Below are 55,878 nucleotides of genomic sequence, written 5' to 3'. Positions count from 1 at the left end.
GCAGATGCTGCGCGATGGCCTGGCAGGGAATGTGCAAGTGGATTCGCTCAGCACCGCTGACGCCGCGGGTACGTAGAACCTGGCGTCGGATCATGGCATGATGCCATTACTTTTTATATTGATATTCACTCGATGAGCGCCCCGTCTGTGTCAACGATGTCCTTGCTGGTGTGCGATGACTCCATGGTGGCCCGCAAGCAGGTCCTGCGCGCGCTGCCCGCCAACTGGCCGGTAACGGTTACCGAGGCCAGCGACGGGCGCCAGGCCATGGACGCCATACGCCGCGGCCTGGGCCAGGTGGTGCTGCTGGACCTGACCATGCCCACCATGGATGGCTACCAGGTGCTGGCTGCGCTGCGTGACGAAGGCCTGAGCCCCAAGGTCATCGTGATCTCGGGCGATGTGCAGGAAGAGGCCGTGCGCCGGGTGCTGGACCTGGGCGCGCTGGCGTTTCTGAAAAAACCCTTCGACCAGGACGAGCTGCGCCGCCTGCTGGCCCAGTTGGGGCTGCTGGGTGAGCGCTCGGCGACACCGCTGGCCGGTGCGGCGACTGCCGTCATCGGCTTTCGCGAGGTGTTCAGCGAAACGGTCAACGTCGCCATCGGCCGCGCCGCGGCCCTGATCGCCAAGGTGCTGGGCGTGTTCGTGCAGTTGCCGGTGCCCAGCGTCAACCTCTTCGAGGTGGGCGAGTTGCACATGGCGCTGGCCGACGCGGGCAGCAGCCAGCGGCTCACGGCAATTTGCCAGGGCTTCATCGGCAGCGGCATCGCCGGCGAGGCCCTGCTGATGTTCCACGATTCGGAAATCGCCGACATGGCCAAGCTGATGCGCCACCAGAGCATCGAGTATTCCGACATGGAGCTGTTGCTGGACTTCTCCAGCGTATTGATCGGTGCGTGCCTGAGCAGCATTGCCGAGCAGATCGACGTGGTGTTCTCCCAGGGCCACCCGCAGATCCTCGGGCAGCACGGCACCATCGACGAGCTTATCCAGGTCAACGGCCAACGCTGGCAGAAAACCCTGGCGGTCGAGATCAGCTACAGCCTGGAAGGGCACGATATCCGTTTCGACCTGCTGTTGCTGTTCACCGAAGACTCCATCGAGCGCTTGACCCATAAACTTGCCTACCTGATGAACTGAGCCCATGCGCGATCCTATCGACCTGAAGGAATTTCACTGGCTGCTGAGCATCGTGCAGAGCATCGATGTGGGCGTGGTGGTGCTCGACCGCGAACATCGGGTGCAGGTGTGGAACACCTTCATGGAAAACCGCTCGGGGGTGCAGCCCAGGGATGCCTACAACCAGTGCTTCTTCAGCCTGTTCCCCGAGGTCGACCGGCAATGGTTCAGCCACAAGGTGGACAGCGTCGCGACCCTGGGCACCCCGGCTTTCACCATCTGGGAGCAGCGCCCGTACCTGGTGCGGTTCAAGAACTACCAGCCGATCACCGGCCAGGTGGATTTCATGTACCAGAACACCACGCTGCTGCCGTTGCGCTCCACCGACAGCGAGATCCGCCAGATCTGCCTGGTGATCTACGACGTGACCGATGTGGCCACCAACCGCCACCAGTTGCAGGCCGCCAACGCTCAGTTGCAGAAGCTGTCCAGCACCGATTGCCTGACCGGCCTGTACAACCGCGGGCATTGGGAGGAGTGCCTGCAACTGGCGCATGCGCGCAATCAGCGCTATGGCAACGCCACCAGCCTGGTGATGTTCGACATCGACCATTTCAAGCGGGTCAACGACACCTATGGCCACCCGGCGGGCGATGCCGTCATTCGCCAGGTGGCCAGGGTGGTTCGCGAGCAGATCCGCGACAGCGACGTGGCCGGCCGTTACGGTGGCGAAGAGTTCGGCGTGGTGCTGACGGACACCGACAAGGCCGGCGCGCTGATCTTTGCCGAGCGCCTGCGCAAGGCGGTCGAACGCCTGAGCGTCAGCCATGAGGGGCAGGACATCCGTTTCACCATCAGCCTGGGCGTAGCCGATCTGAGCCAGCCCTCCAGCAGCCACGCCGAACTGATTGCCTGGGCCGACCATGCGCTGTACCTGTCCAAGCACGGCGGGCGCAACCGGGTGACGGTGCATGAACCCGCGGTGGTGGCGGGCTAGCTCACCTCAAGGCGCAGGAGCAGGCCTGATATTTCAGTTGATAATCATTCGCAATTGAATGCAGAATAGCGGCCCTCCCAACCCGCTCCTGCCTTCAATGGTCGTCGCCGTGTCCTGCCCCAGCGATAAACTCCAGTTGTACCTTTCCCACCGTGCTGCGCTGGTCGACTATTCGGCACCCATCGTCGGCTGCCGTGCGCAGGCCGAGGACGTGGTGCAGGAGGCCTGGCTGCGTTTCTGCGGGCAGGCCGACGCCGGTGCGCAGTTGGGCAATCCGGTGGGGTACCTGTACCGCATCGTGCGCAACCTGTCGTTCGACCTGCTGCGCCGCACGACCCTGGAAAACCGCCAGCCCGATGGCGGCGAACGGCTCGATGAGCTGCCGTCGAGCGCACCGTCGCCGGAGCACCAGGCCCTGCACCGCGATCAGTTGCGTGTGCTGCAGGACGCCCTGGCGCTGCTGCCGGAGCGGGCGCGGCAGGCCTTTCACATGCACCGCTTGCAGCACATGACTTTTCAGGAAATTGCCGCCCGCTTGAATATTTCGACTAGTCTGGCGCACCAACTGGTGCGTGACGCACTGACCCACTGTGCGGAGCATCTGGCCGATGACTGATACCACCCCGTCTTGCCGAACGCCCGGCTCGCTGAAGGACGACCCGGTGTGGCAGGCCGCCATGGACTGGCTGCTGCAATGCAATGCCGAACCGGACAACGTGCTGCTGCACCAGGCCCATGCGCGCTGGCTGGCCGCTGACGAACGCCATGCGGCGGCCTGGCGCAAGGTGCAAAAGGTCTGGATGCTGAGCGCCGGCATCGACCCGCTGGAGCCACCAACGGCGCACCAGGTGCCCGCCGCACCGCGCATGGCAGCCCGCCGGCGCAGTTGGCCACGCCGGGCGCTGGCGGCGAGCGCGCTGGCGGCCTGCGTGCTGTTGCTGGTGGGGCGTGCGCCGCCGGCCGACTACAGCAGCACGGCGGGCGAGCACCGGCAGGTGCGCCTGAGCGACGGCAGCCACATCGAACTGGGCAGCGACAGCGCCATCCGCGTGGCGTTCGAGCCGGGTGCGCGTGCGGTCACGCTGCTCAAGGGCCAGGCATTCTTCGAGGTCAGCCATGACGCCGCGCGGCCCTTCACGGTGCAGGCCGAAGACGTGAAGGTGACCGTCACCGGCACGGCGTTCGATGTGGACCTTAGCCGCAGCGCGGTGTCGGTAGCAGTGCAGAGCGGCTCGGTGCAGGTGCGTGACAGGCGCGGCGAACTGGCAGTGCCGGCGCTGGGCGCGGGCGACAGTCTGCGCGTGGGGCTGAACCAGGGCCCGGCGCAGCGCAGCCGGGTGCAGCTGGAGCAGGTTGCGGCATGGCGCCAATGGCAGTTGCTGGTCAACGACCGTCCATTGGCCGAAGTCATCGAACAACTGCGTGCGTATTACCCCGGCGTGTTGCTGCTGCAGGACCGTGCCCTGGGCCAGCGGCGCATCACCGCGTCGCTGAACCTGCGGTCGCCAGGTAGCGCGCTGCAACTGGCCATCGCTCCGCTGGGCGGGCAGCTGACGCAATGGGGGCCGTACATCACGGTCATCCGTGAGCGCGCTTCGCCGCCTGGGAAAAAATAAATTCACGAAGTTCTGGAAATTCCCCATCGCCGTTCGTTTATTGCCCCGCTGAGTTAATCGTACAGATTCTCATTTACAGGCGCGTATCGTTCGCGCCGCACGGGGAGTTCACCAGAGCATGTCCATTCGCACCCAAGAGTCGTTGCAGGGTCGTCGGCGCAGTGCGCGCCTGCTGTTGCTGTCAGTGGGGCTGGCAGTGTCGTTGCCGGTGCTGGCCGATGACGAGCCGACGCGCCACAGCATCGATATCGCGCGCCAGCCGCTGGGCTCTGCGCTGATGGCGCTGGGGCAGCAGACCGGCCTTCAGATCAGTGCCGAAAGCCAGTTGCTGGGCAACCTCAGTGCCCCGCCGGTGCGTGGCGAGCTGAGCGCCGATCAGGCGCTGGCGATCCTGCTCAAGGGCAGCGACCTGGAATGGGTGCATATCGGCGACGACGCGCTGCTGCTGCAACGGGTGGTGCGTCCGCGTGCCGACCAGATCCAGCTGGAAAACACCAAGGTCCGCGAACGGGCGCTGCTGCCACAGGGTGAAACCCATATCGATCGCGAGCTTATCGAGGCAATGCCGGCCGGCAACGGCGACATCACCAGCCTGCTGCGCAGCAACCCCAACGTTCAGTTCGACGACAACCAGCTCAGCAGCAAGACACCCGGAGAAATCGCCCCGGCCAACATCAGCATCAACGGCGCGGCGTTCTACCAGAACGCCTTCCTGGTCGACGGCATCAACATGAACAACGACATCGACCCGGCCGAAGACCGCGTGCAGTTGCTGGACAGGGTGCCGGGGCGCAGCCAGGGCCTGGCGCTGGACACCGACCTGCTGGAGAACATCACGGTTCTGGACAGCAACGTGCCGGCCGCCTATGGCGGCTTCAACGGTGGGGTGATCGACGCCCAGACCCGCGCCCCGACCAAGGCCCTGCACGGCAAGTTCTCGGTACAGACCACGCGCTCGGCCTGGACCAAATACCACATCGACGAGACGGAAGAGCAGCGCATGGAGAACTCCGGCTCGCCCGACGAGCAGCCCGAGTTCGACAAGGTCATCGTGCGCGGTACCTTGCAAGGCCACCTGACCGACACCTTCGGCCTGATCGGCAACTTCAGCCAGAAGCGCTCGACCATTCCGCTGAGCCTCTACTCCTACAACAACGTCGAAGAGATGGGCTATCACAAGGAGAAGCAGGAGCGGCGCATCGACAACTACTTCCTCAAGTCGGTGTGGCAAGCCAGCGACCGGCTCACCGTCGAGACCAGCGTGACCCACGCGCCCGAGGAGAGCCATTACTTCCGGGCCAACGTCGCCAACTCCGGCTATGACAACAAGGTTGGCGGTACCCAGTTGAACCTGCGCACCGTGTGGGACGGCGACCTGGCCCGTGTCGAACAGACCCTGGCCTGGAGCCGCCAGGAACAGAGCCGCACCTCGGACTCGGCCGACTACTGGACCTGGCGCAAGTCGACCACCAAGGACTGGGGCATCGGCAGCAAGACCACCGCCAACACCCTGGAGGGGGGCTGGGGCGATATCGAACAGCAGCAGCGCACCTGGCAGTACAAGCTCAATGCCGACTGGCGCAGCTTCGACTGGCTGGGCGCCATTCACCGCCCGCAGACCGGCCTGGAGTTCTCCCGCCAGTACGTGCGCTACGAGCGCCTCACCGACAGCAGTACCTATGTGGCCCCGGCCGCCACCAACAGCTGTACCAACAGCGCGGGGGTGACCGATACCGCTGCCTGCAACATGGGCGAGACCGTCAGTGGCTGGGCCGGCCAGTACATGAAGAGCCGCACCCGCTATGCCCCCGGCGAATTCGATTTCACCACCACCACCTGGGGCAGTTGGGTGCAGGACGAGATCACCCTGGGCAAGCTGACCCTGCGCCCCGGCGTGCGCGTGGACAGTGACGACTACATGGACAAGACCACCTGGGCACCGCGCTTCTCCCTGGAGTACGACGTGTTCGGTGACCGCACCACCTTGCTCAGTGCCGGTGCCAACCGCTACTACGGCCGCAGCGTCACCAGCTGGCAGTTGCAGGACGGGCGCAACCGCCTGCGCTTCAACGAAACCCGCGCGAGCCTCGACAAACCCTGGGTGACCAAGTCCAACGGCAGCAACCAGACGCTGTTCAATCAGCTCGACATCCCCTATGACGACGAGCTGATGCTGGGCGTGGTGCAGCAGTGGGCCGGCATCGAGTACGGCCTCAAGTACGTCAACCGCAAGGGCCGCGACCAGGTGGTACAGGTGTCCGGGCGCACCCTGGGGCAGCCGTCCACCGACCCTGACCTGGCCAGCAACTACACCACCTACACCAACGACGGCAAGAGCGAGACCGACACCTACACCCTGACCGTGACGCCGATGCAGCGCTGGACGCTGCTGGGCACGCAGACCGGCGGCCAGCTGGCGCTGAACTGGACCGACAGCAAGGCTTCCTCGCCCAGCTATGTGCAGGCCGACGACACCTACTACCAGAACGACGTGATCCAGTACCAGGGCAGCTTCATCAACTACCAGGACCGCCCGGCGACCAACTACAACCGACCGTGGACGGCGCGCCTGACCACCATCACCGACATCCCCCAGGCCAACCTGCAGTGGAGCAACTTCTGGCGCTACCGGGCCGGCTACAAGCGCATCGGCGACACCGGGCGCAACGTCGATTACAGGGGCACCTCGGTGGATGTGTGGGAAGAGCAGAAATTCGACGCGGCGCTGACCTGGGACACGCGTCTGGGCTGGCGTATCCCCACCGCACGGGACCAGGCCATCTTCGTCAACGTCGACGTGTTCAACGTGCTCGACAAGAAGTCGGTCAATGCCAACGCCACGGTCAACAGCAATTCGGTGTCGACCTATGAAGTGGGTCGCCAGTACTGGCTGGAAGTGGGGTACACCTTCTGAGATGCGCCTGTTCCTGATTGGCATCGCACTCATGCTGGCCAGCCCGGCCCTGTGGGCGAAGCACCACGCACCCCTGTGTGCATCGGCTGATGCGGCCTGCCTGCGCAAGGCCTACAGCCGCCCGCCGGCACACTGGCCGGCGCCGCAGGTGGACGCCGGCGTGGCCTGGCAGGAGCTGGGGCCACTGCCCGAGCGTGCACCCTCGCCTGCGCACAACCCCTACACCGAACAGAAGGCAGCGCTGGGGCGCACGCTGTTCTTCGACCCGCGCCTGTCGCGGTCGGGGCAGATCGCCTGTGCCTCGTGCCACGAGCCGGACCTGGCGTTCGCCGATGGGCGCCGGGTGTCGTTCGGGCATGGGCGTGCGCCAGGCCGGCGCAATGCGCCGAGCGTGGTCACCAGTGGCCTGGCCCCACAGCTGTTCTGGGATGGCCGCGCCGACAGCCTGGAAACCCAGGCGCTGATGCCGGTCGTCGATCCGGCGGAAATGGCCTTCAGCGTCGACGAACTGGTGGCCCGGTTGCGTGCCAGCGCCGATTACCCGGCACTGTTTGCCGTGGCGTTTCCCGGGCAGGCGCTGGGTGCCGAGCAGATTGCCGCAGCCCTGGCGACCTATCAGCGCGATCTGTTGCGGGTCGCGCAGCGCACGCCGTTCGAGCGCTTCCTGCGCGGCCGCACTGCTGCGCTGAGTGACCAGCAGCTACACGGGCTGCACCTGTTTCGCACCAAGGCGCGCTGCATGAACTGCCACTTCGGGCCGGGAATGAGCGACCAGCGTTTTCACAATGCCGGCCTGACGTTCTACGGGCGCAGCCGCGAGGACCTGGGTCGCCATGAAGTCACCGGCCTGGCCGCGGACGTGGGGCGTTTTCGCACCCCTTCGCTGCGCCTGGTGAGCCGCACCGGCCCGTGGTTCCACAACGGTTTCGCCAGCAGCCTCGATCAGGTGCTGGCGTTCTACAACGTGGGCATGCCGAGGCCGGTGCCGAAGCCTGGGCAGCAGGGCGATCCGCTGTTTCCTGTCACCTCCGCACAGTTCGAGGCGCTGGGGCTGGACCGGGTGGAGTTGAAGGCGTTGAAGGCATTTCTGGAGGCGCTGTGAGCGGGTGCTGCATTACGCGGTAGTATCACCGTCCTGGCCGGCAGGCACCGTTCGGTGCTGCGGCCGGATGACCGTTGCAATGGTGTTATTGGAGAGGCAATCAGCGTGAACGATTCACAGATGCTCGAGGACCTGGTGTCCCGCTACCTGGCCGGCGAAAGGCCCGAGTTCGTATTCTTCTGGGGCCATCAGGTGAGCCGCAAGGGTGTCACCGCCTCGTGTTTCAGCCAGTGGTACGTGGCGCCGTTCGAGGTGGGCGGGCAGTCGTACCAGTCGGCCGAGCACTACATGATGGCCGAGAAGGCGGCGCTGTTTGGTGATGAACAGACGCGGGCACGGATCATCGAGGCGACCGATCCCAATGCGGCCAAGGCACTCGGACGCCAGGTGCGTGGGTTCGACGAGGCGCGGTGGGCACAGGAGCGTTTCGCGATCGTGGTGCGGGCCAACCAGGCCAAGTTTTCCCAGAACGCGGAACTGGGGGCCTTCCTGCAGGGCACCGGCACGCGGGTGATCGTGGAGGCCAGCCCGGTGGACCGGGTGTGGGGGATCGGCCTGGCGCAGGATGACCAGAACGCCCACCGGCCGGACAGCTGGCGCGGCCTGAACCTGCTGGGCTTCGCGCTGATGCAGGTGCGCGACGCGGCGCAGGCCTGACGGCCCGCCGGCCCTGCGATCAGGGCTGGCTCGGCAAGTCGAGCCGCGCCTGGATGAACGCGACGAAGGCAGTGAGCTTGGGCAGTGACTTCTTCGAGCGTGGATACACCATCTGCACCGGTTTGTGGGCCGGCACATACGCCCCCAGAATGCTCACCAGCTCCTTGTTCGCCAGCGCGGCGGCCACCAGAAAGTCCGGCTGCATCAGGATCCCGCTGCCGGCAATGGCGGCCTGCAGCAGTACCTGGCCATCGTTGCTGCGAAGCACCGCCTGCTCGGGCCAGAACACCTCTTTGCCAGCCTGCTTGAGTGGCCAGGCAAAGCGGTTGTTCCAGGAGGTGTGGGTGAGAATTCGGTGGGCGTGGAGCGCCTCCGGTGTTGTCGGCTCGCCGGCCTTCTCGAGGTATTTCGGGGCGGCGCAGATCACCATCTGATAGGGCGGCAGGGGCTGCGAGACCAGGTTGGCGTCAACCAGCTCGGCGATCCTGAAGCCCAGGTCGAAGGCACTCTCGTAGAGGTCCACCACCTCGTTGCTCAGGATCAGCTCGACCTGAACCTGCGGGTAGCGCTGCATGAACTCGGTCACCAGCGGGCCGACCAGCGATACCCCCAGTGTCATCGGCGCGGTCACCCGCAGCAGGCCACTGGGCGCGTCGCTGGAGGCTTCTACCCGGTTGTAGGCGTAGGCGACCTGCTCCAGGGCGGTCCTGGCCTCGGCATAGAAGATACGGCCTTCGCCGGTTATGGTCTGCCGGCGTGTGGTGCGTTGAACCAGCCGGGTGTTCAGGGTTTTCTCAAGGCTCTGCACATGCCGCCCCACCATCACCGCCGACATCCCCAGCGCGGCAGCCGCCCCGGCAAAGCTGCCGGCCTCGACCACGGCAACAAACACTTCCATCTGCCTGAGCTTGCTCATCGAGTGATCCGAGAGGTGATGATTACTAACGTTGAGTGAGCCAATTGCTAACCTGGCGTGCGTTTATTGCGCTTTAGTTTATCCCTATAGTCCGTGGCATTGAACCAGAGCACGAGGTGTCATCCCATGCGACATGTACTGAGCCAGGCGCTGGGCGCATTCGCGCGCACCGATCTGCTGCAGGGCGCCACCGGCATACAACGCGCCGAGCGTATCGAGCACCATCTGGGCCTGCCGGCCATGGGTGTCGGCCTGTACCTCAAGCGCGATGACCACATGCTTGTCGGCGGTGGCGGCAACAAGCTGCGCAAACTGGAGTTCCACCTGGGCGAGGCGCTGAAGAACGGCGTCGACACCCTGATCACCGTGGGCGGCATCCAGTCCAACCACGCCCGGTTGACGGCCGCCGTGTGCGCCCGGCTGGGGCTTGAATGCGAACTGATCCTCAGCCGTGCGGTGCCCAGGGCCGATCGCGATTACGAGCTCAATGGCAATGTGCTGCTCGACCAGCTGTTCGGGGCCAGGGTGCAGGTGCTGGACAGGGGCGCCGATGCACTGGCAGCGGCCGAGGCGCGCGCGCAGCAGTTGCGTGCGGCAGGTCGCAAGGTGCTGGTCATTCCCACCGGCGGTTCCACGCCGCTTGGCAGCCTGGGCTACGCCCGTTGCGCCGAAGAGATCGTGCAGCAGGAAACCGCGATGGGCGTGCGATTCGACGAGGTCGTGGTTCCCAATGGCAGCGCCGGCACCCATGCCGGGCTTGCGGCGGGGTTCGAGGTACTGGGGCGGGGTGCGGCGAGCGTCAGGTCCTGGTCGGTGCTGGCCGACCAGCAGACCGCGGCGGCCACGACCCTGCAGTTGACTCGCCAGGCGCTGGCCTTGCTGGGCCATGCTGCAAGCCTCGATGCGAGTGCGATCAACATCGATGGCAGCCAGTTGGGCGAAGGCTACGGGCTGCCGACCCAGGCCATGCTCGAAGCGGTGCGCCTGATGGCGCGCTGCGAAGGTGTGCTGGTGGACCCGGTGTACTCGGGCAAGGCCTTCGCCGGGCTGCTGGCCGATCTGCGACAGGGCCGCTATCGCCGCGGCGATAACGTGCTGTTCATCATGACCGGTGGTACCCCGGGGCTTTACGCCTACAGGGAAACCTTCGCCGAGCCGGTGCAAGGCGCCAGTTGCGTGGCGTCGAGATAGCCCTTGACCGCCCTTGCCACGCCAGGCGCCTGCAGGCCGATTTCGCGCAGTTGCCCGCTCAAGGGGTTGCGGTAACCGATGAAGAACAGGCCCCGCGCAACGCTCGACTGGCCGTCGTCATCCACGGTCGGCTTGCCGTCTGCCGTGAGCGCCTTGGGGTACTGGATCAGCGCCTCCAGGCCGGTGGTGTAGCCGGTGCCCGCAACGATCACGTCCATGCGCAGCGTGCAGCGCTCGGTGCGGTCGATGCCGGTGTGGGCCACGGCGCCTTGCTCGTTCAGTTCCAGCAGCGGGCCGACCACCTTGATGCGGCGCTGTTTCAGGTCGTCGATCACCGGAATGAACAGCGTCGGCGTGACACTGCCCAGCCCGGACACGCCCTGTGCCGGTGGTGGCAGGCCGTAGGCCGACAGGTCGCCGACCCAGCGCCGCGACAACCAGCTCAGCACCGCGTCGCTCGCGCGGGGTGGCAGCCGACGGATCAGCGTACCCAGTGCCGCCAGCGGCACGCCGAACAGGCTCTTGGGCAGAAAGTGCGGCGCGCGCCGCACCGACAGCGTGACCGACGCGGCATGGGGCACCAGGCGGCTGGCTATCTCGCAGGACGAATTGCCGCTGCCGACCACCACCACGTGCTTGCCGGCGTAGGCACGTGCATTGCCGAAGTGCGCGGCATGCACGATCTGCCCGGCAAAGCGCTGTGCCCCCGGCCACTGCGGGATCGACGGTACGCACGAGGTACCGGTGGCGACCACCAGCGCCGGTGCGCGCCACTCGCGGCCATCACGGCAGCGCACCTGCCACATCGATTGCGCCTGAAGGCAGCCGACCGATTCCACTTCGCACCCGGTCAGCACCTCGAAGCCGCCCCGGGCCGGCAGTGACGCCAGCACCCGGGCCAGGTCATCGCGGCTCGGCCAGCGGCCTGCCGCCCACGGAAAGCGCCCGCCCGGCAACCCGGAAAACCAGCGCCCGGTGTTCAGGCGCAGGCCGTCATAGTGGTTGCGCCACACGTCGCCCACGGCCTGCGTGCGCTCCAGCACCAGCGGGCGCAGGCCGGCGCGTACCAGCTCGTAGGCGCAGGACAGCCCCGCCGGCCCGCCACCCACCACCAGCACCCTGTGCGCGTTGTCAGCCATGGGTGGCGCCGCCGGTGTGTTGCACCTCCACCGTCAGGGGCACGGGACGCATGATGGTGTCGGGGATCGGCGCGGTCGGCAGCAGCTTGGCCAGCAATGCGTCCACGCGCTCGGGTGATTCTTCGGTATCGATCGACACCTGCACCTGGATGCTTTCAAAGCCCGGGTTGCCGCTGGTCACGCCAAATGCGGCGCGAAAATCCACGCGGCCGCTCACGTCCAGCACCAGGCTGTTGACCTTGACTCCGGATGCCGACAGGCCGCCGATGTAGGTGGCCGCTAGGCAGTTGCCGATACCCGCCAGCAACAGTTCCTGGGGCGTGGCGCCCAGGCCGGCGCCACCGTAGGCGCAGGGCTCGTCGCCGTGCAGCACGGCACCGGACTTGACCTTGGTGAGGGTCTGGTAGCCCTCGGTCCAACGCACACTGGTGTGGTAGAGCGGGCGTGCGATGTCACCCTCGCCATCGGCCCGGATGCGTTCGCGAACTGCTCGGCCGGCGTTGGCCTGGAGGCCGTTGATGGTGACGCGGTGGGTGGTTTCACTCATGGTCTGTGCTCTTCAAGGGGCGGCATGGCGGTCGAATGACCGTGTGCCAATCAGTTAATCGGGAGGTCCCGTGTCGACTAGAAATGCTCGGCCAGCCGGGTTTCGTGGGTTAGAAACGCGTCCAGCCGTTCTTGCAGGTCAAGCAGTTGCGCCGAGCGCACCTGGCGCGGGCGCGGCAGGTCGATTTCCAGGATCTGGGCGATGCGGCCGTGGGGCGTGCTGGCCATCAGCACGATACGGTCGGCCAGCAGCAGCGCCTCCTGCAGGTCGTGGGTCACCATCAGCACCGTGGCGCCGCTGGTGTTCCAGGCGCGCAGCAACTGGTCCTGCATCAGGCGCCGGGTCTGTGCGTCCAGTGCCGAAAACGGCTCGTCGAGCAGCAGCAGGCGTGGCTCCAGGGCCAGTGCCCTGGCCAGGGCGATGCGCTGGCACATGCCGCCGGACAATGCCGCCGGCCGGTGCCGGGCGAATTCGGCCAGGCCCACGTCGGCAAGCAACTGCTCGGCGCGCCGGGTGGCCGCTTCACGGTCAAGCCCGCGGTTGAGCAGGGCGATGGCAATGTTTTCCACCGCACTCATCCACGGGAACAGGTTGTTCTGCTGGAAGATCAGCGCACTGTCGGGCTGGTTGCCGCTCACTGCCTGGCCGTCGTACAGCAGCTGCCCGGTGCTGGGTTGCTGCAGGCCCGCGGCGATGTTGAGCAGGGTGCTCTTGCCGCACCCGCTGCGCCCCAGCAGCACGGTGAAACTGGCGGCCTTGATATCCAGGTCACCCACCTCGACCCGTGTGCCGCCTTCGAACTGCTTGCTCAGGCCACGAAAACTCAGCGTGGCGCCCCGGCTCATGACGCCCACCCGGTGAGGCGGCGTCCGAGCAACAGCATCAGGCGATCCACCACGAAACCCACGACACCAATGGTCATCACACCCACCATCACCAACGGCATGTTGTACATCTGCTGGGCCATGATGATCATGTAGCCCAACCCGGAATTGATTCCCGCCATCTCCCCGGCCAGCACCGCCATCCACGCGCCGAAGAACGCCATGCGCAGGCTGGTCATCGCGCTGGGGGCGATTGCCGGCAGTCGCACGCGCAGCCAGATCTGCTGGCGCGTGCACCTCAGGTTGCGGGCGATGTTCAGGTACTGCGGGTCGATGGCATCCAGCGCGGCGACCAGCGACAGCGTCATGGTGCCCAGCACGGCCAGGAACACCACGAACACCGCGGCCTGTCCGCCGATGCCGATCACCGCGATGGTGAAGGGGACCCAGGCCACCGGTGAGATCGGCGCCAGGGTCTGCACCAGCGGCAGGATCAGGCGGCGCAGCAGCTTCACCTCGGTGGTGATCACCGCCAGCAGCAGTGCCACCAGGCTGCCAGCCAGCAACCCGCCGCTGACCCGCAGCAGGGTCACCAGCAAGGCCTCCAGCAAGCCGCTGCGCTGCTGCCCGAAACCCACCACCGCTTCGCCGGAAAACGCATACGGCAGGGTCACGCTGGGAGGCGGGAGTACGCGGCCATCCAGCCAGCCAGACTGCACCGCCAGCTCCCATGCGCCGATCAGCAATGCCCACGCCAGCAGGAACCACAGCGTGTCGCGCAGCGCGTCCAGATAACGCGGGGCACGGCGTGCGTCGGGCTGCCGGCTCAGGGTCAGAACGGCCTGGTTCATCCCGTCACCTGGGCAGCAGGTTGATGACGCAGGTCGAGAACCGCATCGATCGGGTTGTCGGTGAAGTAGCCCAGTTCGACCAGGTAGCCGGCGCCGCGCTTGAGGCCGGCCACGCCTACCGGGCTGATGACCGGGTTGGGCGCCTGGCGTGCCAGGGCCACCTTGAGCACCTCGTTGGATACCCCGTAGATCGGCTGCAATTGCTGGATGGCGTTGTCGAAGTCGGCTTTCATCGCAGTGGCCGATGCCTGCAGCAGTTCCAGGTAGCGTTTGAGCAGCGGCCCCTGTTCCTGGCTGGTGCGCACCTGCGTGGTGATCACGCAGTCGGCGGCCTCCGGGCCCCACACCGCGTTGGAGTCGCTCAGGTAGCGTGCGCCGGTGGTGCTGACCACGTTCTGGGCATAGGGCTGTGCCAGGGTGCACACGTCGAGGCGGCCGTTGGCGATGGCTTCGCCCATCCCGGCCATGCTCGGGAAGAAAGTCATCTGATAGTCGTTGTAGGATTTGCCGTGGCGCGCCATCGAGCCATAGCCCACCAGTTCCAGGGTATCCAGGCGCAGGGTGCCGACGCGCAGGCCGCTGCCTGCGGCGGCGATGAATTCATCCAGGCTGGCCACCGAGCCGTTGCGCGCCACCAGTTCGATGCCGCCTTGCCCCGAGCCACCGATGATGCGCAGCTCCTGGGTGCCCTTGGCGTAGGCGGCTGCGGTCATGGTCCAGGGCCCGTGCATCAGTTCCAGGCGACCTGCCAACAAGGCCTGCAGGGCATCGCTTGGGCTGTTGAATTGCGTCAGCTCCACCTGCAGGCCCGCCGCCGCAAAATCACCGCGCAGCTTTGCCAGCAGCAGGTGCGACACGCAGCCGGCGGGCATGTGCCCCACACGCAGCAGCGGCCCGCCGGTGGCAGCTTCGACCTTGCTGGCCGCTGCCAGCAGCGCGGTACCGGCGGCGCTCAGCGCCAGCATGCCGCAGCCACAGGCGCACATGAACGAGCGGCGGCTCAGGTTGGACTGGAGTGCGGGCGTCGCTTGCGCGCCACTGGTGGAGAACAATCGCTGGAAAAAATCTCTCATCACACGCATCCCAAAACAGGTAGACCGATCGTTCTCGGCAGGCGCGTGAAGTATGTGAGATCTGCGATATAAGCAGAACTAATATTTTAAGCTTAGCTTATGCCTCGTTAGCATATAGGCGCCGAGGCCTGCACCGGCAGCGGTGCAGGGGGCGGGCTAGGCGGCTTTCGCTTCGCGCAGCAGGGTCAGCAGGATCGAGCGCGCAACCTGTGCGCTTCTGGCGTTGCGCGAGACCATCGCGGTGGCGATGGCACCGTCGATCAGCAGCGAGATCTGCTGCGCGACCCAGGCCGGTTCCGGCAGCCCGCAGGCCGCGGCCAGTTGCTCGATGCGGTCATGCACCCGATCGAAGTGTGCCTGGGCCAGGTCACGTACCCAGCTGGAAGACTTGTCGTGTTCGGCGACGGCGTTGGTGAACAGGCAGCCGAAGAAGCGCCCGCTGGCGAACCATTCCTCGAGCAGGTCGAACATAAAGATCAGGCGTTGCTCCGGGTCGTCGGTACGCTGAGGCAGTGCCTGGTCAAACCAGCCAAACCACATCGCTGCCTCGCGATCGAACACGGCACGCAGCAGGTTCTCCTTGGAGCCATAGGTCTCGTACAGCGTGCGCCGCGCGACCTTGGCATCGCTGAGCAGGCGCGAAACGCCCGTTGCATGAATGCCTTCACGGCAGAACAGCCGTCGCGCGCTTTCCAGCAGGCGCTCGGCGGCAACGGTCGGGGGTGTGCTTTCCATCAAAATCGGTTCCGGCTGAATCAGTTTGGTGCAGAGTGCAACTTAATGGGTGGGGTGTCATCAGGGAAAGTGCTGGAGGTTGGGTTTTCGCGGGCAGGGGGAGGGGGCAGGTGCGTAGTTTGCCCTGGGCATCATCAGGCCAGATGCACACCTGGCGGGCGGATTGCCCCTTGCACGAACTGCGCTCGCCCTAAATAATGCGATCAATTACCATTTGCATATTAATGGCCCCCTTATGTCCGCACTCGAGCCTTTGGCACTTCACCAGCTTTATTCCGAACACAACGGTTGGCTGAAAGGCTGGTTGCGCATGCGCCTGGGCAATTCGGCCGATGCGGCGGATCTGGCCCAGGACACCTTCGTGCGGGTCATGACGGCACGCAACGCCGCGCCGATCCGAGAGCCGCGGGGCTACCTGACTGCAATTGCGCGCTCGCTGTTGATCGACAAGTCGAGGCGACGGGCGATCGAGCAGGCGTATCTGGTGGCCCTGGCGCAGAAGCCTGAACCGGTCGAGGTATCACCTGAGGTGCGCTTGTCCATTCTCGAGATGCTGGTGGCGGTCGACAGCCTGCTGGACGGGCTGGGCAAGCGTACCCGGGAGATCTTTCTGTCGGTGCAGCTGGAAGGGCAGACCTATGTGGCGGTGGCCGAACGCCTCGGGGTCTCGGTCACCACGGTGAAGAACCATCTGGTGCGAGCCATGACCGAGTGCCTGCTGCTGGCGGACAACTGATGAGCGCGGCGCTCGATCGTCGGACCCTCGAAGCTGCTGCGACCTGGTACGTGCAGCTCAACGATGCAGGGGTGGACGAGGCCTGCACCCGGGCCTGGCAGCAATGGTTGGGGGCAGATCCTTCGCACGCCGAGGCATGGGCGCGGGTCGAGGCGTTCCAGCGGCAATGGGCAACGGTACCCGCACATGCCGCCCGGTCAGGGCTGGATGCGGCCCAGGCGCAACGCCGCGAGGTATTGAAGATCCTCGGCGTGTTGCTGGCCGTCGGGGGCAGCAGCTGGATGATCGGCAAACCGCTGGCGAACCATGGCCTGTTCGCTCAGCAGAGCACGGGCGCGCGCGAGCGTCGCTCGCTGCGGCTGGACGACGGGTCGCAGCTGGAACTCAACGCCAACACCGCGCTGGATGCGAGCTTCGACGGGCAACTTCGGCTTATCCGTCTTTACCGCGGGGAGATCCTCGTGCAAACCGCCAAGGATCCTGGGCAGCGGCCGTTTATCGTCGAAACCCAGGACGGGCGCATCCACGCGCGCGGGACGCGCTTCAGCGTGCGCCAGATGACGGACCGGACCCGCGTGGGGGTGCTGCAGTCGGCGGTCGAGCTCCGTCCTCGCCGTCACCCGGAGCGGGCAGTGCGTCTGGAGGCCGGTCAGCAGGCGGCGTTCGATCCTGATCGCGCCGATCCTGCCGGTGTCTTGGCACAGGGTTCGACCGCGTGGGTGCAGGGCATGCTGAGTGTCAACGAGTGGCGCCTCGGGGAGTTCATCGACGAGCTGGGGCGCTATCGCCCGGGCGTGCTGCGCTGCGCCGGGGCGGTTCGCGACCTGAGCATTTCCGGAGCGTTCCGTATCGACGATACAGATGCGGTCCTGGAAAACCTGACCCGGACCTTGCCGGTGAAGCTGCGTTACCTGACCCGCTACTGGGTCAGTGTCGAAGCCGTCTGAACCGTCACTGACAGAAAATACGCGGAGCACCTTGCTGATTATGATTCTCATCCGTCAATGACAGGAGCCGCGATGACAGCGGATTTCTGCCAAGACAACAGAAGGATCATTTCATGCCCCAGCTTTGCTTCTCCCCCTCGATCTCATTGCCCCGCGCAGTGCGCCTGGCGATGTTCGGCCTGACGATGGCGAGTGTGCCGGGGGTGGTGCTGATGCCTGCTGCGGCTCACGCCCAGAGCCGTATCGCCTACCACATCGGCGCAGGCCCGCTGGGTAGCGCGCTGACCCAGTTCGGCGTGCAGGCGGGTGTGACGATTTCCTTCGATCCGCGGCAGATCCATGCGCTGACCACCCCGGGCCTTGATGGTGCCTATGGGGTCGATGAGGGGCTGGCGCTGCTGCTGTCCAACAGCGGCTTGCGCGCTCAGCGCCAGGCCAATGGTGGGTATCTGCTGGTCCAGGACGGTTCCTCGGACGCGGTCGTGCTCGGCGCCACCACCGTCAACGGGCAGGGCCTGGGCGCCACGACCGAGGGCACCGGTTCGTACACCACGGGTTCGACCAACACGGCGACCAAGCTCGCCCTGAGCCTGCGGGAAACACCGCAGTCGGTGACGGTGATCACCCGCAAGAGGATGGACGACCAGAACATCCAGAGCCTGGACGACATCGCGCGCACGGCGACCGGTATCACCCTCACCAAGATCGGCACTGATCGCTCCACCTATTACTCGCGCGGCTTCGAGATCAGCGACCTGCAATATGACGGCATTCCGACCAACATCTCGGAAAACTACTCCATGGACGTCATGTCCACCTCGAACATGGCCATCTATGACCGCGTCGAGGTCGTACGCGGCGCCAATGGCCTGATGCAGGGCACGGGCAACCCGTCGGCGGCGATCAACCTGGTACGCAAACGGCCGACCCAGGACTTTCGTCTGGGCGCGGAGCTGGGGGCAGGCTCCTGGGACAACTACCGTGGCCAGGTGGATGTTTCCGGGCCACTGACCCCTACGGGCAATGTTCGCGGCCGTGCAGTGGCCTACTACAACAACGCCAACAGCTATCGCGACGGCTCCGAGCGTGACAACCAGTTGCTGTACCTGGTGGGGGAGGCGGATCTGAACGATTCCACCGTACTGACGGTGGGCGCCACTCTCCAGAAAGACAACCAGAACGGCTATGACTGGGGCGGCTTGAACACTCGTCGTGACGGCTCCTTCTATCCGCTTTCGCGTTCCACCAACCTCAACGGCAAGTGGGCCCATCTGGATCGCAACAACTACACGCTGTTCAGCGACCTCACGCACACCTTCGACAACGAGTGGAAGTTGACCCTGGCCATGAATGCGATCTGGTCGAACGCCGACTTTCTCTCCGCGTACCCGAACCGGGTAGCGGGCGACAACTATCGCATGACCGTCTCCCAGGCCGATTACGAAGACACCCAGTTCGCCCTGGACCTCTATGCTACCGGGCCTTTCGAGCTGTTCGGGCGCAAGCATCAGTTGATGCTCGGGGCCAACACGCGCAAGGACGAGTTCGACGCGGTGATCAAGAGCGCCACCAACAACCCGACGATCGACATCACCGACTTCGACTACAGTGCCCTGCCCAGCCCGATCCTCAATGCTATCGGCGCAGACTACAACTACACCCGCAAGGAGCGTGGCCTGTATGGTGCCTCGCGCTTCAGCCTGACCGATGACCTGAGCCTGATCGTCGGTACGCGGGTGAGCTGGTCGGACTACAAGGTGGCCAGCCCCTACACCAATGACCAATACCGGGAGAATGGCCGGCTGGTGCCATATGCCGGGCTGGTGCTGGACCTGGACAAGCACCACACCTGGTATGCCAGCTACACCGAGATCTACAAGACACAGAGTTACTACGGTGTCGGCAATACCTTGCTTGACCCGATCGAAGGCGAGAATTACGAAACCGGCATCAAGGGTGAATACTTCGATGGTCGGCTGAACACCTCGCTGGCAATCTTCCAGACCAGCTTGGAGAACATGCCCGAGGCGTTGCCGGTGTCGCCCACCTGTGGTGTGACGGGGACGAGCAAGTGCTATGAAACAGGCGCAAAAGTGCGTAACCGTGGCTTCGAACTGGAAGTTTCCGGCGAGCCGTTGGAGAACTGGAATGTCAGCGCTGGCTATACCTATAGCGATCCCGAATATGTGGCGGGCGCCAGCAAGGGTTCGGATTACTACCGCAAGATCCCGCGCCGCCTGCTCAAGGTGGCAACCGACTACCGCTTGCCCGGTGTCCTCGACCACTGGCGTGTGGGCGGCGATGTCTATGCACAGAGCCGCACTGCCGCCGACGTGACCGGGTACGACATCAAGCAGGGCGGCTACACCTTGCTCAACCTGCATGCGCACTATCAGATCAACCAACAGTTCAGCGTGCAGTACAACCTCAACAACGTTCTGGACAAGGTCTACTACCAGTCCTTGCCCACTTCGAACAACTTCGGCGGCCTGTACTACGGTGATCCACGCAATTTTGCGGTGACGCTGCGCTACCAATACTGATGCTTCAGGGGGTGGGGAGGGTTTTTCTGGGCATTAAAAAGCCGGCTTGTGGCCGGCTTCTCGGGGACAGTCTTGGCTGACTTTTGGTAAGCCGCAACCGCCTTCAAATCGTGATCCGGCGCTGGGGCCGGGGGTGGCGGGGGCAGTGTGTGCCGCGCCACGCCCTCAGGATGCAAGGCTGCAACCGGGGCTTGAGTGCGGCACAGCATACTGGGAATGGATCGCAATGCCCAGCAAAAAAACCGCTGCAACCGCTTTAGCGCGGGCGATCATCCCGCAGGTGAGCCCACCAGAACACCCACCCCAGTACCTCCAGACCCTGGTTGCGGATTTGCGACAGGCTGTAGGTTTCGCTCGGAAATTCGTCACCGTCATGGCTGTGCAGACGCAATGCGCCATTGGCCCGTTCGCTCAAGGTGTGCACGCGCAAGCGCCCGTTGTGCAGCAGCGCGTATATCTCGCCCTCGATCACGCGGGTCAGGCTGCGGTCTATCGCCAAGGTCGCGCCGTACTGCAGCAAGGGGTTCATGTTGTAGTCGGGCATGCTCACGCAAAGCGCCTGCGCAGCATCGACCCCGAGGTTGTCCAGCGCACAGCGCGGCAAACGCAGGTGGCGGCCAGGGATTTCGGCAAACTGCCGGGGCTGCGCATGGTAGAAGGGCAGCAGCACGTCCTGCTCGCCATGCGCGGCGAACAGGCTGTGGTCCGGGGCCTGCTGCTCCTGCTCGCCACGGTTGCGGCTGACCCGCGGCAGCGGGTTGTGGTGCTTGGGGCCCTCGCCGGTGCGTAGCCAGCGAGGGCGTACGCACAGCAGTTCGGCAATCTCGTCCAGACGCGCCATGGGCACGCCGCGCTGGAACCAGTTGTTCACATGCTGCGGCGTCACCCCGCGCTGGGCGGCAAAGTCGGAAGCGGTCAGGTTGCACTCGCGCAGGAGCGCTTTCAAACGATCACCAGATGTATTCATGGTGATTGAGTTTAGTGAGGGAAAAGAAGGGTTTATATAAACATTGGGTTGAAGTGTTTCGCGGGCAAAAGCGGGGGTATTACAGGGGGTTCTGTTGGTGTTGTAGGAATAATCGGACGCTGTTGGTTCAAGCAGCGAGCCGCAGATGCAAAAAAGCCCCGCAATCGCGGGGCTTTTCCTCAAGCGCAGTGCTTAGCCCTTGTAGGCTGCCACCGACTTGGTGATCTCGGCACGGGCCGCTTCTGCGTCACCCCAGCCGTCGATCTTGACCCACTTGCCTTTCTCCAGATCCTTGTAGTTCTCGAAGAAGTGCTTGATCTGCTCCAGCAGCAGTGCCGGCAGGTCGGTGTACTCTTTGACGTCGACGTACAGCTGCGACAGCTTGTCGTGCGGTACGGCGATGACCTTGGCGTCGCCGCCGCCGTCGTCGGTCATGTGCAGGATGCCGACCGGGCGAGCACGGATCACCGAACCTGGGGCTACCGGGTACGGGGTCACCACCAGCACGTCCAGCGGATCACCGTCGTCAGCCAGGGTGTTGGGGATGAAGCCGTAGTTGGCCGGGTAGAACATCGGGGTGGCCATGAAGCGGTCCACGAACAGGCAATCGCTGTCCTTGTCGATCTCGTACTTGATCGGTGCGTGGTTGGCTGGAATCTCGATGGCGACGTAGATGTCGTTCGGCAGGTCTTTGCCAGCCGGAATCTTGCTGTAGCTCATTGGGCATTGCCCCCATGTTTGGCCAAAAATTGGTCGCGATTATAGGCACATTCCGTAACGCTTGCCACGCCCGGCCAGATGCCCGGCCTGGTCAATTAGTCGTGTGCTGGTAGTGCGGATGGCTACGTTGCAGCTGTTGCAGGCGGGCCAGCGGATCCTGGCGGTAGAACGCGCTCAGTTGCGCGTAAACCGCGGGGTAGGCCTGCATCAGCAGGTCCGGGGCACTGAAGAAGTACTCGCTGGTCACGGCGAAGAATTCGGCCGGGTTTTCCGCGGCGTAGGGGTCGATGGCCGTTTCGGCATCGGGGTTGCGGTCAAGCTGGCGGTTGAGATCGTCGTAGGCCTGCTGCATGGCCTGCGCCCAGTCCGCCACGCGCATGCTGTCATGCAGCGGCGGCAGGCCATTGGCATCGCCGTTGAGCATGTCGAGCTTGTGCGCCAGTTCGTGAATCACCAGGTTGTAGCCTTCCCAGCCACCGCTGGCCAGCACCCCGGGCCAGGCCAGGATCACCGGGCCCTGCTGCCAGGCCTCGCCACTGTGTTCGCCGTCCCATTCATGCTCCACACCGCTGGCATCACGGTGGCGCTGGGGGCTGACGAAGTCATCGGGGTACAGCACGATTTCATGGAAGCCCTGGTACCAGTTCAGATCGCCCAGGTGCAGCAGCGGCAGTTGCGCCTGGGCCGCCAGGTGCAGGCGCTGCTCGGCATCGGCGTCGACGCCGGGCAGGGTGGTGAGGTGCTTTTGCTGCAGGAACAGGATGCAGGCTTCACGCAGCCAGTGATCTTCTTCGTCGCTGATGCCGTCGAGCATCGGCAGGCCCTCGCGTACCCGCTGCCACTGCTGCGGCTCGATCGGGTAGCGGGCCAGGGTACGACGGCGCCGCCAGGCGCTCAGGCTCCACATGTGCGCGGGTTACTGGGCCTTGGCCTGGCCACGGCCCATGCGGCTGCGCACCAGGCCGATGATCATCGGCACCAGCGACAGCAGGATGATCGCCACGATCATCAGCGACAGGTTGGACTTGATGAACGGCACGTTGCCGAAGAAGTAGCCCAGCGTCACCAGGCCGCACACCCACAGGATGGTGCCGGCGACGCTGAACATCAGAAAACGCGGATAGACCATTTTTGCCAGGCCCGCGACGAAAGGCGCGAAGGTGCGCAGGATCGGCAGGAAGCGCGCCAGGGTGACGGTCTTGCCGCCATGGCGTTCGTAGAAGTCGTGGGTCTGCTGCAGGTAGTCGCGGCGGAAGATCTTCGAGTCGGGGTTGCGGAACAGGCGTTCCCCGGCCGTTCGCCCGATCACGTAGTTGGTGCTGTCGCCCAGGATGGCTGCCGCCATCAGCAGGCCGCACAGCAGTACCGGGTCCATGCCGCCGCCGGCGGCCACGGCACCGGCGATGAACAGCAGCGAATCGCCCGGCAGGAACGGCATGACGACCAGGCCGGTCTCGCAGAAGATCACCAGGAACAGGATGGCGTAGATCCACGGACCGTAATTGTTGACCAGCAAATCGAGGTAGGTATCGAGATGCAGAATGAGGTCCAGCGGGTTGAAATCCATGTACGGCACCTTGTTCAAGACCCGGCTCTACGGGCATGCGAGGACTGGCAGTGCGAAGTGTGTAGCCGTTACCCAGGGTAAGGGTAAAATTTCACACAAATTGAAAGGCCGCATTATACGGGCATGGCGTGATTATGGCGGAGCAGTTTGTAGCGGCGGATTTCTGGGCCCCAGCGCAGCGGGGCTGCTATGCAGCCCATCGCCAGCAAGGCTGGCGCCTATATGGCCAGTGCGCAGACCTGTGGAAGCCGGCTTTGCTGACGAAGGATGCCCGTCAGTCGGAATGGATCGGGAGGATATAGCTCTTGAACTCGGTATCTGCCTTGAACCCCATCGACTCGTAGGTCTTCATTGCCACCTCGTTGTCGCTGCTGGTCGAGGCGCGCAGGCGCACGGCGTTGGTGTCCTTGGCCAGTTTCTTCGCCTCGCGCATCAGGTTGTCAGCCACCAGCATGCGCCGCGAGTCTTCGGCCACATAGATGTCGTTGAGTATCCATACGCGCTTGAGCGACAGCGACGAAAAGCTCGGATACAGCTGGCAGAAACCCATCAGCTTGTTGTCATCGTCGTCCGGCAGCGCCAGGTAGATGATCGACTCGTCGCGCTCCAGGCGTTTTTCCAGAAACGAGCGCGAAGAGTCCGGATAGGGCAATTGCCCATAGAACTCGCGGTATTTGACGAACAGAGGGGCGAGCAGATCCAGATGCTCAAGAGTTGCTTTGATAATTCGCATAAGCAGGCCTCGGGTCCATGGGGAGTGGCGGCGAACCTCGGGCAGCCGTCACCCCAGATGCTGCCTAAAGCGCGAAAAAAGCGCAATCCGCTAAAAAGTGGTCAGTTCTCAATCATTGCCGAGTAAGAAGTTTCCATTTTTAGGGGTGTCGGCGTCTGATTCCAGGGTCTGGACCTGGGCTTCATCCTTCAGGTTGACCCCCGAGAGCTGCCGACGGCAGGCCTCGCGCATCAGGTACAGCAGGCGGTGGGCGGCCATGCCGTAGCTCAGCCCCTCCAGGCGTACGTTGGAAATGCAGTTGCGGTAGGCGTCGGTGAGGCCGACCCTGGGGCTGTAGGTGAAATACAGGCCCAGGCTGTCGGGGGAGCTCAGGCCCGGACGTTCGCCGATCAGGATCACAGTCATTTTCGCGCCCAGCAATTCGCCGACTTCATCGGCCACCGCCACCCGGCCCTGCTCCACCAGCACCACCGGGGCGGTGGACCATCCCTCGGCATCGATGTGCTCCTGCAGACGGTTGAGAAACGGCAGCGTGTGCCGGTGCACCGCCAGGGCCGAGAGGCCGTCGGCCACGATGATCGCCAGGTCGACCCCGCCCGGGTTGGCCTGGGCATGCTCGCGCAGTTGCCGGGCCGATTCCTCATGCAGGCGCCGCCCCAGGTCCGGGCGTTGCAGGTAGCTGTGGCGGTCGCTGGCGGCGCTGTGCAAGAGGATGCTGTCGCGCCCGCGTTCGCTCAGCTGTTCGCGCAGGCCCGCATGGTCGAATGCCAGGTGCACGGCATCGCGGGCCTGGGCGTGGGCGCACTGGAAGTCCAGCTGTGCGCGGGTCGGCAGGCTGGTACCGGTGCGCCCCAGGGCGATGCGCGCCGGGGTCAGGCGGCGCAGGTCGAGCCAGGGGTTGTCGCTGTTGTCGTGCTGCGTGGGTTGCTTGTCCATGGCTCGCTTATCCCAGTTGCGCCAGCGCCTGGCGGAAGGCCGGTGGCAGGTTGTCGCCAAACCGCACCCGGCCATCGGCCTGGGTGAAGATGCCCATGCGCGCCAGCCACGCCTCGAACTCCGGGGCCGGTTTCAGGCCCAGGGTCTGGCGTGCGTACAGCGCGTCGTGGAACGAGGTGGTCTGGTAGTTGAGCATGATGTCGTCGGAGCCGGGGATGCCCATGATGAAGTTGATCCCGGCCACCCCCAGCAGCGTCAGCAGCGTGTCCATGTCGTCCTGGTCGGCCTCGGCATGGTTGGTGTAGCAGATATCGCAGCCCATCGGCACGCCCAGCAGCTTGCCGCAGAAGTGGTCTTCCAGGCCGGCGCGGATGATCTGCTTGCCGTTGTACAGGTACTCCGGGCCGATGAAGCCGACCACGGTGTTGACCAGAAACGGCTTGAAATGCCGTGCCACGGCATAGGCCCGGGTTTCGCAGGTCTGCTGGTCGACGCCATGGTGCGCGTTGGCCGACAGCGCGCTGCCCTGGCCGGTCTCGAAGTACATCAGGTTCTGCCCGAGGGTACCGCGGTTCAGGCTCAGGCCGGCGTCGTAGCCTTCCTGCAACAGGTTGAGGTTGATGCCGAAACTGGCGTTGGCCGCCTCGGTGCCGGCAATGGACTGGAACACCAGGTCCAGCGGTACGCCGCGGTTGACGGCCTCGATCGAGGTGGTGACGTGGGTCAGCACACAGGCCTGGGTGGGGATGTCGTAGCGCTGGATGATCGCGTCGAGCATCTCCAGCAGGGCACAGATCGAGGCGATACTGTCGGTGGCCGGGTTGATGCCGATCATGGCGTCGCCGTTGCCGTACAGCAGGCCGTCGAGAATGCTCGCGGCGATGCCGGCCGGCTCATCCGTGGGGTGGTTGGGCTGCAGGCGGGTGGACAGGCGCCCGCGCAGGCCCAGGGTGCCGCGAAAGCGCGTGACCACGCGGATCTTCTGCGCCACCAGCACCAGGTCCTGCACGCGCATGATCTTCGAGACCGCAGCGGCCATTTCCGGGGTCAGCCCCGGGGCCAGGGCGCGCAGGCTGTCTTCGTCGGCCTGCTCGCTCAGCAGCCAGTCGCGCAGCCCGCCCACGGTCAGGTGGCTGACGGCGGCAAAGGCCTGTTTGTCGTGGGTGTCGATGATCAGGCGGGTGACTTCGTCGTCTTCGTAAGGGATCAGCGCCTCGCTGAGGAAGTGACTGAGCGGGATATCGGCCAGCGCCATCTGCGCGGCCACCCGTTCGGCGTCGTTGCCGGCCGCCACCCCGGCGAGAAAGTCGCCGGGGCGGGCCGGGCTGGCCTTGGCCATGACGTCCTTGAGGCTGTCGAAGCGGTAGGTCTGGGTGCCCACCGTGTGTACAAAACTGCTCATACGCAATCTCCATGGCGCCGCAGGCCAGGCCTGCGGCGCGGGGCGGTCAGTGCAAGGCCTCTTCGGCCTTCTGGATCGCGGCAAACTCTTCCTCCGGCGTGCCGGCCACCAGGTGGTGTCGGCTATAGAAGGCAAAGTACGCAATCAGCACGCCATAGATGATCGCAGCGCCAATCACCACCCGTGGGTCGACCAGGAAACCTGCGACCACCGCCAGGCAGGCCAGCACCAGCGCCACGCCCGAGGTGAAGATGCCGCCCGGGGTACGGTACGGACGCTCCATTTTGGGGCGTTTTATGCGCAGGGTGATGTGCGCGGCCATCATCAGTACATAGGACAGCGTAGCGCCGAATACCGCCACCAGAATCAGCAGGTCGCCCTAGCCGGTCAGCGACAGCGCAAAGCCGATGATGCCGGGGATGATCAGCGCCAGTACCGGGGCCTTGCTGCGGTTGGTCTGCGACAGCTTGCGCGGCAGGTAGCCGGCGCGCGACAGGGCGAAGATCTGCCGCGAATAGGCGTAGATGATCGAGAAGAAGCTGGCGATCAGGCCAGCCAGGCCCACCAGGTTGACGAAGCCGCCCATCCAGGTCGAGCCGCCGTAGGCCTTGGCCAGCGCCTCCACCAGCGGGTTGCCCGAGCTTTTCAGTGCTTCGGCGCCGGCGCCGCCCGGGCCGATCACCAGGATCAGCAGCGCGAAGCTGAGCAGCACCAGCATCGCACCGATCAGGCCGCGGGGCAGGTCGCGCTTGGGGTTCTTGGTTTCTTCGGCGGCCAGCGGCACGCCTTCGACCGCCAGGAAGAACCAGATGGCATAGGGGATTGCCGCCCACACGCCGACGTAGCCGAACGGCAGGAAGCTGCTGGCGCCGGCTGCGTCGGTCTTGGCGATGTCGAACAGGTTGTTCGAATCGAAGTGCGGCACCATCGCGATCAGGAACACCGCCAAGGCAATCGCGGCCACGGCGGTGATGATGAACATCAGCTTGAGCGCTTCGCCCACGCCGAAAATGTGGATGCCGATGAAGATGATGTAGAACGCCAGGTAGATCACCCAGCCGCCTATGCCGAACAGCGATTCGCAGTACGCGCCGATGAACACCGCGATGGCGGCGGGGGCGATGGCGTATTCGATGAGGATCGCGGTGCCGGTCAGAAACCCGCCCCAGGGCCCGAAGGCGCTGCGGGCGAAGCCGTAGCCACCGCCGGCGGTGGGGATCATCGAGGACAGTTCGGCCAGCGAAAAACACATGCACAGGTACATCGTGGCCATCAGCAGCGTGGCCAGGAACATGCCGCCCCAGCCACCCTGGGCCAGGCCGAAGTTCCACCCGGCGTAGTCGCCGGAGATCACGTAGGCGACGCCCAGACCCACCAGCAGGACCCAGCCTGCGGCACCTTTTTTCAGTTCACGTTGCTGGAAATACTCGGAACCGACCTTTTCGAAATCGACGGAAGCCGGCGCGTTGCCGGAATGATCGCTTGGCATGGGGATTCACCTGTTCTTTTTTTAGTCACCGGCGGGTGCCGGCCTGTGGGGATGGTCTTGCACGAAAGGGGCCAGAACAGCTGCAAGCTTCAAGCTGCAAGCCGCAAGAGAAGGCAAATCGCATGGGGTCTGCTTTTTCTTGCTGCTTGAAGCTTGCCGCTTGCAGCCGGGCTTCCTAGAAGAAGCCCAGTGGATTGATGTCGTAGCTCACCAGCAGGTTCTTGGTCTGCTGGTAGTGGTCGAGCATCATCTTGTGGGTTTCACGACCCACGCCGGACTTCTTGTACCCGCCGAACGCGGCGTGCGCCGGGTACAGGTGGTAGCAGTTGGTCCATACGCGGCCAGCCTTGATGCCGCGGCCCATGCGATAGGCGCGGTTGATGTCGCGGGTCCATACACCGGCGCCCAGGCCGAATTCGGTGTCGTTGGCAATGGCCAGGGCCTCGGCTTCGTCCTTGAAGGTGGTGATGCTGACCACCGGGCCGAAGATCTCTTCCTGGAACACGCGCATCTTGTTGGTGCCCTTGAGCAGGGTCGGCTGGATGTAGTAACCGGTCGACAGGTTGCCCTCGAGTTTTTCCACCTTGCCGCCCGTGAGCAGTTCGGCGCCTTCCTTCTCGGCGATTTCCAGGTACGAAAGAATCTTGTCGAACTGCTGCTCGGAGGCCTGGGCGCCGACCATGGTGTCGGTGTCCAGCGGGTCGCCACGCTTGATCTGCTTGATCTTCTTCATCACCTCCTGCATGAACGCCGGGTATATCGATTCCTGCACCAGTGCGCGCGACGGGCAGGTACACACCTCGCCCTGGTTGAAGAACGCCAGCACCAGGCCTTCGGCGGCCTTCTCGATGAAGCTCTGCTCGGCCTGCATGATGTCTTCGAAGAAGATGTTCGGCGACTTGCCGCCCAGCTCCACTGTGCTGGGGATGATGTTCTCGGCGGCCCATTTCATGATGTGCGAACCCACCGGGGTGGAGCCGGTGAAGGCGATCTTCGCGATGCGCTTGCTGGTGGCCAGCGCTTCGCCGGCTTCACGGCCATAGCCCTGCACCACGTTGAGCACGCCCGGTGGCAGCAGGTCGCCGATCACTTCGAGCAGCACGCTGATGCCCAGCGGGGTCTGTTCGGCCGGCTTGAGCACCACGCAGTTGCCGGCGGCCAGGGCCGGGGCTAGCTTCCAGGCGGCCATCAGGATCGGGAAGTTCCACGGGATGATCTGCCCGACCACGCCCAGCGGTTCGTGGATGTGATAGGCCACGGTGTTGCCGTCGATTTCAGCGGCGCTGCCTTCCTGGGCGCGCAGGCAGCCGGCGAAGTAGCGAAAGTGATCGGCGGCCAGCGGGATGTCGGCGTTGAGGGTTTCGCGTACCGCCTTGCCGTTGTCCCAGGTTTCGGTGATGGCCAGCAGTTCGAGGTTCTGCTCGATGCGGTCGGCGATTTTCAGCAGGATCAGCGAGCGCGCCTGCACCGAGGTGGTGCCCCAGGCATCGGCGGCCGCATGGGCGGCGTCCAGCGCCTTGTCGATGTCTTCGGCACTGGAGCGTGGGAACTCGGCAATCGGCTGGCCGTTGACCGGCGAGGTGTTGGTGAAGTACTCGCCTTTGACCGGTGGCACGAACTCGCCGTTGATGTAGTTGCCGTAGCGGCTCTTGAAGGAAACGATCGCGCCGTCGGTACCGGGATGTGCGTAACGCATGGTGTGTCTCCTGGCTATTGTGCTTGTAGGGAGGATGTAAAGCGTAGTGCAAGGCACGGGCCACTGCCCGGTGGCCTAGTGAAATCAAGGGCTTGGCGCCGCGCGGAGGGCGCCCCGCAGGCGCTGTGTGCCAGCCCCGGCACAGCCTGGGTGACACTCTGTACCCGTTGTGGCACACAACGTGACCCGACGGTCCCGCCACCATTGCAATGCACTGGCGGCAGGAGGATGCTGGGTTCATCTCGTGTGCGGAGAACAATAAAAAGTGCAGAGCAATCATCTGAGCCGGCACGCCCGGCAAGTGCTCACCGTCACCCAGGGCAAGGCGCTGTTGCAGGGGCCGGGCAGCGACCCGTCGATCGCCCGTTCCTGGCTGCGCTGCCTGGAGGACTACCACCTCGACCCGGCCCAGAGCGTTGCGCCCACCGTGCTCGAGCACGGGCGGCTGCTGGAGAGCCGTGAGCGCCTGCAGCAGGTGCTGCAGATCGCCGGCAACGAGATGAACAGCCTGCACCAGCAACTCTGCGGCGCCGGGCACGCGGTTCTGCTGACCGATGCGCGCGGTGTGATCCTCAACTGCGTCACCGCACCCACCGAGCGGCGCATCTTCGAGCGCGCCGGGCTCTGGCTGGGCGCCGACTGGAGCGAGGCCTGCGAAGGCACCAACGGTATCGGCACCTGCCTGGTCGAGCGCCAGGCCCTGACCATTCACCAGGATGAACACTTTCGCGGGCGCCATACCGGGCTGACGTGCTCAGCCAGCCCGGTGTTCGATCCGCAGGGCGAGCTGCTGGCAGTGCTCGACGTATCGTCGGCGCGCCCCGACATGTCGCGCCAGAGCCAGTTCCACACCATGGCGCTGGTCAACCTCTCGGCCAAGATGATCGAGAGCTGCTACTTCCTGCGCCATTTCGAAAACCACTGGCTGTTGCGCTTTCACCTGCAGGCCGAATCGGTCGGGCTGTTCAGCGAGGGGCTGCTGGCGTTCGATGGCGAGGGGCGTATCTGTGCGGTCAACCAGAGTGCGCTGAACCTGCTGGCAACGGCACGCGGCGGGCTGCTCGGCCAGCCAGTGGAGGCGTTTTTCGACTGCGCGCTGGATGAACTGCTCGGGCGTGCCACGGCGGCCGCCAGCACCAGCTGGCCGCTGCGTACCCGCGATGGCCGTGTGCTGTTCGCCAGCCTGCGCGGCCAGGCCCGTGCGGTGGCGCCACCGCTTGCGCCGTCGGCCACCAGCACGCCAATGCCGGCACAACGCATCTGCCTGGTCGACCCGGCACTGCAACAGGATTTTCGGCGTGCGCTGCGGGTGTTCGAGCGCGACGTGCCGCTGCTGCTCAACGGCGAAACCGGGTGCGGCAAGGAGGCCTTCGCCAAGGCCGTGCACCAGGCCAGCCAGCGCGCGGGCAAGCCGTTCGTCGCGCTCAACTGTGCGTCGATCCCGGAGAGCCTGATCGAGAGCGAGCTGTTCGGCTATCGCGGCGGCAGCTTTACCGGGGCGCGCAAGGAGGGCATGCGCGGCAAGCTGCAACAGGCCGACGGCGGCACCTTGCTGCTGGACGAGATCGGCGACATGCCGCTGGCCCTGCAGACGCGCTTGCTGCGGGTGCTCGAGGAGCGCCAGGTGGTACCGATCGGCGGCGAGCCGCAGGCGGTGGATGTGCGCATCATCAGTGCCACCCACCGTGACCTGCTGGGCCGGGTCGAGGCCGGCAGCTTTCGCGAAGACCTGTATTACCGCCTCAATGGCCTGGAGGTCGCCCTGCCGGCATTGCGTGAGCGCAGCGACAAGGCGCAGTTGCTCGACTTTGTCCTGGCCGAGGAAGCCGCGGGCCAACCTGTGCGGCTCGAGCCGTCGGCACGCCGGGCGCTGCTGGAATTTGCCTGGCCCGGCAACGTGCGCCAGTTGCGCAATGTGCTGCGTACCCTGGTGGCCCTGTGCGAGGATGGCCGCATCGCATTCGACGACCTGCCGCCGGTAGTGCGCCAGCCCCCGGCAGCGCTCGGGCCCAGGGTTGCCAGGCCGCAGGCCGAACACCCGCTGGACGACGCCGAGCGGGCCGCGCTGCTGCAGGCGCTGGAGCACAAGCGCTGGCACATGACCCAGGTGGCGGCGCAACTGGGGGTCAGCCGCAATACGCTGTACCGCAAGCTGCGCAAGCACGGGATTGCACGGGGCGCCTAGGCAAACTCAGGATGCGATTTTTCCCACCCTAAGCTACCCTGCCTCCACGTTTCGTGAGGTCGACCATGCACATTCATATTCTCGGTATCTGCGGTACTTTCATGGGCTCGCTGGCGGTGCTGGCCAAGGAGCTTGGCCACCGCGTCACCGGCTCCGACGCCAACGTCTATCCCCCCATGAGCACCCAGCTCCAGGCCCAGGGCATCGAGCTGCATCAAGGCTATGACGCCGCCCAGCTGGAGCCGGCCCCCGATCTGGTGGTGATCGGCAACGCACTGTCGCGGGGCAACCCGGCGGTGGAGTACGTGCTGAACAAGGGCCTGCCCTACGTGTCGGGCCCGCAGTGGCTGGCTGACCACGTGCTGCAGGGCCGCTGGGTACTGGCCGTGGCCGGCACCCACGGCAAGACCACCACCAGCAGCATGCTGGCCTGGGTGCTGGAGCATGCCGGGATGAGCCCGGGCTTTCTGATCGGCGGTGTGCCGCAGAACTTCTCGGTGTCGGCGCGCCTGGGCGCCACGCCGTTCTTCGTGGTCGAGGCCGACGAGTACGACAGCGCGTTCTTCGACAAGCGTTCCAAGTTCGTGCACTACCGTCCGCGCACCGCCATTTTGAACAACCTCGAGTTCGATCACGCAGACATCTTCCCTGATCTGGCTGCCATCGAGCGCCAGTTCCACCATCTTGTACGCACCATTCCGAGCGAAGGCCTGGTCATTCACCCCACCACCGAGCCGGCCCTGCAGAAGGTGATCGAGATGGGCTGCTGGACCCCGGTGCAGACCACCGGCGCCGGTGGTCAGTGGCAGGTGAAACTGCTCAGCGCCGACGGTTCGCGCTTCGAAGTCAGTTTTGAAGGCCAAGCCCAGGGCGTGGTGGAGTGGGAGCTGACCGGCCAGCACAACGTGGCCAACGCCCTGGCCACCCTGGCCGCTGCCCGCCATGTGGGCGTGGTGCCGGCCATCGGGATTGCCGCCTTGAGCGCGTTCAAGAGCGTCAAGCGGCGCATGGAAAAGGTCGCTGAAGTCCAGGGTGTGACCATCTATGATGACTTTGCCCACCATCCGACCGCCATTGCCACCACCCTCGACGGGCTGCGCAAGCGCATCGGCGACGCCCCGTTGATCGCGGTGATCGAGCCGCGCTCCAACTCCATGAAGCTGGGCGCCCACCGTGATGGCCTGCCCCAGAGCGTGTGCGATGCCGACCAGGTGATCTGGTATGCACCGCCCAATCTGGGCTGGGACCTGGCCGCCACCGCCGCCGAGTGCACGGTGCCGTCGATTGTCGCCGACAGTCTCGAGGCGATCATCGAGCGGGTCAAAAGCCAGGCCGCGCCGGGCACCCAGGTGGTGATCATGAGCAATGGCGGCTTTGGCGGGCTGCACGTCAAGCTGGCCGAGGCACTGCGATGAGCGGCCCGGAGCGCATCACGCTGGCCATGACCGGTGCCTCCGGGGCGCAGTACGGGTTGCGCCTGCTCGATTGCCTGGTGCGTGAAGACCGCGAGGTGCACTTTCTGATCTCCAAGGCTGCGCAACTGGTGATGTCGACCGAGACCGACGTGGTGTTGCCGGCCAAGCCGCAGTCGATCCAGGCGTTTCTGACCGAGTACACCGGCGCTGCGGCCGGGCAGATCCGGGTATACGGGCGCGAGGACTGGATGTCGCCGGTGGCCTCGGGCTCCGGGGCGCCGGCAGCGATGGTGGTGGTGCCCTGTTCCACCGGCACGCTGTCGGCAATCGCCACCGGGGCCTGCAACAACCTGATCGAGCGGGCCGCAGACGTGACCCTGAAGGAGCGCCGGCAGTTGATTCTGGTGCCGCGCGAGGCGCCTTTCTCGACCATCCACCTGGAGAACATGCTCAAGCTGTCGCAGATGGGCGCGGTGATATTGCCGGCCTCGCCGGGCTTCTATCACCAACCGCAGACCATCGACGACCTGGTGGACTTTGTGGTGGCGCGGATTCTCAACCTGCTGGATGTTCCGCAGGACATGCTGCCGCGCTGGGGCGAGCACCATGTTGGCGGCGAGGAGTGAAGGCGCTGCTGGTGGCAGGCCTGGCGGTGCTGGCACTGAGCAGCGGCTGCGCCACGGTGCGCACGCTGGATGCGGCCAAGCCGGGGGCACCGGTGGTGTATTCGGGTACGCGGCTGGATCTGTATGCGCTGCAGGGCGGTTGCTGCCCTGAAGACCGTTTTGGCGCGCCGGCACCGGCGTACCCGGGGCTGGACCTGCCGGGCAGTGCACTGCTCGATACGGTGTTGCTGCCGTTGTCGGTGCTGACGGTGCTGGGGGTGGGGTTTCAGGCTACCGGCGGGTTGTAGCCAGCGGCCTCATCGCGGGTCGAGCCCGCTCTCACAAGGGGCTGAGCTGTCCTTGTGGGAGCGGGCTCGACCCGCGATGAGGCCTTTGAATTACTTACCCAATCTACGCAGTTCATCGGACTCCACGGTCCGGACCCCGTCCTGCTCTTCCAGCGCCAGGCGCCACAGCGCCCGCGCCAGCTGGCAGGCTTCGATGCCGCGGTACTTGCCCGGCAGCAGCCGCGACAACGGCCCGGCAAACTGTTCACCGAGCCGAGGCTCGATACGCTCGCCCAGCAGCACCGACGGCCGCGCGATGGTCAATTGCGGCCAGTCCTGCGCCATGAGTGCCTGTTCCATCTCGCCCTTGACCCGGTTGTAGAACACCGACGACTTGGGGTCGGCGCCAATCGCGCTGACCACCAGCAGGTGCCGTGCACCCATTTCCCGCGCCCGCTTGCTGAAAGCCACCACCATGTCCAGGTCGACGGCGCGAAACGCCGTTTCCGAACCTGCCTGCTTGATGGTGGTGCCCAGGCAGCAGAAGGCGATGTCCACGCGGCCGCTCAACTGCGGCAGGAACACCGCCGGGTCGCCGACCGGGTTCTCCAGGTGCGGGTGTTCGGCCAGCGGCCGGCGCGTGGGGGCCAGCACACGGCTCACGGTCGGCTCGTTGAGCAGCCGATCCAGCAAATGCTCACCAGTCAGCCCGGTGGCTCCGGCAATCAGGATGTGCTGAGGCGTCAGGTACATGATGTCTCTCCCTTGATACAGTCAGCTTAGTGGCTGCTTGTATTTTCTGCTTGTACCGCATCGGCACTTTGCAGTGCTTTTCGTGCCTGTTGCTGGCGCAGTTTCTGCCAGTGCTGCAGCACCCGTTGCGGCGCCCACAGCTGAGGTTCGGAAGCCTCGAAGCCATCGGCCTGCTCGCGCTGCTGCACCGTGGTCTTGGCCAGTTCGAAGGCCTGCTGCAGGTCGTCGGTCTGGTTCAGTGCCCGGGCGAACAGTGCTTCGCCGAAATAGGTGAAGTCGGCCTCTTCGGAGCAGCCGAACGACACCCGGTCGGCACGCGATGCGGTCATGATCAAGGTCTTGTCGTCCTTGAGTGAATCGATGTAACCCCCCGAGTAGCACGCAGAGATCACGATTATCTTGTCACGTTCCTTTAGTGGGGCAAGCGCGGCCGAGAGTTCATCGGCGGGCAGGTCGGCCAGTTGCAGGCGCGGCAGATCCAGCACCAGTTCATGTTCGTGGCTGCCGTGGCTGGTCAGGTAGATGAACACCAGGTCTTCGGGGCCGCTGCGCTCGGCCAGGGTGCGTGCGGCCCGCGCCAGGTTCTCGCGGGTGGCCAGGGGGCGGTCGGCCATGTGGTCGCGGTGGTTGACCAGGGCGACCTGGCCAGTGGCACCGAAACGGGTCTTGAGCATGTCGCTGACGTAGTCGGCCTCGCGCATGAACACGCTCTGGTTGCCATCGCCGGCCAGGGCCAGGCTGTACAGTTCGATGGCCGGGGTGGAGGCCGGTACCTGGGCCAGCGCCTTGTCGAGCAGGGTGCCCTGCTTGAGCAGGGCCAGCTCCAGGGGGTCGGGCAACAGGCGCCCGTGTTCGTCGCGCACGCGCAGGCCGTTTACCCAGTGGCCGCTTTCGACACTGCCGTCGACCTGCGTCAGCCGGCCTTTACCCTGGTAGGTGTCGTTTTCGAAACCGCCGACGTACAGGCTGCCGTCGGGCAATTGCAGGCGGCCCTGGCCGGCGAAGCGCCAGTCGCGAAACTCGCCCTTGTAGTGGCTGCCGTCGCTGCCGAACAGCTCGCCCTTGCCGGTCAGCGAGCCGTCGCGGAACTGGCCGATCCACACGTCGCCATCGGCGTTTTCGTAACGGCCACGACCTTGCAGGTGGTTGTCCTTGAATTCACCGATGTACTGGTCGCCTTCGGCGCTGTTGAAGGTGCCGCTGCCCTGCAACTGGCCGTCGACGAAGCGCCCGCTGAACTGGTTGCCACTGGCATCGCTGCGGATGCCTTCGCCGTGGGGTTTGCCCTTGGCGAACAGGCCCTGGTACTGGCTGCCGTCGGCCAGGGTCAGTTCGCCGGCGCCGTTGTATTGGTCGTCCTTGAACTGCCCGCGATACTGCACCTGGCCTTCCCTGAGGGTGCCTTCGCCGTCACGCCGGCCAAGCTTGAAGCCGCCGCTGTAGTGGCTGCCCGGGGTGGTCAGCTCGCCCTGGCCGTGAAACAGACCCTGCTGGAACTCGCCGCGGTACACCTCGCCATTGCTGCCGTGCCATTCGCCGCGGCCCTGCCACTGGCCCTGCTGGAAGTTGCCGGCATACCAGCTGCCGTTGGGGTAGTCGATGCGCCCCGGGCCCTGCAGCAGGCCATTGACCACGTCGCCACGGTAGCGGCCGCCATCGGGCAGGCGGGCATCGGGCGGTGACAGCGGTTCACCGTCGCCACAGGCGGCGAGCAGCAGGGTCAGGGCAAGGGGTACGAATGGGCGCATGGCGGGGTCCGGGCAAGTCAGGCCCCGAGTATGCCGCAGTTTGTCGCGGGTGAAACAGCCGCTGGCAGCTGTTTCACCTTGGGCGGGTCAGACGAAGCAGAGCGACAGCGGCTCGGCGATATAGGCGGGTTTGTCCTGGCCTTCGATTTCCAGGGTGGTGGTGGCCTTGAGCAGCCACTGGCCCGGTTTCTTCTCGATGGCCTCGCTCAGGTCGACCTTGAGCCGAACCCGCGAACCGACCTTCACCGGCTGGATGAAGCGCACGCTGTCCAGGCCATAGTTGACGACCATCTTCAGCCCCTCGGGCAGCACGAGGATGTCTTCCATCAGCTTGGGAATCAGCGAAAGAGTGAGAAAACCGTGGGCAATGGTGCTGCCAAATGGCGTTTTTGCCGCCTTCACCGGGTCCACATGAATGAACTGGAAGTCGCCGGTAGCCTCGGCGAACAGGTTGATGCGCTCCTGGTCGATGGTCAGCCACTCGGAACGTCCCAGTTCCTTTCCAACGTACTGCGCCAGCTCTGCAACGGGTACATAGGGCATTGCGACTCTCCTGGTTGTCTTTGATTTTGTTGTGACTGCTACAGGTTCGACTGCTTAAGATCAGCACGCCGACCGGATGCGGTCAAGTCACCGTTGTTTCAGCGAATATCGGGGTATAGACCAGTCGTTAGCGTGCTTATAATGGCCGCCAGGCCTGAGGGAGAAGTGCAATGTTGTTGCGTGGTTTGACGTGGCTCGTGCTGTTCCAGTTGCTGGGGACGGCGATCAATCACCTGTTTCTGTCGATGCTGCCGGGGCCGATCATCGGGCTGGTGCTGTTGCTGGCGTACCTGATGCTGCGCGGCGAGGTCAGTGCGCCGTTGAGCGAGGCGGCCAGCAGCCTGCTGCGCTACCTGCCGTTGCTGCTGGTGCCGCCGGCGGTGGGGGTGATGGTGTACGCCGCCGACATTGCTGCCGACTTCTGGGCCATCGTCGGTTCGCTGGTGCTGTCGGTGCTGATCGCCCTGGCGTTCTGTGGCGTGCTCATGCAGAAGATGATTGCCCGTCAGGCCCGTCGTGAGGAAAAGCCATGAGCCTGGACTGGCACGGCGCCCTCGATGCGGTCATCCACCACCCGCTGTTCGGCATCGGTATCACCCTGGGGGCCTATCAGCTGGTGCTGGCGGCCTACGACAAGACCCGCTGGATCTTCCTGCAGCCGGTACTGGTATCGATGCTGGTGGTGATCGGTGTACTGGTGACGTGCGGCGTGTCCTATGCCGAGTACCGCAAGAGCACCGAAATCATGAACATCCTGCTGGGCCCGGCCACCGTGGCCCTGGCGGTCCCGCTCTACCTGAACCTGCGGCGTATTCGCCAGCTGTTGTGGCCGACCTTGACTACGCTGGTAATCGGCGGCCTGGTCGCGACCTGTGCCTGCCTGTTGCTGGGCTGGTGGTTCGGTGCCGAACACATGATCCTGATGACCATGGCGCCCAAGTCGGTGACTTCGCCGATTGCGATGCTGGTGGCCGAGCAGATCGGCGGGGTGGCGGCGCTGGCGGCAGTGTTCGTGCTGATCACCGGGGTGATCGGGGCGATCTTCGGCCCGGCCCTGCTGTCGGCCTGCGGGGTGAGCAGCCCGGAAGCCCGCGGCATGGCACTGGGCATCAGTGCGCACGCGGTGGGCACGGCGGTGGCGTTGGAAGAAAGCGAGGAAACCGGGGCCTTCGCGGCCCTGGGCATGAGCCTGATGGGAGTGGTCACGGCGGTGTTCCTGCCGTTGGCGGTCAGCCTGGTTGCCTGAGGATATTCGATGACATTGCCCCTGTTTCCACTCAATACCGTGCTGTTCCCCGGCTGCAAGCTCGACCTGCAGATCTTCGAGGCGCGTTACCTGGACATGATCGGCCGCTGCATGAAGCAGGGCGGCGGGTTCGGCGTGGTGTGCATCCTCGAAGGCGAGCAGGTGGGCAATGCCCCGTCGGGGTTCGCGACAATCGGCTGCGAGGCGTTGATACGCGACTTCCAGCAGCAGGACAACGGCCTGCTGGGCATTCGCGTCGAGGGTGTGCGGCGCTTCGATGTCGGCCCCTACGAGGTGCAGAAGGACCAACTGCTGCTGGCCGACGTGAACTGGCGCAGCGAACAGCCCGACGCCCCCCTGGAGGAGGACGATCACGACCTGCTGGCCTTGCTCGGCGCGCTGGGCGAGCACCCGATGGTGGCGGCACTGGACATGCCGGTCGAAGTCATCGGCCAGCAGGCACTGGCCAACCAGCTGGCCTACCTGCTGCCCTTCGAGGATGAAGACAAGCTCGACCTGCTGGCCATCGATTCGCCCCGCCAGCGCCTGGACGCGATCCAGGCGCTGCTCGAGCGGCTGCAGGGCGAGTTGTTCGCCTAGGTCTCAGTACTGGTAGCGCAGCAGGGCATGGGGCAAGGCATGCAGGGCGAAGAACGCCAGGGTGCCGGCGCAGGCCGGCAGGATCAGCCACCACACCTTGAGCGGCATGGCGCCGAGCGGTTCGCGGTGCTGCACCAGGCTCAGGCTGGCGGCGCACACGCAGCAGGCCAGCAGCGAGCCGGCGAGGATGTCGGTGGGCCAGTGTGCACCCAGGTAGACCCTGGACAGGGCAATCGACATCGCCGGCAGGCACCCCAGCAGAATCCAGGTCAGGCGCATGCGTGGCGGCTGGCCACGACCGGCCAGCACCGCCAGCGTCAGAAAGAACGCGAATGACGCCGAACTGTGGCCACTGGGCATGCTGTAGGAGGTCAGCGGGTCGCTGAGCACTTCGGGGCGCGCGCGGGCGAACAGCCACTTGAGTGTGCCGTTGGCCAGCGCCGTGCCTATCAGCGTGCAGGCGGCGAAGATCGCCGGGCGCCACTGCCGGCTCAGCAGCAGCAGGCCGGTGAGCACACCGCCCACCACGAACTGCGTACGGAAGTCGCCCAGGCGGGTGATCAGTACGATGGTGCCGTCCAGCGTGGCGCGGCGGTGTTCCTGAACCAGGGTCATCAGGCCCTGGTCGAAATCGTTCAGGTACGGCCAGCCGATGAACACCGCAGCCAGCATTACCAGGCTCAGGCCGGCGATCAGCCGTGTGCCGTAGCGCTTGCTGCGCAGGCTGGTGCTGATGCTCAGGCCGATCAATAGTGCGAGGCCGGCGGCGATGATGCCTGCTTCGGTCCAGAACCCTTCGGGCAGCGGCAGGCGCATGGCCGCGCCGGTGGCCCAGCCGGGCAGCAGGTAGGCCACCGCCCAGCCGGCACCTGCCAACAGGCTGACGGCGATGAAGCGTGGCAAGGGCATGTCGAACATGCCCGCCACCATCGGCAGCATCGGCCGCAGCGGGCCGATGAAGCGCCCCACCAGCAGGCTGGCGATGCCATAGCGCTGGAAGTAGCTCTCGGCGCTGCCGATCCATTCGGGGTGGTGGCGCAGCAGCGGCAGGCGCCGGATGTTCTGGTGGAAGCGCCGGCCCAGGGTGTAGGAAATCGCATCGCCCAGCAGCCCGCCCAGAAAGCCCAGCAGCAGGGTTTCGCTCAGGCCCAGTGCGCCGCTGCCGGCGAGAACCGCCACGGCGAACAGCAGGATGGTGCCGGGCACGATGAGCCCGGCGATGGCCAGGCATTCGACGCAGGCCACGATGAAGATTGCCAGGCCGAGCCATTGCGGGTTCGCGGTCAGCCAGCCGGTCAGGCTGTCGAGCCATGGGCCCATGGTGTCAGTTTCCTTGTGTCAGTAAGAAATAGTCGCGGCCTTCGACTTGCCCACGGCGCAGTGGGTTCCGGGTGCAGTGCGCGGCGAAGTCGGCGTCGACGAAACGGTAGGGCAGATGTTCGTCGCGCCCTTGGGGAATGCCCAGGCGTGTGGTCTGAATAATGTGTTTCACGGTTATGCCGCAGTCTTCGACGAACAGCCGCTCGGGGTCGAAGCGCTGGGCGTCCCAGTGCGGGACTTTCAGCCCCAGGGCCTTGCACAGCAGGGTCTGGCCGGCACACAGGCGCTGGTCGGCGCGCGGCTGGCCGCTGGCGTCGGGGTTGTTCAGCTGCATCTGCGCCAGGCTGTTGTGGTCGCTGACGGCATCCACCCAGGGGTAGGCCGACTTGATCAGCACCGCGTTGCCGGGGCCGTGGGCGCTGAAGTTGAGCGAATCGCCGCCACGGGCGTAGTACATGTAGATGTGGCCGCCGTCGAGGAACAGGGCCTTGCGTTTTTCGGTGTAGCCCAGCGAGGCGTGGCTGCCCTTGTCGGTGACGTAATAGGCTTCGGTCTCGATGATGCGCGCCGACAGCCACAGCTCGCCCTGACGATGGCGGATTACCTTGCCGAGCAGGGCCTTGGCCAGGGTCTGGGCGTCGCGGTCGAAGAAGCTGTCGGGGAGGGCCCGGGGCGGGCAGGGGGCGAATTCGGTCATGGGCGCGATAATAGCAATTTATGGTCCGGGTCGGCGGCGGGGCTTTGCTGGAGCCGGCCTTGCCGGCGAAGGGACGCGCTACGGTACATCTTCATACACTGTTTTCGACCATCCGCCTGACACCGCTGGGCGTATACCTGCATGACAGTTATAATCAGCCGATTTTCCCCTCCGCCAAGACACTGAGCCCATGACTGAGTCCGTTCTTGACTACATGACCCGCCTGGGTCGCGCCGCCCGTGAGGCCGCGCGCGTGATTGCCCACGCCAGCACCGCGCAGAAGAACCGCGCCCTGCACGCTGCCGCCAATGCCCTGGACGCCGCCCGCGCCGAGCTGGGCGCCGCCAACGAACTGGACCTGGCTGCCGGCCGCGCCAATGGTCTGGAGCCGGCCATGCTCGAGCGCCTGGCGCTGACCCCGGCCCGCATCGACGGCATGATCGTCGGCCTGCGCCAGGTGGCCAGCCTGCCGGACCCGGTCGGTGCCATCCGCGACATGAGCTATCGCCCCTCCGGCATCCAGGTCGGCAAGATGCGCGTACCGCTGGGCGTCATCGGCATCATCTACGAGTCGCGCCCCAACGTGACCATCGACGCTGCCAGCCTGTGCCTGAAGTCGGGCAACGCCACCATCCTGCGTGGTGGCTCCGAAGCCATTCATTCCAACCGTGCCATTGCCGCCTGCATCCAGCGCGGCCTGGCCGAGGCCGACCTGCCCGCGGCGGTGGTGCAGGTGGTCGAGGTCACCGACCGCGAGGCGGTGGGCGCGCTGATCAGCATGCCCGAGTACGTCGACGTGATCGTGCCCCGTGGCGGCAAGGGCCTGATCGAACGGGTCAGCCGCGACGCACGGGTGCCGGTGATCAAGCACCTGGACGGCATCTGCCACGTGTACGTGGCCGAGCACGCCGAGCTGGACAAGGCCCAACGCATCGCCTTCAACGCCAAGACCTATCGCTACGGCATCTGCGGCGCCATGGAAACCCTGCTGGTCGACCAGTCGGTCGCCGCGGCGTTCCTGCCGGCGATGGCCAGCCAGTTTCGCGACAAGGGCGTGGAGCTGCGAGGCTGCGAGCGCACCCGGCAGATCATCGAGGCACTGCCGGCCAGCGAAGACGACTGGAGCACCGAGTACCTGGCGGCGATTCTGTCGATTCGCGTGGTCGATGGCCTGGATGCGGCCATCGAGCACATCAACCACTATGGTTCGCACCATACCGATTCGATCGTCACCGAACACCAGGGTCAGGCCCGGCGCTTTACCGCCGAGGTCGACTCCTCGTCCGTGATGATCAACACCCCGACGTGCTTTGCCGACGGCTTCGAGTACGGCCTGGGGGCCGAGATCGGCATTTCCACCGACAAGCTGCACGCACGCGGCCCGGTCGGCCTGGAAGGGCTGACCTGCGAGAAGTACGTGGTGATCGGTGACGGCCAGCTGCGCGGTCAGGAGTCGTTCTGACCTTGGCCGAGCACAGCCCGCTCGCCGTTGCTGCCACGCCGTCGCCCGCCCGGCGCATCGGCGTGCTCGGCGGCACGTTCGATCCGGTGCACATCGGTCACCTGCGCAGTGCGCTGGAGGTGGCCGAAGTGCTGACGCTGGACGAACTGCGCCTGATGCCCAATGCGCGCCCGCCGCACCGCGACATGCCGCAGGTGTCGGCGCAGGATCGCCTGGCCATGGTCGAGCGCGCGGTCGAGGGCGTGCCCCTGCTGAGCGTCGATGCGCGTGAGCTGGCCCGGGACAAGCCGTCCTACACCATCGATACGCTGGAGCTGATGCGCGCCGAAATGGCCGCTGACGACCAGTTGTTCCTGCTGCTGGGCTGGGACGCATTCTGCGGCCTGCCGAGCTGGCATCGCTGGGAAGAGTTGTTGCAACACTGTCATATCCTGGTGCTTCAGCGCCCGGATGCCGACGTCGAGTCGCCGGATGCCCTGCGCAACCTGCTGGCCGCACGTTCGGTGAGTGACCCGCAAGCCCTGCAGGGGCCGGCCGGGCACATAGCATTCGTCTGGCAGACACCCTTGTCGGTGTCGGCCACGCAGATCCGACAGCTGCTGGCCAGCGGCAAGTCGGTGCGGTTTCTGGTGCCGGACGCAGTACTGGCCTATATCGATGCGCACGGCCTGTACCGTGTGCCGAACTGAGTGCGCCAACGGCGCCTCATACCTACGAGTTGAATGAGTTTTATATGAGCAAGCAAGAAATGATTAAAGGCGAAGAGCTGGTCAAGGTCGCGGTAGCTGCCCTTGAAGACGTCAAGGCCCAGGACGTCCTGGTCATCGACGTTCGCGACAAGCAGAGCATCACCGACTACATGATCATCGCCACCGGTACCTCCAACCGTCAGATCAGCGCGATGCTGGACAAGGTCCGCCAGATGGTCAAGGAGAAGGGCGTTCGTCCGCTGGGCGAAGAAGGCAAGGGCGACAGCGACTGGGTGCTGCTGGACCTGGACGACGTCATCGTGCACATGATGACCGCCTCGGCCCGTCAGTTCTACGACCTGGAGCGCCTGTGGAAAGGTGCCGAGCAGAGCCGTGCCGCCGATGGCAAGCACCATAGCCCGGAGCACACCCACGAGCACTTCGCCAAGCTCAACAAAGACCAGGAATAAGGTAGCCCCGTGCGTCTGCGTCTGATCGCGGTCGGCTCGCGCATGCCCAAATGGGTCGAGGACGGCTGGCATGAATATGCCAAGCGCCTGCCTTCGGAGCTGTCCCTGGAGCTGGTGGAGATACCGCTCAACACGCGCGGCAAGAATGCCGACGTTGCCCGCCTGATCCGTCAGGAGGGCGAGGCCATGCTGGCCAAGGTCCAGCCGGGCGAGCGTATCGTCACCCTCGAGGTGCACGGCAAGCCGTGGAGCACCGAACAGCTGGCGGTCGAACTGGACCGCTGGCGCCTCGACTCGCGTACCGTCAACTTCATGGTCGGCGGCCCCGAAGGGCTGGCGCCGGAAGTCTGTGCGCGGGCCGAGCAGCGCTGGTCGCTGTCGCCGCTGACCTTGCCGCACCCGTTGGTAAGGATACTGATCGGCGAACAGCTGTACCGCGCCTGGACCGTGTTGTCCGGGCACCCTTACCACAAATAGTCGTAAGCCTTTTCAATGTCGCAGCCGATTCGCCTCAAGGACCACGAGAAAGACGCCCGCCTGGTGCGTAGCCGCGTCGTGGTCGGCGCAGTCGCGATCGTGCTGCTGATTTGCGTGCTGATCGCCCGGCTGTACTACCTGCAGGTCATTCAGTACGACTACCACTCCACGCTGTCGGAGAACAACCGGGTGCATGTGCAGCCGATCCCGCCGACACGCGGGCTGATCTTCGACCGCAACGGGGTGATCGTCGCCGACAACCGGCCAAGCTTCAGCCTGACCATGACCCGCGAGCGTTCCGGTGACTGGCAGCAGGTACTCGACTCCATTGTCGAGGTGCTGGAGCTGACCGAGGACGACCGGGCACTGTTCGAAAAACGCATGCGCCAGGGGCGTCGGCCCTTCGAGCCGGTACCGATCCTGTTCGAGCTGACCGAAGAGCAGATCGCCCGGATAGCGGTGAACCAGTTCCGTCTGCCGGGTGTGGAGGTGGCGGCGCAGCTGGTACGCCATTACCCGCAGGGTGCGCACTTTGCGCATTCGGTCGGCTATGTGGGGCGCATCAACGAAAAAGAGCTCAAGTCCCTCGACCCGGTCAACTACAGTGGCACCCACCATATCGGCAAGACCGGTATCGAGCGCTTCTACGAAGCCGAGCTGCATGGCCAGGTCGGCTACGAAGAGGTCGAGACCAACGCCCGTGGCCGGGTGCTGCGGGTGCTCAAGCGTACCGATCCGATCCCCGGCAAGGACATCGTCCTGAGCCTGGACATCAAGCTGCAGGAAGCCGCCGAAGCGGCGCTGGGCGGTCGTCGTGGCGCGATCGTGGCGCTCGACCCGAACACAGGTGAAGTGCTGGCGATGGTCAGTCAGCCGAGCTTCGACCCCAACCCCTTCGTCACCGGCATCAGCTTCAAGGCCTATGCCGAGCTGCGCGACTCGATCGACCGCCCGCTGTTCAACCGCGTACTGCGCGGCCTGTATCCGCCGGGGTCGACGATCAAGCCGGCAGTGGCCATCGTCGGCCTGGACACCGGCGCGGTCACGGCCACCTCGCGGGTGTTCGACCCGGGCTACTACCAACTGCCCAACTATGACCACAAGTACCGCAACTGGAACCGCACCGGCGATGGCTGGGTCGACCTCGACACGGCGATCATGCGTTCCAACGACACCTATTTCTACGACCTGGCGCACAAGGTCGGCATCGACCGGCTTTCGGCCTACATGAACCGCTTCGGCATCGGCCAGAAGGTCGCGCTGGACATGTTCGAGGAATCCTCCGGGCTGATGCCGTCGCGTGACTGGAAGCGCGCGACCCGGCGCCAGGCCTGGTTCCCCGGCGAGACACTGATCCTCGGCATCGGCCAGGGCTACATGCAGGCCACGCCGCTGCAACTGGCCCAGGCCACCGCGCTGATCGCCAGCAAGGGCAAGTGGAACCGCCCGCACCTGGCCAAGACCGTCGAGGGCGTGCGCCCGGTGGACGAGAACCCGATGGAAGACATCGTGCTGCGTGACAAGGCCGACTGGAACAGGGTCACCCACGGCATGGAGATGGTGATGCACGGTGCCCGTGGTACCGCGCGCAAGGCCGCCATCGGCGCGCAGTACCGCATCGCCGGCAAGAGTGGTACCGCACAGGTGGTCGCGATCAAGCAGGGCGAGAAGTATGACCGCAACAAGGTGCAGGAGCGTCACCGCGACCACGCCCTGTTCGTGTCCTTCGCCCCGGCCGAAAACCCGAAGATCGTGGTGTCGGTGATGGTCGAGAACGGCGAGTCCGGCTCCGGCGTGGCCGCCCCCGTGGTGCGCCAGGTGATGGACGCCTGGCTGCTCGACCAGAACGGTCGCCTCAAGCCTGAATACGCCAACCCCGCGGGCGCCCCGACCAATGTGTCGGTGACCACCCCGGCCGCCCCGCCAGCCAACCCTACAACCGCGCAGGAAACGGCCCGTGAAGAGTAATTTCGATCGCATGCTCTCCAGCGAGGACGTGATGCGCCGCCGCGCCAGCTTCCTGCAGCGCATCCACGTCGACGGCCCGCTGCTGGTGCTGCTGCTGACCCTGGCCGCCGGCAGCCTGTTCGTGCTGTATTCGGCCAGCGGCAAGAACTGGGACATGCTGCTCAAGCAGGCGTCCTCGTTCGGCCTGGGGCTGGTGTCGATGTTCGTCATCGCCCAGCTGGAGCCACGCTTCATGGCGCGCTGGGTGCCACTGGCGTACGTCGGCGGGGTGATCCTGCTGGTGGTGGTGGACGTGATGGGCCACAACGCCATGGGCGCCACGCGCTGGATCAACATCCCCGGGGTGATCCGCTTCCAGCCGTCGGAGTTCATGAAGATCATCATGCCGGCGACCATCGCCTGGTACCTGGCCAAGCGCACCCTGCCGCCGCACCTCAAGCACGTGATGATCAGCCTGATCCTGATCGGTGTGCCGTTCATTCTCATCGTGCGCCAGCCCGACCTGGGCACCGCGTTGCTGATCCTGGCCTCGGGCGCGTTCGTGCTGTTCATGGGCGGGCTGCGCTGGCGCTGGATCCTCAGCGTGCTGGCGGCGGCAGTGCCGGTGGCGGTGGCGATGTGGTTCTTCGTCATGCACGACTACCAGAAGCAGCGCGTGCTGACCTTCCTCGACCCGGAAAGCGACCCGTTGGGCACCGGCTGGAACATCATCCAGTCCAAGGCGGCGATCGGCTCGGGTGGGGTATTCGGCAAGGGCTGGCTGCTCGGCACCCAGTCGCACCTGGACTTTCTGCCCGAGAGCCACACCGACTTCATCATCGCCGTGCTCGGCGAGGAATTCGGCCTGGTGGGCATCTGCGCGCTGCTGCTGATCTACCTGCTGCTGATCGGTCGCGGCCTGGTGATCACGGCCCAGGCGCAGACGCTGTACGGCAAGCTGCTGGCCGGCAGCCTGACCATGACCTTCTTCGTATACGTGTTCGTCAATATCGGTATGGTGAGCGGCCTGTTGCCCGTGGTGGGTGTGCCGCTGCCCTTCATCAGCTATGGCGGAACTTCGCTCGTGACGCTGCTGTCAGCGTTTGGGGTTTTGATGTCGATCCATACGCACCGCAAATGGATCGCGCAGGTTTGAATAAGGTGAACAATTCAATGCAAGCAATGCGTGGCTGGGTGGCTCGCTGTGCCCCCTGGGTCGGGCTGTTGGGGCTGCTGGCCCCAGGTCAGCAGGCGAGTGCCGCCGATTATGACGGCTCGCCCCAGGTGGCCGAGTTCGTCGGCGAGATGACCCGCGACTACGGCTTTGCCGGCGAGCAACTGATGGCGGTGTTTCGCGAGGCGCAGCGCAAGCAGTCGATCCTGGATGCGATCTCGCGCCCGGCCGAGCGGGTCAAGCCGTGGAAGGAATACCGGCCGATGTTCATCACCGACGCGCGCATCGCCCGCGGTGTGGACTTCTGGCGCCAGCACGAGGCCACCCTGGCGCGCGCCGAAAAGGAATACGGCGTGCCTGCCCAGGTGATCGTGGCGATCATCGGCGTGGAGACCTTCTTTGGCCGCAACACCGGCAATTACCGGGTGATCGACGCGCTGTCGACCCTGGGCTTCGATTACCCGCCGCGGGCCGAGTTCTTCCGCAAGGAGCTGCGCGAGTTCCTGCTGCTGGCCCGCGAAGAGCAGGTCGACCCGCTGACCCTCAAGGGCTCGTACGCCGGCGCCATGGGCCTGCCGCAGTTCATGCCCAGCAGCTTTCGCGCCTATGCCGTGGACTTCGACGGCGACGGCCACATCAATATCTGGACCAACCCGGACGATGCCATCGGCAGCGTGGCCAGCTACTTCAAGCGCCATGGCTGGGTGGCCGGCGAGGGCGTGGTCAGCCGCGCCCAGGTGCGTGGCGAACGTGTCGACGAGGGCCTGAGCCCGGGTATCGAGGCGGTCAAGACCGTCGCGCAGTTGCGGGCACTGGGCTGGTCGAGTCATGATGCGCTGCGCGATGATCTGCCGGTCACCGCCTTCCGGCTCGAAGGCGACAACGGCCCGGAATACTGGCTGGGCCTGAAGAATTTCTACGCGATCACTCGCTACAACCGCAGCGTGATGTACGCCATGGCGGTACATCAACTCTCGGATCAGCTGGTCCAGGCAAGGGGCGCCAGGTAATGCGCGTACTGTTTACTGACACATCTCTCAAACTGATCGGTTGCGCGGCCCTGGGCCTGTTGCTGGTCAGCTGCTCCTCCAGCCGCCCGACGCCGCAAGGTGGCAGCAACGTGGTTCGCGCCAAGCCGGGCCTGGACATCAACCGGGCCCACAAGGACGGCGCGCCGTGGTGGGACGTGGATGTCTCGAAGATCCCCGACGCCACCCCAACGGTGCACACCGGCAACTACAAGGCCAACCCCTACACGGTGCTGGGCAAGACCTACTTCCCGATCCAGGACTCGCGCAACTACCGCGCCGAGGGCACGGCGTCGTGGTACGGCACCAAGTTCCACGGGCAGAACACCGCCAATGGCGAGGTGTACGACCTGTACGGCATGAGTGCGGCGCACAAGACCCTGCCACTGCCGGCCTACGTCAAGGTGACCAACCTGGACAACCAGCGCAGCGTGATCCTGCGGGTCAACGACCGTGGCCCATTCTATTCGGACCGCATCATCGACCTGTCCTACGCCGCGGCCAAGAAGCTCGGCTACGCCGAAACCGGTACCGCCCGGGTGCGCGTCGAGGGCATCGACCCGCAGCAATGGTGGGCCCAGCGCGGTCAGCAGGCGCCGATGGTGCTCAACCAGCCCCAGGTGGCCCAGACCCAGCCGCTGCCGGCCAGTACCGGCACCGTCGAGCAATGGACCCCGCCGCCGCAGCAGCACGCGGCGGCCGTGGTGCCGGTGCAGGTTGCCAACAACGGCAGCGGGCCGGCCAGCAATGGTCTTTACTTGCAGGTCGGCGCGTTCGCCAACCCGGATGCGGCCGAACTGCTGCGCTCCAAGCTCAGCGGCATGGTCAGCGCGCCGGTGTTCATCAGTTCCATCGTGCGCAACCAGCAGACCCTGCACCGCGTGCGCCTGGGGCCGATCAACAGCCAGGGCGAGGCCCAGCAGATGCAGGACAGCGTGCGCCTGGCCAACCTGGGGCAACCCAAAGTCGTCACGGCAGACTGATCGGGGGGACTGATCGGTTTGTCATGCAGTCGGGCAGAGCAGCCATGTACAATGGCCGTTTTGCTCGCCAGGCCCAGCGCCTGGAATACGTTTTGCCCGCGAGGGCATGAGCCCAATAGCCATTTCGAGAGACGGATGAACATAACCAGCTTTGCCAAACGCCTTTGCCTGCTTGTACCGCTGATGATCGCTCCTGCCGCTTTCGCGGCAGAGCAGATGATGCCGTCGCCGCCGCAACTGGCAGCCAAGTCCTACGTGCTCATGGAAGCCTCCAGCGGCAACATCCTGGTCGAGAACAATGGCGACCAGCGCCTGCCTCCGGCGAGCCTGACCAAGCTGATGACCGCCTACATCGCCACCCTGGACATCCGTCGCGGGCAGATCGGCGAGAACGATCCGGTCACCGTCAGCGAAAACGCCTGGCGTACCGGCGGTTCGCGCATGTTCATCAAGGTCGGCACCCAGGTCAGCGTCAGCGACCTGCTGCACGGCATCATCATCCAGTCGGGCAACGACGCCAGTGTCGCCCTGGCCGAGCACATTGCCGGCAGTGAAGACGCCTTCGCCGACATGATGAACAAGACTGCCACCGACCTGGGCATGAGCAACAGCCACTTCATGAACCCCACCGGCCTGCCGAACCCCGAGCACTACTCCTCGGCGCACGACATGGCGGTGCTGGCACGGGCGATCATCCACGAGGATCCGGCGCACTACGCGATCTACTCGCAGAAGGAATTCTTCTGGAACAACATCAAGCAGCCCAACCGCAACCTGCTGCTGTGGCGCGACAAGACCGTCGACGGCCTGAAGACCGGCCACACCGACGAGGCGGGCTACTGCATGGTGTCCTCGGCAGTACGTGACGGCATGCGCCTGATCGCCGTGGTGTTCGGTACCAACAGCGAGCAATCGCGCGCTGCCGAAACCCAGAAGCTGCTGACCTACGGTTTCCGCTTCTTCGAGACCCAGACCTTCTACCAGAAGGGCACCGAACTGGCCCAGGCGCCGGTGTGGAAGGGCAAGACAGCCCAGGTCAAGGCAGGTCTTGCCGAAGACCTGAGCATGACTTTGCCTAAAGGCCAATTGAAGAAGCTGGCTGCAAGCATGACCATGAACCCGCAGCTGACCGCGCCCATCGCCAAAGGTGACGTGATCGGTAAAGTGGAAGTCAAACTGGATGACAATGTGGTACACAGCGCCGACCTGATCGCGCTGGACGACGTGGAGGAAGGTGGTTTCCTGCGTCGTGCGTGGGATAGCATTCGGCTATTCTTCTACGGGCTGTTCAACTGATATCGTGACCTGCCATGCCCCCGCACACTCACGCGGGGGCATTGTTGTTGCCACGGCTTACGAGGCCGTTACTGCCATGACCGAACCAGACGTCAAGTCGCACAAGATCGAATTCCCCTGCGCCGATTACCCGATCAAGATAATCGGCGACACTGTGGTCCATTTCAGGGACACGGTGATCGAGATTCTCAAGAAATACGCCGAGGTCGACCTCAAGACCCTGGCCGAGCGCCAGAGCAAGGAAGGCAAGTACACCACGGTGCAGCTGCACATCATTGCCACCAGTGAAGACCAGTTGCAGAACATCAACAGTGCCCTGCGCGCGACCGGAATCGTGAAAATGGTGCTCTGATGTCGGCCAGCCTCGGCTTTCGCGACCTCGGCCTGCTGCCTTACACGGCCGTGCTCGAGGCCATGCGTCGGTTCACCGACCAGCGTGGCCCGGGCACGGCCGATGAAGTGTGGCTGGTTGAACACCCGCCGGTGTTCACCCAGGGCCAGGCCGGCAAGGCCGAGCACCTGCTGCTGCCGGGAGATATCCCGGTGGTGCAGACCGACCGCGGTGGCCAGGTGACCTACCATGGGCCGGGTCAGCTGGTGGCCTACCTGTTGCTCGATGTACGCCGCCTGGGCTTTGGCGTGCGTGACCTGGTCAGCCGCATGGAGCACTGCCTGATCGAGCTGCTGGGCAGTTATGGCGTCGAGGCGGCGGCCAAGCCCGACGCGCCTGGCGTCTACGTCGACGGGGCGAAGATCGCCTCCCTCGGCTTGCGCATTCGCAATGGCTGTTCTTTCCATGGCCTTGCCTTGAACGTGGACATGGACCTTGCGCCATTCCGCCGGATTAACCCCTGCGGGTATGCGGGGCTGGCCATGACCCAGCTGCGCGATCAGGCAGGCCCGATCGAACTCACCGAGGTAAGGGCAAGGCTGCGCGGGCAGCTGGTCAAGCACCTCGACTATGCTGAGCAGACGACCCTTGCGGGCGGAATCGACTGAATATGAATACTGTTGTGCAAGAACCGCAGCAAACCCTTATTCCCACTCAGGACGTCAGCGCGCGCCCGGCCCCACGGCCCAAGGTCGAAGCTGGCGTCAAGCTGCGTGGCGCCGAAAAGGTTGCACGTATCCCGGTCAAGATCATCCCGACCGAGGAACTGCCGAAAAAACCTGACTGGATCCGCGTGCGCATCCCGGTGTCGCCGGAAGTCGACCGCATCAAGCAGCTGCTGCGCAAGCACAAGCTGCACAGCGTGTGCGAAGAGGCTTCCTGCCCGAACCTGGGCGAGTGCTTCTCGGGTGGCACCGCCACCTTCATGATCATGGGTGACATCTGCACCCGTCGCTGCCCGTTCTGCGACGTCGGCCACGGCCGGCCCAAAGCGCTGGATGTCGACGAGCCGATGAACCTGGCCGTGGCCATCGCCGACCTGCGCCTGAAGTACGTGGTGATCACCTCGGTGGACCGCGACGACCTGCGTGACGGCGGTGCCCAGCACTTTGCCGACTGCCTGCGCGAGATCCGCAAGCTGTCGCCGGGCGTGCAGCTGGAAACCCTGGTGCCGGATTACCGCGGACGCATGGACGTGGCACTGGCGATCACGGCCCAAGAGCCGCCGGATGTGTTCAACCACAACCTGGAAACCGTGCCGCGCCTTTACAAGGCCGCGCGTCCGGGTTCGGACTACCAGTGGTCGCTGACCCTGCTGCAGAAGTTCAAGGAGCTGGTGCCGCACGTACCGACCAAGTCCGGCCTGATGCTGGGCCTGGGCGAGACCGACGAGGAAGTGATCGAGGTGATGCATCGCATGCGCGAGCACAACATCGACATGCTGACCCTGGGCCAGTACCTGCAGCCATCGCGCAGCCACTTGCCGGTGCAGCGTTTCGTGCACCCGGACACCTTCGCCTGGTTCGCCGAGGAAGGCTACAAGATGGGCTTCAAGAACGTCGCCTCGGGCCCGCTGGTGCGTTCGTCGTACCATGCCGACCAACAGGCGCACGAGGCCAAGATCAAGCTGTGACCGGCGTGTGACTGGCTGAAAAAAGGCCCCCGTACCAGCGATGGTACGGGGGCCTTTTTGTTGATGGCTTCACTGGCTTCTTCGCCGGCAAGGCCGGCTCCTACAGGCTGTGGGAGCCGGTCCTGCTGTCGCGCTGTCAGCGCTTGCGCAGGCTTTCCAGCAACTTGTGCGTCGGGTAGCCATCGGCCGGCCAGCCCTGCGCCTGCTGCGCACTGCGGATGGCCTTGCGCGTGTTGGCGCCGATGATCCCGTCTGCGGTGCCCGCGTCATAATTGTTGGCGCTGAGCAGTTGCTGCAGCTCGATCCGCTCGCTGCGGCTCAGCGGCAGGTCATCCTTGGGCCACGACCCGCGAATGAAGCCCGAGTTGTCGAAGCGTTCCGCCAGCAGGCTTACGGCCAGCGCATAGGACGACGAGTTGTTGTACTTGAGGATCGCGCGGAAGTTGTCCAGCACCAGGAATGCCGGGCCACGGGCGCCCGCCGGCAGCAGCAGGGCGGCCGAGAGCTGTTCGGTACCGGCCGGGGCACGGGCACCGGCTGGCAGGGTCACACCCAGTTGCTGCCACTCGGCCACGCTCTTGCGCAGGCTGCCATCGGCCAGCCAGTAGTCGAAGCTGCCTGGCACCTGGACTTCGAAGCCCCAGGGCTCGCCACGTTTCCAGCCGGAGCTTTGCAGGTAGTGCGCGGTGGAGGCCAGCGCATCGGCCGAGCTCTTCCAGATGTCGCGGCGACCGTCGCCGTCGAAGTCCACGGCGTGGGTGTTGTAGGTGGTCGGGATGAACTGGGTCTGGCCCATTGCGCCGGCCCACGAACCCAGCATGGCCTCGGGCTGGATATCGCCGTTCTGCAGGATCTGCAGGGCCGCGATCAGCTGCGCCTGGGCAAATGCCGGGCGGCGTCCTTCATAGGCCAGAGTGGCCAGGGAGCGGATCACCGACTTGCTGCCCTGGAACTGGCCGAAGTTGCTCTCCATGCCCCATACCGACACCAGTACGCTGCGGTCCACGCCATAGCGTTGTTCCAGCTGGCTGAGCAGGACGGCATGCTGGTCGAGCAGCTTCTTGCCGTTGCGAACGCGCAGGGGCGACAGCGCGCCCTCGAGGTATTCCCACACCGGCCGGGTGAATTCGGGTTGGCTGCGGTCGGCCTTGATCACGTCCATGTCGGGGGTGATGCCGATGAACGCGCGGTCGAAGGTGGCCGGGGTGATGCCGGCCTGCAGGGCCTGCTGACGAAAGCCGGCTTGCCATTGGGCAAAGGTCTGCAGGGGCTGGATTTCCGGGCTGGCGTCGGTGTTCGGGGTGGGCAGGGTGACCACCGGGGCAGGTTGCGCGGGAGCCAGGGGCAGGGTGTCGGCGACGGTAGGTTGCTCGGCACAGGCGACGAGCAGGATAAGGCTGGAAGCTGCGGTCAGCTGGCGAAGTTGCCGGCGACGGGAGGGGCATAAGGGCATGCATGGGTCCAGGTATTTCAGGTCAGGTGACGACCATATCATGCCTGTGGGTTTCTTGCTTTCATGCGGCCAAAAAGTGAGAAGCCTCCCAATCTCTCGATTGGAAGGCTTCGCGGCGGTAGCTGCCTTTGCCTTTGCCGGCGGGTTCCTGACGGCTGCGGAACAAGGGCTGGGCGATGATCGATTTGGCCTTGTTGGGCCGGTGCTTTGCGGGCTTTTTGCTCATGGCAGAGGTCCTGCTCAGATGGGTGTGGGCGCAATATAGGCGCTGAACCCCTCGCAGGCAAGGGCAGAGCCGGCATTGCCGGCGATGGGCTGCGCAGCGGCCCCCAGAAGCTTCGCCGGTGCTGACCGTCAGGGGGGTTACTCGGCAGGCAATGCCAGCCGCTGACCCGCCATCAACAGCGACAGCCGCGACAGGCTCACCCAGGGCGAGCCCTGGGCCTGGCCCTTTATCTGCGCATCGATGCGCTGGGCATCCTGCAGCAGCTGCGCCCAGCGTTGCGCCGAGTAACGCTGCAGGGCCTTGCTCATCAAGGGCTTGCGCTTGTCCCACACTGGCGGGCGAGCCTGGCTGAACGCCTTGTCCAGCGGCACGCCCTGGGCGAACTGCTGGGCCAGGCCGGCCAGTACACGCAGCTCGCGCGCCAGTGCCCAGAGGATCACCGGTGGCTCGACCCCTTCGCCGCGCAGCCCCTCGAGCATGCGCAGCGCATGCGCGGCCTCGCCGTTGAGGATCGCATCGACCAGGCCAAACACGTCGAAACGTGCACTGTCGGCCACTGCTGCCTGCACGGTTTCCACCGTGATCGTGTTGCCGTCGGCCAGCAGCTTGAGCTTTTCGATCTCCTGCGCTGCGGCCAGCAGGTTGCCTTCGACCCGTGCGGCGATCAGCTCCACCGCATCACGCTGGGCCGAGAGCCCGGCCTGGGCCAGGCGCTGGTTGATCCATTGCGGCAGCTGCTGGGTGTCGACCGGCCAGATCTGCACGAACTGCACCTGCTGGCCTTCGATCAGGGCCTTGCCCCACTTGGTCTTCTGCGCGCTGCCATCAAGCTTGGGCAGGCTGACCAGCAGCAGGGTGTCGTCGGCCGGGCGCGCACAGTATTCGATCAGTGCCGCCGCGCCCTTGTCGCCGGGCTTGCCCGATGGCAGGCGCAGCTCCAGCACACGCTTTTGCGCGAACAGCGACAGGCTGGCACCGGCCTGCAGCAGGGTGCCCCAGTCGAAGTTGGCGTCGGCGCTGAACACCTGGCGTTCGTCGAACCCTTGCTGGCGAGCCGCCAGGCGCACCGCATCGGCGGCTTCCTGGCACAGCAACGGGTCGTCGCCACTGATCACGTAGACCGGTGCGAGGTTGCCTTGCAGGTGTTTGGGCAGTTGGGCAGGTGTGAGCTTCATAGGACAGATAGACGGGGCGCCGAAGCGCCCCGTTCAGGCTCAGTTGGCCGGCAGTTCCAGCGGCGATTGCTGGGGGGTTGCATCCTGGGCACGGCGTGCAGCTTCAAGCGCCTGGGCTTCGGCCTTGGCCCGCTCATCGGCCTGCTGTTGCAGGCTGTCGAGCTGCTCGGGGGTCAGTTGCTGCAGGCGCAGCACCATGCGCTGCACCAGCTCGCGACGAATCTCGTCACGGATCTGGCCGGCTTCCTGATCGGAACCGGTCAGGTTGTTGCTGTCGTGCACGTAGACCTTCTGCACTTCGATCTTGTCGTTCAGCAGGCTCAGGTTGTCCAGGCCCTTGATCTCGTAGCTAAGCTCGGTGGTCAGCTCGTACTCCACCGAACGGCCGGCGCCGGCATAGCTGGCCGCGCGCTGGTTTTCCTGTTCGTTGGTCAGGATCAGCTTGTACGGCGCACCTGTGTGCACGTTGACGCCGCTGGTTTGCAGTACCTGGCGCAGCTGGGTCACGGTTTCGCCATAGGCATTGCGCGCGCTCAGGTCGATTTCCTTGAGGCTCAGCTCGGTGACACCGGTGCCACGCAGCTGGAAACCGCAGGCGCTGAGCAGGACCGCCAGGCCCATCACCAGCAGATTGCGTTTGATCATCTTGTTGCTCCCT

The 55,878-nt window shown here is 65.1% G+C and carries 55 protein-coding genes and 1 pseudogene (1 of these 56 running past the window's edge); 31 read left to right on the top strand and 25 right to left on the bottom strand.

Annotated elements, in window-relative coordinates; all coding sequences use genetic code 11:
- The 8 genes from MF6396_RS20235 to MF6396_RS20200 form a co-directional block, all read left to right on the top strand.
- On the top strand, positions 1-76 hold the end of the coding sequence (locus tag MF6396_RS20235; RefSeq protein WP_054916414.1) for a LysR family transcriptional regulator. The gene continues 836 nt to the left of window position 1, outside the view; the window shows 76 of its 912 coding nt (coding positions 837-912); its start codon lies beyond the left edge, outside the window; it ends in the stop codon at positions 74-76.
- Positions 77-132: 56 nt separating this feature from the next.
- Positions 133-1,140 (top strand): response regulator, encoded by a 1,008-nt coding sequence (locus tag MF6396_RS20230; protein WP_043861873.1) that lies wholly within the window; start codon positions 133-135, stop codon positions 1,138-1,140.
- Between the two features lie 4 nt (positions 1,141-1,144).
- Positions 1,145-2,116 (top strand): sensor domain-containing diguanylate cyclase, encoded by a 972-nt coding sequence (locus MF6396_RS20225; protein ID WP_043861872.1) that lies wholly within the window; start codon positions 1,145-1,147, stop codon positions 2,114-2,116.
- 97 nt (positions 2,117-2,213) lie between these two features.
- The gene (locus tag MF6396_RS20220; RefSeq protein WP_043861871.1) at positions 2,214-2,732 is read left to right on the top strand and encodes a sigma-70 family RNA polymerase sigma factor; all 519 of its coding nucleotides are present in this window, start codon (positions 2,214-2,216) and stop codon (positions 2,730-2,732) included.
- Positions 2,725-3,732: a FecR family protein gene (locus MF6396_RS20215; protein ID WP_231390680.1), complete on the top strand. Its 1,008-nt coding sequence runs from the start codon at positions 2,725-2,727 to the stop codon at positions 3,730-3,732. Before MF6396_RS20220 ends, MF6396_RS20215 begins: the two co-directional genes overlap by 8 nt.
- 118 nt (positions 3,733-3,850) lie before the next feature.
- On the top strand, positions 3,851-6,646 hold the full coding sequence (locus MF6396_RS20210) for a TonB-dependent receptor (protein WP_078481411.1): 2,796 nt from the start codon (positions 3,851-3,853) through the stop codon (positions 6,644-6,646).
- 1 nt (position 6,647) lies between these two features.
- Complete coding sequence (locus tag MF6396_RS20205) at positions 6,648-7,748, top strand: cytochrome-c peroxidase (RefSeq protein ID WP_078481410.1); 1,101 nt, start codon at positions 6,648-6,650, stop codon at positions 7,746-7,748.
- Between the two features lie 105 nt (positions 7,749-7,853).
- A complete protein-coding gene (locus MF6396_RS20200; RefSeq protein ID WP_078481408.1) occupies positions 7,854-8,405 on the top strand; it encodes an NADAR family protein in 552 nt (183 codons plus the stop codon).
- A gap of 19 nt (positions 8,406-8,424) precedes the next feature.
- On the opposite strand, the gene MF6396_RS20195 is transcribed toward MF6396_RS20200, so the two are convergent.
- Positions 8,425-9,321 carry a LysR substrate-binding domain-containing protein gene (locus tag MF6396_RS20195; RefSeq protein ID WP_058541906.1) on the bottom strand — a complete coding sequence of 299 codons (897 nt, stop codon included), beginning with the start codon at positions 9,319-9,321 and terminating at the stop codon, positions 8,425-8,427.
- Between the two features lie 126 nt (positions 9,322-9,447).
- Between MF6396_RS20195 and MF6396_RS20190 the strand changes: the two genes are divergently transcribed.
- Entirely contained in the window at positions 9,448-10,512 is a 1,065-nt protein-coding gene (locus MF6396_RS20190) for a D-cysteine desulfhydrase family protein (protein ID WP_078481407.1), read from the top strand.
- Here the strand turns inward: MF6396_RS20190 and MF6396_RS20185 are convergent.
- From MF6396_RS20185 to MF6396_RS20160, 6 genes are all read right to left on the bottom strand, one after another.
- Positions 10,455-11,651 (bottom strand): flavin-containing monooxygenase, encoded by a 1,197-nt coding sequence (locus MF6396_RS20185; RefSeq protein WP_078481406.1) that lies wholly within the window; start codon positions 11,649-11,651, stop codon positions 10,455-10,457. The genes MF6396_RS20190 and MF6396_RS20185 overlap by 58 nt on opposite strands.
- On the bottom strand, positions 11,644-12,198 hold the full coding sequence (locus tag MF6396_RS20180) for an OsmC family protein (RefSeq protein WP_078481405.1): 555 nt from the start codon (positions 12,196-12,198) through the stop codon (positions 11,644-11,646). Before MF6396_RS20180 ends, MF6396_RS20185 begins: the two co-directional genes overlap by 8 nt.
- A 77-nt stretch (positions 12,199-12,275) precedes the next feature.
- A complete protein-coding gene (locus MF6396_RS20175; RefSeq protein ID WP_078481403.1) occupies positions 12,276-13,043 on the bottom strand; it encodes an ABC transporter ATP-binding protein in 768 nt (255 codons plus the stop codon).
- The gene (locus MF6396_RS20170) at positions 13,040-13,873 is read right to left on the bottom strand and encodes an ABC transporter permease (RefSeq protein WP_078481402.1); all 834 of its coding nucleotides are present in this window, start codon (positions 13,871-13,873) and stop codon (positions 13,040-13,042) included. Before MF6396_RS20170 ends, MF6396_RS20175 begins: the two co-directional genes overlap by 4 nt.
- Complete coding sequence (locus tag MF6396_RS20165; RefSeq protein ID WP_052504310.1) at positions 13,870-14,946, bottom strand: ABC transporter substrate-binding protein; 1,077 nt, start codon at positions 14,944-14,946, stop codon at positions 13,870-13,872. Before MF6396_RS20165 ends, MF6396_RS20170 begins: the two co-directional genes overlap by 4 nt.
- Positions 14,947-15,102: 156 nt before the next feature.
- The gene (locus MF6396_RS20160) at positions 15,103-15,681 is read right to left on the bottom strand and encodes a TetR/AcrR family transcriptional regulator (RefSeq protein WP_078481400.1); all 579 of its coding nucleotides are present in this window, start codon (positions 15,679-15,681) and stop codon (positions 15,103-15,105) included.
- Positions 15,682-15,916: 235 nt separating this feature from the next.
- Here MF6396_RS20160 and MF6396_RS20155 point away from each other — a divergent pair, with 235 nt between their 5' ends.
- The 3 genes from MF6396_RS20155 to MF6396_RS20145 all read left to right on the top strand — a co-directional run bounded on the left by MF6396_RS20155 (position 15,917) and on the right by MF6396_RS20145 (position 19,907).
- Positions 15,917-16,417 (top strand): sigma-70 family RNA polymerase sigma factor, encoded by a 501-nt coding sequence (locus MF6396_RS20155; protein WP_043863930.1) that lies wholly within the window; start codon positions 15,917-15,919, stop codon positions 16,415-16,417.
- Complete coding sequence (locus MF6396_RS20150; protein WP_078481399.1) at positions 16,417-17,364, top strand: FecR domain-containing protein; 948 nt, start codon at positions 16,417-16,419, stop codon at positions 17,362-17,364. The genes MF6396_RS20155 and MF6396_RS20150 overlap by 1 nt, the downstream gene beginning before the upstream one ends.
- A 113-nt stretch (positions 17,365-17,477) precedes the next feature.
- Entirely contained in the window at positions 17,478-19,907 is a 2,430-nt protein-coding gene (locus MF6396_RS20145; protein WP_078481397.1) for a TonB-dependent siderophore receptor, read from the top strand.
- 256 nt (positions 19,908-20,163) lie between these two features.
- On the opposite strand, the gene MF6396_RS20140 is transcribed toward MF6396_RS20145, so the two are convergent.
- The 9 genes and pseudogenes from MF6396_RS20140 to exaC form a co-directional block, all read right to left on the bottom strand.
- Positions 20,164-20,874 (bottom strand): LexA family transcriptional regulator, encoded by a 711-nt coding sequence (locus MF6396_RS20140; RefSeq protein ID WP_043863927.1) that lies wholly within the window; start codon positions 20,872-20,874, stop codon positions 20,164-20,166.
- A gap of 192 nt (positions 20,875-21,066) precedes the next feature.
- Complete coding sequence (gene ppa / locus MF6396_RS20135) at positions 21,067-21,594, bottom strand: inorganic diphosphatase (RefSeq protein ID WP_043863926.1); 528 nt, start codon at positions 21,592-21,594, stop codon at positions 21,067-21,069.
- A gap of 91 nt (positions 21,595-21,685) precedes the next feature.
- A complete protein-coding gene (locus tag MF6396_RS20130) occupies positions 21,686-22,501 on the bottom strand; it encodes a zinc-dependent peptidase (RefSeq protein WP_043863925.1) in 816 nt (271 codons plus the stop codon).
- A 9-nt stretch (positions 22,502-22,510) separates the two neighbouring features.
- Complete coding sequence (locus tag MF6396_RS20125) at positions 22,511-23,161, bottom strand: DedA family protein (RefSeq protein ID WP_043863945.1); 651 nt, start codon at positions 23,159-23,161, stop codon at positions 22,511-22,513.
- A 274-nt stretch (positions 23,162-23,435) separates the two neighbouring features.
- Positions 23,436-23,894, bottom strand: a complete 459-nt coding sequence (locus MF6396_RS20120) for a GNAT family N-acetyltransferase (RefSeq protein WP_043863924.1) — start codon at positions 23,892-23,894, stop codon at positions 23,436-23,438.
- A gap of 108 nt (positions 23,895-24,002) precedes the next feature.
- Positions 24,003-24,830, bottom strand: a complete 828-nt coding sequence (gene eutC / locus MF6396_RS20115; RefSeq protein ID WP_054916334.1) for an ethanolamine ammonia-lyase subunit EutC — start codon at positions 24,828-24,830, stop codon at positions 24,003-24,005.
- Positions 24,831-24,837: 7 nt separating this feature from the next.
- Entirely contained in the window at positions 24,838-26,232 is a 1,395-nt protein-coding gene (locus tag MF6396_RS20110; protein WP_078481396.1) for an ethanolamine ammonia-lyase subunit EutB, read from the bottom strand.
- Positions 26,233-26,278: 46 nt separating this feature from the next.
- Positions 26,279-27,721 (bottom strand): annotated as a pseudogene (eat, locus tag MF6396_RS20105) (ethanolamine permease).
- 175 nt (positions 27,722-27,896) lie between these two features.
- Positions 27,897-29,417: an acetaldehyde dehydrogenase ExaC gene (gene exaC, locus MF6396_RS20100; protein ID WP_078481394.1), complete on the bottom strand. Its 1,521-nt coding sequence runs from the start codon at positions 29,415-29,417 to the stop codon at positions 27,897-27,899.
- Between the two features lie 265 nt (positions 29,418-29,682).
- Here exaC and MF6396_RS20095 point away from each other — a divergent pair, with 265 nt between their 5' ends.
- The 4 genes from MF6396_RS20095 to MF6396_RS20080 all read left to right on the top strand — a co-directional run bounded on the left by MF6396_RS20095 (position 29,683) and on the right by MF6396_RS20080 (position 33,930).
- Positions 29,683-31,602 (top strand): sigma-54-dependent Fis family transcriptional regulator, encoded by a 1,920-nt coding sequence (locus tag MF6396_RS20095; RefSeq protein WP_078481393.1) that lies wholly within the window; start codon positions 29,683-29,685, stop codon positions 31,600-31,602.
- A gap of 65 nt (positions 31,603-31,667) precedes the next feature.
- Positions 31,668-33,017: a UDP-N-acetylmuramate:L-alanyl-gamma-D-glutamyl-meso-diaminopimelate ligase gene (mpl, locus tag MF6396_RS20090; RefSeq protein WP_078481391.1), complete on the top strand. Its 1,350-nt coding sequence runs from the start codon at positions 31,668-31,670 to the stop codon at positions 33,015-33,017.
- Complete coding sequence (gene ubiX / locus MF6396_RS20085; RefSeq protein WP_043863917.1) at positions 33,014-33,643, top strand: flavin prenyltransferase UbiX; 630 nt, start codon at positions 33,014-33,016, stop codon at positions 33,641-33,643. The genes mpl and ubiX overlap by 4 nt, the downstream gene beginning before the upstream one ends.
- On the top strand, positions 33,640-33,930 hold the full coding sequence (locus MF6396_RS20080; protein ID WP_043863916.1) for a YceK/YidQ family lipoprotein: 291 nt from the start codon (positions 33,640-33,642) through the stop codon (positions 33,928-33,930). The genes ubiX and MF6396_RS20080 overlap by 4 nt, the downstream gene beginning before the upstream one ends.
- Positions 33,931-34,020: 90 nt before the next feature.
- On the opposite strand, the gene MF6396_RS20075 is transcribed toward MF6396_RS20080, so the two are convergent.
- The 3 genes from MF6396_RS20075 to MF6396_RS20065 form a co-directional block, all read right to left on the bottom strand.
- Entirely contained in the window at positions 34,021-34,662 is a 642-nt protein-coding gene (locus tag MF6396_RS20075; protein ID WP_043863915.1) for an oxidoreductase, read from the bottom strand.
- A 26-nt stretch (positions 34,663-34,688) separates the two neighbouring features.
- The gene (locus tag MF6396_RS20070) at positions 34,689-36,410 is read right to left on the bottom strand and encodes a C13 family peptidase (protein ID WP_078481390.1); all 1,722 of its coding nucleotides are present in this window, start codon (positions 36,408-36,410) and stop codon (positions 34,689-34,691) included.
- A gap of 87 nt (positions 36,411-36,497) precedes the next feature.
- Complete coding sequence (locus MF6396_RS20065) at positions 36,498-36,953, bottom strand: MaoC family dehydratase (protein ID WP_043863913.1); 456 nt, start codon at positions 36,951-36,953, stop codon at positions 36,498-36,500.
- A 170-nt stretch (positions 36,954-37,123) separates the two neighbouring features.
- On the opposite strand from MF6396_RS20065, the gene MF6396_RS20060 reads away from it, so the two are divergent.
- The 3 genes from MF6396_RS20060 to MF6396_RS20050 are packed head-to-tail and all read left to right on the top strand — an operon-like array spanning position 37,124 to position 38,799.
- The gene (locus MF6396_RS20060; RefSeq protein ID WP_043863912.1) at positions 37,124-37,486 is read left to right on the top strand and encodes a CidA/LrgA family protein; all 363 of its coding nucleotides are present in this window, start codon (positions 37,124-37,126) and stop codon (positions 37,484-37,486) included.
- 2 nt (positions 37,487-37,488) lie between these two features.
- A complete protein-coding gene (locus MF6396_RS20055) occupies positions 37,489-38,199 on the top strand; it encodes an LrgB family protein (RefSeq protein WP_173925073.1) in 711 nt (236 codons plus the stop codon).
- A 9-nt stretch (positions 38,200-38,208) separates the two neighbouring features.
- The gene (locus tag MF6396_RS20050; protein WP_043863910.1) at positions 38,209-38,799 is read left to right on the top strand and encodes an LON peptidase substrate-binding domain-containing protein; all 591 of its coding nucleotides are present in this window, start codon (positions 38,209-38,211) and stop codon (positions 38,797-38,799) included.
- Positions 38,800-38,802: 3 nt separating this feature from the next.
- Here MF6396_RS20050 and MF6396_RS20045 read toward each other — a convergent pair whose 3' ends face one another.
- Positions 38,803-40,119: a bifunctional DedA family/phosphatase PAP2 family protein gene (locus tag MF6396_RS20045; RefSeq protein ID WP_078481388.1), complete on the bottom strand. Its 1,317-nt coding sequence runs from the start codon at positions 40,117-40,119 to the stop codon at positions 38,803-38,805.
- 4 nt (positions 40,120-40,123) lie between these two features.
- Positions 40,124-40,816 carry a DNA-3-methyladenine glycosylase gene (locus MF6396_RS20040; protein ID WP_043863908.1) on the bottom strand — a complete coding sequence of 231 codons (693 nt, stop codon included), beginning with the start codon at positions 40,814-40,816 and terminating at the stop codon, positions 40,124-40,126.
- 190 nt (positions 40,817-41,006) lie between these two features.
- Between MF6396_RS20040 and MF6396_RS20035 the strand changes: the two genes are divergently transcribed.
- The 12 genes from MF6396_RS20035 (at position 41,007) to lipA (ending at position 52,366) form a co-directional block, all read left to right on the top strand.
- Positions 41,007-42,278, top strand: a complete 1,272-nt coding sequence (locus MF6396_RS20035) for a glutamate-5-semialdehyde dehydrogenase (protein ID WP_078481387.1) — start codon at positions 41,007-41,009, stop codon at positions 42,276-42,278.
- 2 nt (positions 42,279-42,280) lie between these two features.
- Entirely contained in the window at positions 42,281-42,967 is a 687-nt protein-coding gene (gene nadD / locus MF6396_RS20030; RefSeq protein ID WP_043863906.1) for a nicotinate-nucleotide adenylyltransferase, read from the top strand.
- A 44-nt stretch (positions 42,968-43,011) separates the two neighbouring features.
- On the top strand, positions 43,012-43,437 hold the full coding sequence (gene rsfS / locus MF6396_RS20025) for a ribosome silencing factor (protein WP_088514344.1): 426 nt from the start codon (positions 43,012-43,014) through the stop codon (positions 43,435-43,437).
- Positions 43,438-43,446: 9 nt separating this feature from the next.
- Complete coding sequence (rlmH, locus tag MF6396_RS20020; protein WP_010222895.1) at positions 43,447-43,914, top strand: 23S rRNA (pseudouridine(1915)-N(3))-methyltransferase RlmH; 468 nt, start codon at positions 43,447-43,449, stop codon at positions 43,912-43,914.
- A gap of 15 nt (positions 43,915-43,929) precedes the next feature.
- Positions 43,930-45,882, top strand: coding sequence for a penicillin-binding protein 2 (gene mrdA / locus MF6396_RS20015; protein ID WP_054916341.1), 1,953 nt, complete (start codon positions 43,930-43,932; stop codon positions 45,880-45,882).
- A gap of 31 nt (positions 45,883-45,913) precedes the next feature.
- On the top strand, positions 45,914-47,017 hold the full coding sequence (gene rodA / locus MF6396_RS20010; RefSeq protein WP_043863944.1) for a rod shape-determining protein RodA: 1,104 nt from the start codon (positions 45,914-45,916) through the stop codon (positions 47,015-47,017).
- 17 nt (positions 47,018-47,034) lie between these two features.
- The gene (gene mltB / locus MF6396_RS20005) at positions 47,035-48,045 is read left to right on the top strand and encodes a lytic murein transglycosylase B (protein ID WP_043863903.1); all 1,011 of its coding nucleotides are present in this window, start codon (positions 47,035-47,037) and stop codon (positions 48,043-48,045) included.
- Positions 48,045-49,046 (top strand): septal ring lytic transglycosylase RlpA family protein, encoded by a 1,002-nt coding sequence (locus tag MF6396_RS20000; RefSeq protein WP_043863902.1) that lies wholly within the window; start codon positions 48,045-48,047, stop codon positions 49,044-49,046. Before mltB ends, MF6396_RS20000 begins: the two co-directional genes overlap by 1 nt.
- A gap of 135 nt (positions 49,047-49,181) precedes the next feature.
- Positions 49,182-50,342: a D-alanyl-D-alanine carboxypeptidase family protein gene (locus MF6396_RS19995; protein WP_043863901.1), complete on the top strand. Its 1,161-nt coding sequence runs from the start codon at positions 49,182-49,184 to the stop codon at positions 50,340-50,342.
- Positions 50,343-50,418: 76 nt separating this feature from the next.
- Positions 50,419-50,694, top strand: coding sequence for a DUF493 domain-containing protein (locus tag MF6396_RS19990; protein WP_043863900.1), 276 nt, complete (start codon positions 50,419-50,421; stop codon positions 50,692-50,694).
- Positions 50,694-51,341 carry a lipoyl(octanoyl) transferase LipB gene (gene lipB, locus MF6396_RS19985; protein ID WP_078481383.1) on the top strand — a complete coding sequence of 216 codons (648 nt, stop codon included), beginning with the start codon at positions 50,694-50,696 and terminating at the stop codon, positions 51,339-51,341. The genes MF6396_RS19990 and lipB overlap by 1 nt, the downstream gene beginning before the upstream one ends.
- 2 nt (positions 51,342-51,343) lie before the next feature.
- Positions 51,344-52,366, top strand: a complete 1,023-nt coding sequence (lipA, locus tag MF6396_RS19980; protein WP_043863898.1) for a lipoyl synthase — start codon at positions 51,344-51,346, stop codon at positions 52,364-52,366.
- A gap of 136 nt (positions 52,367-52,502) precedes the next feature.
- Here lipA and MF6396_RS19975 read toward each other — a convergent pair whose 3' ends face one another.
- The 4 genes from MF6396_RS19975 to MF6396_RS19960 form a co-directional block, all read right to left on the bottom strand.
- Positions 52,503-53,819: a lytic murein transglycosylase gene (locus MF6396_RS19975; RefSeq protein WP_043863897.1), complete on the bottom strand. Its 1,317-nt coding sequence runs from the start codon at positions 53,817-53,819 to the stop codon at positions 52,503-52,505.
- Positions 53,820-53,880: 61 nt separating this feature from the next.
- On the bottom strand, positions 53,881-54,045 hold the full coding sequence (gene arfA / locus MF6396_RS19970; protein ID WP_054916343.1) for an alternative ribosome rescue factor ArfA: 165 nt from the start codon (positions 54,043-54,045) through the stop codon (positions 53,881-53,883).
- A gap of 137 nt (positions 54,046-54,182) precedes the next feature.
- The gene (gene holA, locus MF6396_RS19965) at positions 54,183-55,220 is read right to left on the bottom strand and encodes a DNA polymerase III subunit delta (protein WP_058540594.1); all 1,038 of its coding nucleotides are present in this window, start codon (positions 55,218-55,220) and stop codon (positions 54,183-54,185) included.
- A gap of 39 nt (positions 55,221-55,259) precedes the next feature.
- Complete coding sequence (locus MF6396_RS19960) at positions 55,260-55,865, bottom strand: LPS-assembly lipoprotein LptE (protein WP_054916345.1); 606 nt, start codon at positions 55,863-55,865, stop codon at positions 55,260-55,262.
- Between the last annotated feature and the right edge of the window lie 13 nt (positions 55,866-55,878).

The organism is Pseudomonas sp. MF6396 (assembly GCF_002018915.1).
GTDB lineage: Bacteria > Pseudomonadota > Gammaproteobacteria > Pseudomonadales > Pseudomonadaceae > Aquipseudomonas > Aquipseudomonas palmensis.
This window is presented reverse-complemented; position numbering and strand designations above follow the sequence as displayed.

Coding starts and splice junctions, on each gene's coding strand:
- MF6396_RS20230 (WP_043861873.1), top strand. CDS start 133: ATGAGCGCCCCGTCTGTGTCAACGATGTCCTTGCTGGTGTGCGATGAC.
- MF6396_RS20225 (WP_043861872.1), top strand. CDS start 1,145: ATGCGCGATCCTATCGACCTGAAGGAATTTCACTGGCTGCTGAGCATC.
- MF6396_RS20220 (WP_043861871.1), top strand. CDS start 2,214: ATGGTCGTCGCCGTGTCCTGCCCCAGCGATAAACTCCAGTTGTACCTT.
- MF6396_RS20215 (WP_231390680.1), top strand. CDS start 2,725: ATGACTGATACCACCCCGTCTTGCCGAACGCCCGGCTCGCTGAAGGAC.
- MF6396_RS20210 (WP_078481411.1), top strand. CDS start 3,851: ATGTCCATTCGCACCCAAGAGTCGTTGCAGGGTCGTCGGCGCAGTGCG.
- MF6396_RS20205 (WP_078481410.1), top strand. CDS start 6,648: ATGCGCCTGTTCCTGATTGGCATCGCACTCATGCTGGCCAGCCCGGCC.
- MF6396_RS20195 (WP_058541906.1), bottom strand. CDS start 9,321: ATGAGCAAGCTCAGGCAGATGGAAGTGTTTGTTGCCGTGGTCGAGGCC.
- MF6396_RS20190 (WP_078481407.1), top strand. CDS start 9,448: ATGCGACATGTACTGAGCCAGGCGCTGGGCGCATTCGCGCGCACCGAT.
- MF6396_RS20185 (WP_078481406.1), bottom strand. CDS start 11,651: ATGGCTGACAACGCGCACAGGGTGCTGGTGGTGGGTGGCGGGCCGGCG.
- MF6396_RS20180 (WP_078481405.1), bottom strand. CDS start 12,198: ATGAGTGAAACCACCCACCGCGTCACCATCAACGGCCTCCAGGCCAAC.
- MF6396_RS20175 (WP_078481403.1), bottom strand. CDS start 13,043: ATGAGCCGGGGCGCCACGCTGAGTTTTCGTGGCCTGAGCAAGCAGTTC.
- MF6396_RS20170 (WP_078481402.1), bottom strand. CDS start 13,873: ATGAACCAGGCCGTTCTGACCCTGAGCCGGCAGCCCGACGCACGCCGT.
- MF6396_RS20165 (WP_052504310.1), bottom strand. CDS start 14,946: ATGAGAGATTTTTTCCAGCGATTGTTCTCCACCAGTGGCGCGCAAGCG.
- MF6396_RS20160 (WP_078481400.1), bottom strand. CDS start 15,681: ATGGAAAGCACACCCCCGACCGTTGCCGCCGAGCGCCTGCTGGAAAGC.
- MF6396_RS20155 (WP_043863930.1), top strand. CDS start 15,917: ATGTCCGCACTCGAGCCTTTGGCACTTCACCAGCTTTATTCCGAACAC.
- MF6396_RS20150 (WP_078481399.1), top strand. CDS start 16,417: ATGAGCGCGGCGCTCGATCGTCGGACCCTCGAAGCTGCTGCGACCTGG.
- MF6396_RS20145 (WP_078481397.1), top strand. CDS start 17,478: ATGCCCCAGCTTTGCTTCTCCCCCTCGATCTCATTGCCCCGCGCAGTG.
- MF6396_RS20140 (WP_043863927.1), bottom strand. CDS start 20,874: ATGAATACATCTGGTGATCGTTTGAAAGCGCTCCTGCGCGAGTGCAAC.
- ppa (WP_043863926.1), bottom strand. CDS start 21,594: ATGAGCTACAGCAAGATTCCGGCTGGCAAAGACCTGCCGAACGACATC.
- MF6396_RS20130 (WP_043863925.1), bottom strand. CDS start 22,501: ATGTGGAGCCTGAGCGCCTGGCGGCGCCGTCGTACCCTGGCCCGCTAC.
- MF6396_RS20125 (WP_043863945.1), bottom strand. CDS start 23,161: ATGGATTTCAACCCGCTGGACCTCATTCTGCATCTCGATACCTACCTC.
- MF6396_RS20120 (WP_043863924.1), bottom strand. CDS start 23,894: ATGCGAATTATCAAAGCAACTCTTGAGCATCTGGATCTGCTCGCCCCT.
- eutC (WP_054916334.1), bottom strand. CDS start 24,830: ATGGACAAGCAACCCACGCAGCACGACAACAGCGACAACCCCTGGCTC.
- MF6396_RS20110 (WP_078481396.1), bottom strand. CDS start 26,232: ATGAGCAGTTTTGTACACACGGTGGGCACCCAGACCTACCGCTTCGAC.
- exaC (WP_078481394.1), bottom strand. CDS start 29,417: ATGCGTTACGCACATCCCGGTACCGACGGCGCGATCGTTTCCTTCAAG.
- mpl (WP_078481391.1), top strand. CDS start 31,668: ATGCACATTCATATTCTCGGTATCTGCGGTACTTTCATGGGCTCGCTG.
- ubiX (WP_043863917.1), top strand. CDS start 33,014: ATGAGCGGCCCGGAGCGCATCACGCTGGCCATGACCGGTGCCTCCGGG.
- MF6396_RS20075 (WP_043863915.1), bottom strand. CDS start 34,662: ATGTACCTGACGCCTCAGCACATCCTGATTGCCGGAGCCACCGGGCTG.
- MF6396_RS20070 (WP_078481390.1), bottom strand. CDS start 36,410: ATGCGCCCATTCGTACCCCTTGCCCTGACCCTGCTGCTCGCCGCCTGT.
- MF6396_RS20065 (WP_043863913.1), bottom strand. CDS start 36,953: ATGCCCTATGTACCCGTTGCAGAGCTGGCGCAGTACGTTGGAAAGGAA.
- MF6396_RS20060 (WP_043863912.1), top strand. CDS start 37,124: ATGTTGTTGCGTGGTTTGACGTGGCTCGTGCTGTTCCAGTTGCTGGGG.
- MF6396_RS20050 (WP_043863910.1), top strand. CDS start 38,209: ATGACATTGCCCCTGTTTCCACTCAATACCGTGCTGTTCCCCGGCTGC.
- MF6396_RS20045 (WP_078481388.1), bottom strand. CDS start 40,119: ATGGGCCCATGGCTCGACAGCCTGACCGGCTGGCTGACCGCGAACCCG.
- MF6396_RS20040 (WP_043863908.1), bottom strand. CDS start 40,816: ATGACCGAATTCGCCCCCTGCCCGCCCCGGGCCCTCCCCGACAGCTTC.
- MF6396_RS20035 (WP_078481387.1), top strand. CDS start 41,007: ATGACTGAGTCCGTTCTTGACTACATGACCCGCCTGGGTCGCGCCGCC.
- rsfS (WP_088514344.1), top strand. CDS start 43,012: ATGAGCAAGCAAGAAATGATTAAAGGCGAAGAGCTGGTCAAGGTCGCG.
- mrdA (WP_054916341.1), top strand. CDS start 43,930: ATGTCGCAGCCGATTCGCCTCAAGGACCACGAGAAAGACGCCCGCCTG.
- rodA (WP_043863944.1), top strand. CDS start 45,914: ATGCGCCGCCGCGCCAGCTTCCTGCAGCGCATCCACGTCGACGGCCCG.
- mltB (WP_043863903.1), top strand. CDS start 47,035: ATGCAAGCAATGCGTGGCTGGGTGGCTCGCTGTGCCCCCTGGGTCGGG.
- MF6396_RS20000 (WP_043863902.1), top strand. CDS start 48,045: ATGCGCGTACTGTTTACTGACACATCTCTCAAACTGATCGGTTGCGCG.
- MF6396_RS19995 (WP_043863901.1), top strand. CDS start 49,182: ATGAACATAACCAGCTTTGCCAAACGCCTTTGCCTGCTTGTACCGCTG.
- MF6396_RS19990 (WP_043863900.1), top strand. CDS start 50,419: ATGACCGAACCAGACGTCAAGTCGCACAAGATCGAATTCCCCTGCGCC.
- lipB (WP_078481383.1), top strand. CDS start 50,694: ATGTCGGCCAGCCTCGGCTTTCGCGACCTCGGCCTGCTGCCTTACACG.
- lipA (WP_043863898.1), top strand. CDS start 51,344: ATGAATACTGTTGTGCAAGAACCGCAGCAAACCCTTATTCCCACTCAG.
- MF6396_RS19975 (WP_043863897.1), bottom strand. CDS start 53,819: ATGCCCTTATGCCCCTCCCGTCGCCGGCAACTTCGCCAGCTGACCGCA.
- arfA (WP_054916343.1), bottom strand. CDS start 54,045: ATGAGCAAAAAGCCCGCAAAGCACCGGCCCAACAAGGCCAAATCGATC.
- holA (WP_058540594.1), bottom strand. CDS start 55,220: ATGAAGCTCACACCTGCCCAACTGCCCAAACACCTGCAAGGCAACCTC.
- MF6396_RS19960 (WP_054916345.1), bottom strand. CDS start 55,865: ATGATCAAACGCAATCTGCTGGTGATGGGCCTGGCGGTCCTGCTCAGC.